The sequence below is a fragment of the Dyadobacter sp. CY261 genome (genome assembly GCF_021440085.1).
Taxonomy (GTDB): Bacteria; Bacteroidota; Bacteroidia; order Cytophagales; family Spirosomataceae; genus Dyadobacter.
This window is the reverse complement of sequence record NZ_JAKCPW010000004.1, coordinates 1-57671: the sequence shown is the minus strand read 5'-3', so window position 1 is coordinate 57671 and position 57671 is coordinate 1. Positions and strand designations below refer to the sequence as shown.

49 protein-coding genes (1 of these 49 running past the window's edge) are annotated in these 57671 nt (G+C 47.1%); 20 read left to right on the top strand and 29 right to left on the bottom strand.

Annotated features, from left to right (window positions below):
• On the bottom strand, window positions 1–677 hold the 5' portion of the coding sequence (locus LZD49_RS12845; RefSeq protein ID WP_234667859.1) for an AI-2E family transporter. Its footprint begins 472 nt before the window's first position; the window shows 677 of its 1149 coding nt (coding positions 1–677); it begins with the start codon at window positions 675–677; its stop codon lies off the left edge, out of view.
• Between the two features lie 94 nt (window positions 678–771).
• Window positions 772–897: a hypothetical protein gene (locus tag LZD49_RS35545; RefSeq protein WP_255721030.1), complete on the bottom strand. Its 126-nt coding sequence runs from the start codon at window positions 895–897 to the stop codon at window positions 772–774.
• Here LZD49_RS35545 and LZD49_RS12840 point away from each other — a divergent pair.
• The gene (locus LZD49_RS12840; RefSeq protein WP_234668403.1) at window positions 865–1074 is read left to right on the top strand and encodes a type II toxin-antitoxin system HigB family toxin; all 210 of its coding nucleotides are present in this window, start codon (window positions 865–867) and stop codon (window positions 1072–1074) included. The genes LZD49_RS35545 and LZD49_RS12840 overlap by 33 nt on opposite strands.
• On the top strand, window positions 1071–1325 hold the full coding sequence (locus tag LZD49_RS12835; protein ID WP_234667857.1) for a hypothetical protein: 255 nt from the start codon (window positions 1071–1073) through the stop codon (window positions 1323–1325). The genes LZD49_RS12840 and LZD49_RS12835 overlap by 4 nt, the downstream gene beginning before the upstream one ends.
• A 1-nt stretch (window position 1326) precedes the next feature.
• Here LZD49_RS12835 and LZD49_RS12830 read toward each other — a convergent pair whose 3' ends face one another.
• Both LZD49_RS12830 and LZD49_RS12825 read right to left on the bottom strand, forming a co-directional pair.
• Window positions 1327–1779, bottom strand: a complete 453-nt coding sequence (locus tag LZD49_RS12830; RefSeq protein ID WP_234667855.1) for a GNAT family N-acetyltransferase — start codon at window positions 1777–1779, stop codon at window positions 1327–1329.
• Window positions 1780–1793: 14 nt separating this feature from the next.
• Complete coding sequence (locus LZD49_RS12825; protein WP_234667853.1) at window positions 1794–3275, bottom strand: cryptochrome/photolyase family protein; 1482 nt, start codon at window positions 3273–3275, stop codon at window positions 1794–1796.
• 26 nt (window positions 3276–3301) lie between these two features.
• Between LZD49_RS12825 and LZD49_RS12820 the strand changes: the two genes are divergently transcribed.
• Complete coding sequence (locus LZD49_RS12820) at window positions 3302–4249, top strand: 3',5'-cyclic-nucleotide phosphodiesterase (protein WP_234667850.1); 948 nt, start codon at window positions 3302–3304, stop codon at window positions 4247–4249.
• Window positions 4250–4289: 40 nt separating this feature from the next.
• On the opposite strand, the gene LZD49_RS12815 is transcribed toward LZD49_RS12820, so the two are convergent.
• The 5 genes from LZD49_RS12815 to LZD49_RS12795 all read right to left on the bottom strand — a co-directional run bounded on the left by LZD49_RS12815 (window position 4290) and on the right by LZD49_RS12795 (window position 12884).
• Window positions 4290–5195 carry a DUF72 domain-containing protein gene (locus LZD49_RS12815; protein ID WP_234667848.1) on the bottom strand — a complete coding sequence of 302 codons (906 nt, stop codon included), beginning with the start codon at window positions 5193–5195 and terminating at the stop codon, window positions 4290–4292.
• 66 nt (window positions 5196–5261) lie between these two features.
• The gene (locus LZD49_RS12810) at window positions 5262–5777 is read right to left on the bottom strand and encodes a phosphoheptose isomerase (protein ID WP_234667846.1); all 516 of its coding nucleotides are present in this window, start codon (window positions 5775–5777) and stop codon (window positions 5262–5264) included.
• A gap of 106 nt (window positions 5778–5883) precedes the next feature.
• Window positions 5884–7464, bottom strand: coding sequence for a SusD/RagB family nutrient-binding outer membrane lipoprotein (locus tag LZD49_RS12805; protein WP_234667844.1), 1581 nt, complete (start codon window positions 7462–7464; stop codon window positions 5884–5886).
• 10 nt (window positions 7465–7474) lie between these two features.
• A complete protein-coding gene (locus LZD49_RS12800) occupies window positions 7475–10654 on the bottom strand; it encodes a SusC/RagA family TonB-linked outer membrane protein (protein ID WP_234667842.1) in 3180 nt (1059 codons plus the stop codon).
• A 400-nt stretch (window positions 10655–11054) separates the two neighbouring features.
• On the bottom strand, window positions 11055–12884 hold the full coding sequence (locus tag LZD49_RS12795) for a sodium:solute symporter family protein (RefSeq protein WP_234667840.1): 1830 nt from the start codon (window positions 12882–12884) through the stop codon (window positions 11055–11057).
• A gap of 134 nt (window positions 12885–13018) precedes the next feature.
• Between LZD49_RS12795 and LZD49_RS12790 the strand changes: the two genes are divergently transcribed.
• On the top strand, window positions 13019–13903 hold the full coding sequence (locus tag LZD49_RS12790; RefSeq protein ID WP_234667838.1) for an AraC family transcriptional regulator: 885 nt from the start codon (window positions 13019–13021) through the stop codon (window positions 13901–13903).
• Between the two features lie 128 nt (window positions 13904–14031).
• Here LZD49_RS12790 and LZD49_RS12785 read toward each other — a convergent pair whose 3' ends face one another.
• Window positions 14032–15102 (bottom strand): branched-chain amino acid aminotransferase, encoded by a 1071-nt coding sequence (locus tag LZD49_RS12785; protein ID WP_234667835.1) that lies wholly within the window; start codon window positions 15100–15102, stop codon window positions 14032–14034.
• A gap of 143 nt (window positions 15103–15245) precedes the next feature.
• The gene (locus LZD49_RS12780) at window positions 15246–15806 is read right to left on the bottom strand and encodes a cob(I)yrinic acid a,c-diamide adenosyltransferase (protein WP_234667833.1); all 561 of its coding nucleotides are present in this window, start codon (window positions 15804–15806) and stop codon (window positions 15246–15248) included.
• A gap of 284 nt (window positions 15807–16090) precedes the next feature.
• On the opposite strand from LZD49_RS12780, the gene LZD49_RS12775 reads away from it, so the two are divergent.
• From LZD49_RS12775 to LZD49_RS12765, 3 genes are all read left to right on the top strand, one after another.
• Window positions 16091–16603, top strand: coding sequence for a hypothetical protein (locus LZD49_RS12775; RefSeq protein WP_234667831.1), 513 nt, complete (start codon window positions 16091–16093; stop codon window positions 16601–16603).
• Between the two features lie 9 nt (window positions 16604–16612).
• Window positions 16613–17884, top strand: coding sequence for an S-adenosylmethionine:tRNA ribosyltransferase-isomerase (locus LZD49_RS12770; RefSeq protein ID WP_234667829.1), 1272 nt, complete (start codon window positions 16613–16615; stop codon window positions 17882–17884).
• Window positions 17885–17964: 80 nt separating this feature from the next.
• Window positions 17965–18522, top strand: a complete 558-nt coding sequence (locus tag LZD49_RS12765; protein WP_234667827.1) for a Uma2 family endonuclease — start codon at window positions 17965–17967, stop codon at window positions 18520–18522.
• Window positions 18523–18528: 6 nt separating this feature from the next.
• On the opposite strand, the gene LZD49_RS12760 is transcribed toward LZD49_RS12765, so the two are convergent.
• Window positions 18529–20310, bottom strand: a complete 1782-nt coding sequence (locus tag LZD49_RS12760) for a family 43 glycosylhydrolase (protein ID WP_234667825.1) — start codon at window positions 20308–20310, stop codon at window positions 18529–18531.
• Between the two features lie 148 nt (window positions 20311–20458).
• Here LZD49_RS12760 and tyrS point away from each other — a divergent pair, with 148 nt between their 5' ends.
• Both tyrS and LZD49_RS12750 read left to right on the top strand, forming a co-directional pair.
• Complete coding sequence (gene tyrS / locus LZD49_RS12755; RefSeq protein WP_234668402.1) at window positions 20459–21754, top strand: tyrosine--tRNA ligase; 1296 nt, start codon at window positions 20459–20461, stop codon at window positions 21752–21754.
• Between the two features lie 429 nt (window positions 21755–22183).
• Window positions 22184–22804 carry a DinB family protein gene (locus LZD49_RS12750; RefSeq protein ID WP_234667823.1) on the top strand — a complete coding sequence of 207 codons (621 nt, stop codon included), beginning with the start codon at window positions 22184–22186 and terminating at the stop codon, window positions 22802–22804.
• Window positions 22805–22819: 15 nt separating this feature from the next.
• Here the strand turns inward: LZD49_RS12750 and LZD49_RS12745 are convergent, their stop codons facing one another.
• On the bottom strand, window positions 22820–23635 hold the full coding sequence (locus LZD49_RS12745; RefSeq protein ID WP_234667821.1) for a metallophosphoesterase: 816 nt from the start codon (window positions 23633–23635) through the stop codon (window positions 22820–22822).
• 121 nt (window positions 23636–23756) lie between these two features.
• On the opposite strand from LZD49_RS12745, the gene LZD49_RS12740 reads away from it, so the two are divergent.
• Complete coding sequence (locus LZD49_RS12740) at window positions 23757–24209, top strand: regulatory protein RecX (protein ID WP_234667819.1); 453 nt, start codon at window positions 23757–23759, stop codon at window positions 24207–24209.
• A 50-nt stretch (window positions 24210–24259) separates the two neighbouring features.
• Here the strand turns inward: LZD49_RS12740 and LZD49_RS12735 are convergent, their stop codons facing one another.
• A complete protein-coding gene (locus LZD49_RS12735) occupies window positions 24260–25255 on the bottom strand; it encodes a ribonucleoside-diphosphate reductase small subunit (RefSeq protein ID WP_234667817.1) in 996 nt (331 codons plus the stop codon).
• Between the two features lie 264 nt (window positions 25256–25519).
• On the opposite strand from LZD49_RS12735, the gene LZD49_RS12730 reads away from it, so the two are divergent.
• From LZD49_RS12730 to LZD49_RS12720, 3 genes are read left to right on the top strand one after another with little or no spacing between them, the layout of a single operon-like run.
• Window positions 25520–25837, top strand: coding sequence for a hypothetical protein (locus LZD49_RS12730; protein ID WP_234667815.1), 318 nt, complete (start codon window positions 25520–25522; stop codon window positions 25835–25837).
• A 3-nt stretch (window positions 25838–25840) separates the two neighbouring features.
• Window positions 25841–26314, top strand: a complete 474-nt coding sequence (locus LZD49_RS12725; protein WP_304488710.1) for an FkbM family methyltransferase — start codon at window positions 25841–25843, stop codon at window positions 26312–26314.
• Entirely contained in the window at window positions 26311–27384 is a 1074-nt protein-coding gene (locus LZD49_RS12720; RefSeq protein ID WP_234667811.1) for a glycosyltransferase family 1 protein, read from the top strand. The genes LZD49_RS12725 and LZD49_RS12720 overlap by 4 nt, the downstream gene beginning before the upstream one ends.
• On the opposite strand, the gene LZD49_RS12715 is transcribed toward LZD49_RS12720, so the two are convergent.
• Together LZD49_RS12715 and corA are read right to left on the bottom strand one after the other, a co-directional pair.
• Window positions 27381–28367 (bottom strand): glycosyltransferase family 2 protein, encoded by a 987-nt coding sequence (locus LZD49_RS12715; protein ID WP_234667808.1) that lies wholly within the window; start codon window positions 28365–28367, stop codon window positions 27381–27383. The two genes, LZD49_RS12720 and LZD49_RS12715, sit on opposite strands and share 4 nt — an antisense overlap.
• 382 nt (window positions 28368–28749) lie before the next feature.
• The gene (gene corA / locus LZD49_RS12710; RefSeq protein ID WP_234667806.1) at window positions 28750–29694 is read right to left on the bottom strand and encodes a magnesium/cobalt transporter CorA; all 945 of its coding nucleotides are present in this window, start codon (window positions 29692–29694) and stop codon (window positions 28750–28752) included.
• A gap of 363 nt (window positions 29695–30057) precedes the next feature.
• Here corA and LZD49_RS12705 point away from each other — a divergent pair, with 363 nt between their 5' ends.
• Window positions 30058–31245 carry an MFS transporter gene (locus LZD49_RS12705; protein WP_234667803.1) on the top strand — a complete coding sequence of 396 codons (1188 nt, stop codon included), beginning with the start codon at window positions 30058–30060 and terminating at the stop codon, window positions 31243–31245.
• Window positions 31235–31843 carry a YigZ family protein gene (locus LZD49_RS12700; RefSeq protein ID WP_234667801.1) on the top strand — a complete coding sequence of 203 codons (609 nt, stop codon included), beginning with the start codon at window positions 31235–31237 and terminating at the stop codon, window positions 31841–31843. Before LZD49_RS12705 ends, LZD49_RS12700 begins: the two co-directional genes overlap by 11 nt.
• On the opposite strand, the gene LZD49_RS12695 is transcribed toward LZD49_RS12700, so the two are convergent.
• The 3 genes from LZD49_RS12695 to LZD49_RS12685 form a co-directional block, all read right to left on the bottom strand.
• On the bottom strand, window positions 31840–32004 hold the full coding sequence (locus LZD49_RS12695; protein ID WP_234667799.1) for a hypothetical protein: 165 nt from the start codon (window positions 32002–32004) through the stop codon (window positions 31840–31842). The two genes, LZD49_RS12700 and LZD49_RS12695, sit on opposite strands and share 4 nt — an antisense overlap.
• Window positions 32005–32113: 109 nt before the next feature.
• Window positions 32114–33877 (bottom strand): RagB/SusD family nutrient uptake outer membrane protein, encoded by a 1764-nt coding sequence (locus LZD49_RS12690; RefSeq protein ID WP_234667797.1) that lies wholly within the window; start codon window positions 33875–33877, stop codon window positions 32114–32116.
• A 34-nt stretch (window positions 33878–33911) separates the two neighbouring features.
• Window positions 33912–37169 (bottom strand): TonB-dependent receptor, encoded by a 3258-nt coding sequence (locus LZD49_RS12685; RefSeq protein WP_234667795.1) that lies wholly within the window; start codon window positions 37167–37169, stop codon window positions 33912–33914.
• A gap of 326 nt (window positions 37170–37495) precedes the next feature.
• Here LZD49_RS12685 and uvrA point away from each other — a divergent pair, with 326 nt between their 5' ends.
• Window positions 37496–40348 carry an excinuclease ABC subunit UvrA gene (gene uvrA / locus LZD49_RS12680; RefSeq protein ID WP_234667793.1) on the top strand — a complete coding sequence of 951 codons (2853 nt, stop codon included), beginning with the start codon at window positions 37496–37498 and terminating at the stop codon, window positions 40346–40348.
• Between the two features lie 62 nt (window positions 40349–40410).
• On the opposite strand, the gene LZD49_RS12675 is transcribed toward uvrA, so the two are convergent.
• The 3 genes from LZD49_RS12675 to LZD49_RS12665 all read right to left on the bottom strand — a co-directional run bounded on the left by LZD49_RS12675 (window position 40411) and on the right by LZD49_RS12665 (window position 43650).
• Window positions 40411–41778 carry an IPT/TIG domain-containing protein gene (locus LZD49_RS12675; protein WP_234667791.1) on the bottom strand — a complete coding sequence of 456 codons (1368 nt, stop codon included), beginning with the start codon at window positions 41776–41778 and terminating at the stop codon, window positions 40411–40413.
• Between the two features lie 67 nt (window positions 41779–41845).
• The gene (locus tag LZD49_RS12670) at window positions 41846–42583 is read right to left on the bottom strand and encodes a LytTR family DNA-binding domain-containing protein (protein ID WP_234667789.1); all 738 of its coding nucleotides are present in this window, start codon (window positions 42581–42583) and stop codon (window positions 41846–41848) included.
• Window positions 42580–43650 carry a sensor histidine kinase gene (locus tag LZD49_RS12665; RefSeq protein ID WP_234667787.1) on the bottom strand — a complete coding sequence of 357 codons (1071 nt, stop codon included), beginning with the start codon at window positions 43648–43650 and terminating at the stop codon, window positions 42580–42582. Before LZD49_RS12665 ends, LZD49_RS12670 begins: the two co-directional genes overlap by 4 nt.
• Before the next feature lie 356 nt (window positions 43651–44006).
• On the opposite strand from LZD49_RS12665, the gene LZD49_RS12660 reads away from it, so the two are divergent.
• Window positions 44007–46946 (top strand): TonB-dependent receptor domain-containing protein, encoded by a 2940-nt coding sequence (locus LZD49_RS12660; RefSeq protein WP_234667785.1) that lies wholly within the window; start codon window positions 44007–44009, stop codon window positions 46944–46946.
• 66 nt (window positions 46947–47012) lie between these two features.
• On the opposite strand, the gene hemC is transcribed toward LZD49_RS12660, so the two are convergent.
• Entirely contained in the window at window positions 47013–47945 is a 933-nt protein-coding gene (hemC, locus tag LZD49_RS12655; protein WP_234667783.1) for a hydroxymethylbilane synthase, read from the bottom strand.
• A gap of 164 nt (window positions 47946–48109) precedes the next feature.
• Between hemC and LZD49_RS12650 the strand changes: the two genes are divergently transcribed.
• Window positions 48110–49189 carry a DUF2652 domain-containing protein gene (locus LZD49_RS12650; RefSeq protein WP_234667781.1) on the top strand — a complete coding sequence of 360 codons (1080 nt, stop codon included), beginning with the start codon at window positions 48110–48112 and terminating at the stop codon, window positions 49187–49189.
• A 97-nt stretch (window positions 49190–49286) separates the two neighbouring features.
• On the opposite strand, the gene rimK is transcribed toward LZD49_RS12650, so the two are convergent.
• The 6 genes from rimK to LZD49_RS12620 form a co-directional block, all read right to left on the bottom strand.
• Window positions 49287–50189 (bottom strand): 30S ribosomal protein S6--L-glutamate ligase, encoded by a 903-nt coding sequence (rimK, locus tag LZD49_RS12645; RefSeq protein WP_234667780.1) that lies wholly within the window; start codon window positions 50187–50189, stop codon window positions 49287–49289.
• A gap of 63 nt (window positions 50190–50252) precedes the next feature.
• Entirely contained in the window at window positions 50253–50711 is a 459-nt protein-coding gene (locus LZD49_RS12640) for a RimK/LysX family protein (protein ID WP_234667778.1), read from the bottom strand.
• Window positions 50708–51826 carry a DNA polymerase III subunit delta gene (locus LZD49_RS12635; protein WP_234667776.1) on the bottom strand — a complete coding sequence of 373 codons (1119 nt, stop codon included), beginning with the start codon at window positions 51824–51826 and terminating at the stop codon, window positions 50708–50710. The genes LZD49_RS12640 and LZD49_RS12635 overlap by 4 nt, the downstream gene beginning before the upstream one ends.
• 32 nt (window positions 51827–51858) lie before the next feature.
• Window positions 51859–53052, bottom strand: a complete 1194-nt coding sequence (locus LZD49_RS12630) for a putative sugar nucleotidyl transferase (protein WP_234667774.1) — start codon at window positions 53050–53052, stop codon at window positions 51859–51861.
• A 153-nt stretch (window positions 53053–53205) separates the two neighbouring features.
• Entirely contained in the window at window positions 53206–53448 is a 243-nt protein-coding gene (locus LZD49_RS12625) for a type B 50S ribosomal protein L31 (RefSeq protein ID WP_234667772.1), read from the bottom strand.
• A 130-nt stretch (window positions 53449–53578) separates the two neighbouring features.
• A complete protein-coding gene (locus LZD49_RS12620; protein ID WP_234667769.1) occupies window positions 53579–54490 on the bottom strand; it encodes a sugar phosphate isomerase/epimerase in 912 nt (303 codons plus the stop codon).
• 428 nt (window positions 54491–54918) lie between these two features.
• Between LZD49_RS12620 and LZD49_RS12615 the strand changes: the two genes are divergently transcribed.
• Window positions 54919–57363 carry a ribonucleoside-diphosphate reductase subunit alpha gene (locus LZD49_RS12615; RefSeq protein WP_234667768.1) on the top strand — a complete coding sequence of 815 codons (2445 nt, stop codon included), beginning with the start codon at window positions 54919–54921 and terminating at the stop codon, window positions 57361–57363.
• A gap of 65 nt (window positions 57364–57428) precedes the next feature.
• A partial coding sequence (locus LZD49_RS12610; protein WP_234667766.1) for a hypothetical protein occupies window positions 57429–57671 on the top strand: 243 nt, incomplete at its 3' end.

Sequence of the window (57671 nt, the reverse complement as noted above, 5' to 3'; positions counted from 1 at the left end):
TACTGCACATTCAGGACAAGCAAGCCTACTGAATTGAGCACGGCCACAGCGGTTGTTTCAAGCAGTAACCCTACCATATAGCTCTGGATAATGGCTTTGATCTCTCCTAAGATTTCGAGCACCCGCTGCTTGTGTTCTTCTGCGAATAGCACCACGGCGAAATGGAGCAGCATTGCCCGGTAATAAAGCAGTAAAAAAGTATAGATCGGGATTAATATCAAAGTTCCAAGTGGCCCCGTCACCGCGCCCAGCGTTTCTGGCCCCTGAAAAGTTTCAAGCGTTTTGCTCTGCGCATTTTTCAGATATTCGGCCTGCTGACGGTAGCTCACGCTATATTCACGCCGGATCCACCGGCGGGCATCGCGGTAAAAGTGATCGATATTCCGTTTCAGCTTCGGCCATTCATCGGAGAAATCCGCGAGTTGCATGGAGATCAACACCGTTACCGCCGACACCACCAACACAGCAAGCAGCAATGCGAGGGTAATCGCCATCAGTTTGGGAACGCCCAGCCGGATCAAACGCTCTTCCAGCGGCCGCAGCAACACCGCCAGCAAACCCGCAAGCGCCAGCGGAACAATAATGTCCTGCCCCAGATAAATCGCCACCATAATGATACCGATCGCCAGAAGGGTAAGGGAGAGTTTTTGATAGAAGGGTGGGGTAGAGCTTTCCAATGGATAATGCGATTTGGCCGACTGCTAATGGATTTTCTGAAATTTTAAATTCTTTTCAGATTTTTCAAAATTTTAATTCCAAACACACACACGCTTATTCGCGATGGTTGTTATAGCCTACAAGAAGGTACGTGATTTCGGGAAAGAGCATCCACATTTTTTCGAGGCGCTTGACAACTGGTATTCGGTGGTTGAGAAGGCCAACTGGCGTAGTTTTCATGATGTTAAGAATGTATTTAATTCTGCTGATGCTGTTGGAAGAAATTTGTACATTTTCAACGTGCGTGGCAATCAATTGAGAATTGTGGTTAGAATTGTGTTCCGGGTTCGGACTGTTTTTATTAAATTTATTGGTACACATGCCGAATATGATAAGCTTGACCTGAGGCGACTATGAAAAAAGAACTGAAATACGAGACGGAAGCTGCATACGAAGTTGCAATGGAAGAAATCGAGCGGCTTATGGATAGGGGCGAGGAAAATTTGTCGGAAGAAGAGCTCAATACTTTGGAGACAATGGCCCGGGCGGCGCAGGCATATGAAAAAGACCACTATTATATAGAGCCACCGCGGACCCTCGAAGGCATCACTGAACTCCGCATGTATGAATTGAAGCTCAAACAGAAAAATTTGGCAAAGACCCGATAAGTCAACCCAACCTTTTCCCCAAGCACACACTCCGCGATTCGTCTGGGAAATCTCCGAAATGTGGGATGTGGGTATATCCCAGTTTCCGGTACATCGCAATGGCTTCCGGTTGGCCGGTACCGGTTTCTAATATAGCAGTTTGGTAGCCCGATTCACGGCCCCATGCTTCCAGTTCTGCGGCGACCGCGGAGGCGATGCCTTTCCCGCGGGATGTCGGTTGGACGAACATTCTTTTCAATTCAATGGTCGTGCCGTCGTGGGGTTTGAAGCAGCCGCAGGCTATGGCGACGCCGTTTTCGTAGGCTAATACAACCGTTGGCAAGCCGGTAATGCGGTTGTATTCTTCGTAATCTTCCTTGTTGGTGTTGTAAATGCGGCAGAGTTCGGTGTCGAGCTGGTCTGTGAGGCGTTGGAAATCGGGGTTGTCGCTGTTGGTTCGGATGATGTCGGGCATTGGCGTCGGTAATGTTAGCGGTCGAGTTTGCGAAGATAGGCATTTGCGTTGCTGATGTGCATTTGCCGTTTTTCTTCCGGCATTTGGTCGAAAGTCCTGATGAGCATGCCCAGGCGCGGGTTGCGGAGGAAAAATTTCCGGTATTTGTCCATAAACCGCCAGAAAAGGCCGTCCCAGGTTTCCTGCCATTCGCCTTTGGGAAAATCACTCATTTTCATCAGGTAATTGCTCCCGCTGATGTACGGTTTGGTAGCCATCAGTCCGCCGTCGGCAAACTGGCTCATCCCGTATACATTAGGCACCATGACCCAATCGTAAGCATCGATAAAGAGCTCCATAAACCAATGGTACACGTCATCCGGGTCGATTTCGCAAAGTAACATGAAGTTGCCCAATACCATCAGCCGCTCGATATGGTGGCAGTAACCCGTTTTCAGCACCTTTCGGATCACGATGTCGACTGGTTCGATGCCCGTGCCCGCATTCCAAAAATTTTCGGGCAGCTTGCGTGTAAATTGCCAATAGTTGCGTGTGCGTTGCTGGCCACCTTTTACCTCATATACACCTCTGATAAATTCCCGCCAGCCGATAATCTGCCGCACAAAACCTTCCAGCGAATTGAGCGGAATGCCGTTTTCTTGTGCGTAGGCAAGCGCTTTTTCGATCACCTGCGCCGGCGTGATCAGGCCGGTATTGAGGGCAGGCGTAAGAATGCTGTGATGCAGGAAATGCTCCGACGACACCATTGCATCCTCGTAAGCACCGAAGTCGGCGAAGCGATTTTCGAAAAATTGGTCGAGCCAGGCACGGCCTTCCGCCGAGGTCATGGGGAAGCGGATGTCGTTCGAAATTTCGCCATAGTTCTCCGCGAAGTGTTTTTCAACATATTCCTTCGCTTCTACCCAGGCCTCGGACCGCTCTGGAAAGCGGATTTCGGGTGGTTGTTGTTTTTTGGGGTATTTCAAACGGTTTTCCGTATCGAAGCTCCATTTTCCACCGGCAGGTTCGCCATTCCGCGACATGAGAATGTCCCGCTTTTTGCGCTCCTCCATGTAAAAATCAGCCAGGAAGTACCGGCGGCGGTTCATGAAATACGCATCCAGATCATCCCGTGAATTCAAAAACATGGGTGTCGGATATTCGACCAACCCGACTGTTACCTCGGCAGCACTTTTACGGAGCCGTTGGGAAAGCCAGTCATCGCTAACATCGGCATAATGGATTTCAGTAATACCCTTTTTTGCCAGGTAAGGCACCAGTTTCCGCACATCCGAATGCATTTCCATTGCCTCCACATATTCCACCGCGATTTGATGTTCTTCCAGAAACGCCTTGTAGTTTTGCATCGTTGCCCGGTGAAAGAGCAGTTTTTGTTTGTGGAAATGAAATTGCTTGAAAAAAAGAGATTCTTCCACCATAATCACCGGCCTGTCCCTGGCCATCGCAGGATGTTTTTGGAACAACTGATGTGGGAATACAAGCGTGACGGCTTTCATAACTCTTCGAAATCTATCCAATGAAAATGCGATATATCATACAAGCCTTCCTTCTGCTATTTTTAACCGCTACGGCCTTCGCGCAAAACGGCTTTAAAGTCGTGCCATTAGGCGTGAAAGGCGGTACGATGGACGGAAATCTTTCCGCGTACATGGTCGCGCCTGCGGGTTCGGACGCATACGTGTGCCTTGATGCCGGCACGGTGAGCAATGGGATAGCGCGGTCAATCCAGGAAAAGGCCTTTAATGTCTCTGTGGAGACGGTTTTGAAGCAGTATATCAAAGGCTACCTCATTTCGCACCCGCATCTCGACCATATTTCCGGGATGATCATCAACTCGGTAGATGACACCGTCAAGCAGGTTTATGCCATGGGGCACAGTATCGAGGTCATGAAGACGCATTACTTCAACTGGCAAAGCTGGCCGAATCTGGCTAACGACGGCCCTGCGCCTGCATTGAACAAATACCGCTACCAACTCCTGGCCGAAAATGCGGAAGTTGGGTTGGCTGGCACTGAAATGGCCGTGCAGGCCTTTCCGCTAAGCCATTCAAAACCGTACTCGAGTACGGCCTTTCTCGTGCGCTTCCGTGATGCTTTTATTTTGTATTTCGGTGACACCGGGCCGGATGAAGTGGAGCAAACGGATCTTATGAAGCGGGTGTGGACGGTTGTTGCGCCGTTGGTGAAAGCGGGAAAACTGAAAGGTATATTTTTGGAGGCATCTTATCCCAATGCGCAACCTGACCGGCATTTGTACGGGCATTTGACGCCAAAATGGTTGATGCAGGAGTTCCAAACATTGGCAAGCCTCGCAGGAAAAGCACATTTGAAAGACCTGAATGTAATCGTCACGCACATCAAGCCCACTGGAAATAATGAGGCAACCATCCGAAAAGAGCTCACCGGCGCAAACGACCTGGGCCTGCATTTGATTTTTCCCGAACAGGGTGTGCCGCTCTATTTGAAATAACGTCCCAAAGTAAAGGCGGGTGTTGAAGCCCGCCTTGTTGCTATTTGAAAAGTTTTACTTGCCCGCTCTCAATTCTCGGGTCGAATGGAACTTGTAAGTCCAGTCCCAGCTCTTGATTGAGTTTTTGGATGAGGTAAGATGAAAGTAATGGCGATGCTTCTTCGTGGTTCTGATGCACGAAGAAATAGATATTTTGAATGCCTTCTTCGATCCAGATTTTCAATCGATCGAGCCAGTTGTCGAGACGGGTGTAGTCCGAATCGACATTCGCGCCGTTGTAACGGATGAAGGCCGTAGGGGTGGTGAGCCGCATGTGTAGCAGGTCGCGCCGCCCGGCCGAGTCGGTAACAATGTGGGAGATATTCTTCTTTTCCAGCACACTGTACAGGTCTTCGGCATTGAAGAGGGTGGGGTCGTACCAGCCGGTATGGCGTAGTTCGAGGGCGAGCGGAAAGCCGGATGGCCATCCTTCGAGGTAGGCTTTCAGCACTTCCCAGTTTTTGGGGCCGAAGTTGTCGGGCATTTGCAGGAAGAGCATGCCGAGTTTCTCCTGCAAATGGGCAATGCCGTCAAGAAAGATATCCGTCGGCTCTTTCGCATCTTTCAACCGCTTCCAATGGCTGATTCCCTGATGCAATTTGGGGAAAAATTTGAAGCCTGCCGGTGTTTTGGTGTACCAGGTTTCAATTGTTTCAACGGGGAAGTTGCTGTAAAAAGTCGCATTCAGCTCGATGCTGTTGAACTGGGTCGCATAATACGCCAATTCGTCCTTGGTTCCTCTTGGATAAAACCCTTTCAAATCGGTCTTATTCCATTTGGCGCATCCGATGTAGATTCCCGGTTTTGCCGCGGTCTTTACCGCATTCAAAATCTCCTTGTTGGCAGGAGCGTCGGCCGGTAGTTTGAAATCTATATCATCGGGATTGTCAACTTTTCCGAATTTCATAACTGGCTAATTTAGATGAATATATAATGCAACCGGCAAGCAATGATAGCTTGTCAGGTCAGGAGGTTATCTTCCGAAATCGTCCTGCACACGTACGATATCGTCTTCGTCGGATGGGTTCGATGGATCGGTATGCTGCCAGATCTCGGCCACAAATCCCCATTCATTCACACCGACAAGTCGGTGGCGTTCGCCTTTTTTGAGATTGATAACGGTGCCGATCGGCAGTTGCTGCAATTCTGTTTCTTGGTCTGTATCGCTGATCACGATCCCTGCATTCCCTCCGATCACTTTCCAGATTTCGGCGCGGCGATGGTGATATTGCCAGGAAAGACGTTTGTTCGGCGCTACCACAAGGATTTTGGGGCTCAGCTTTTCATAACCGGCAAAATCTGCAAGCGACAAATGCGGGAAAAATGTGGATATGAATTGAGGGGCCTGGCTTTCGTCCAATACAAAAAAACCACCCCACGGACGGGAATGGTCCTTGCTTACAACGGTGAAACCCTGTTGCTCTATGAACTGCTGCACGTTTTCAAAAACCTCGTTTTTATCGGCATCAGCCGTAAATGACTGTATCATGTTCGGGATTAATTAGTAAATCAGTGAGTTTCAAAATTAGGATAAAAAACAAAAAGATGCCCCAAAATATTCAGGGCACCTTTTGAATTATATCTACTAATTTATACTATTTGTCCCACCATACTTTCGTGGTGAATTCGTCGGGCAAAGTAGCACCTGTCTGATAATTCGGGTTACCTGCCACTTCGTTGGTCGGATAGCGGAGTCTTACGGGAATGGTTCCATTGGTTACATTGCCTGGGTAGTTGGTGGGCGTCAGCTTGGGAAAGCCGGTTCTGCGCCAGTCGTTCCATGCTTCCCACCAGTTGAAGAACTTGTTCACCCACATTTGCTCTCCGATCATCTCCAGTGCGGGTTTAGCAGTGCCATAAGGGTAGGTAGTGAGGTAGGCAGCTACGGCAGCGTCCGAAACTGTCAACGACGCATCGTACGGCGTGTACATTTGCATGGATGCCTTCACACCCGCATCATAATGCGATTTAGCCGTTCCGGCGATACCACTTCCGATTTTCCGCTCAATTGCTTCTGCCAGAAGGAGCTCCACTTCGCCATAGTTCATGATCATGTAAGGATCGGAGTCCTGCAACATTTTCGTATTGATTCTGGAATACGTTTTCGAAACATCGACGGTCTTTCCTTCCAGCTTGTCTAGCATTGCCTGATCGTATCCATTAGGCATCCCCTTTTGTTTAACCGGGTCGGTAATGACAGTGTCGCTTCCAATTCCGCCACTGATAATCATCAAACGAGGATCGTCGTCGGTAGCCACAGCCTGGTTTGTGCCCTTCAGGTAGTTTACCAGCGTAGCACTCAGATAGGTAGGCTGACCGCCATCACCCGGGTCAAAGGCGCGGGATATACCGTTTTGGTTTACCCATTCGCTTGGGCCGTCCGCCATCGCAACCCATACATTGTCTGCATTACTCGTAAAGACGCCGCCCGCAGCAGCCTTGGTTACATAGGTAGCCGCTTTTGCCGCGTCGGCATTGGAGATGCGCATTGCCAGGCGCAGCATTAATGAATATCCCCATTTTTTCCATTTGGCGATGTCGCCTTTGTAAATGAAATCAGCCGCAGCAAAGCCGTCATCGGGATTAGAAGTACTCAAAGCGGCGGAAGCTTCATCCAGTTCTTTCAGCAGGTCGGCATAAATGGCATCTTGCGAATCATATTTTGGAAAGAAAATTCCTTCAATTCCCTTGTTGGCCTCGAAATACGGCACATTACCGTAAAAATCGGTCAGTCGAGCAAAACTGAATGCGCGGATAATTCTGGCCGCGTTGCGCATATTAGTGTATTTACCTTCCGCAAAACCTCCCGGACCCGACTGTTTTAAAATTTCAGCAATATTTTTGAGCTGATCATTGTAGGTAAATTCAAACGGAGCCGCATTGGTCTCTGCATTAACGGTGTATTTATCGCCCGGGGCGATACCGCCGCCTGAGTTTGCCAACTGCTGAATGGCGTAAGCGCACATCCCAATGTTCGTCCGCCAGTCAATGTAGCGGTTATCGCCAGTGGAGCCGTTAGATGCGATGCCTAGTTCGACCGAAGTAAAGATGAAGTTAAGATTTACCTGGTTCAGCGCCTGCGGGTTGATGTTCAGGTCGTGCAATTCTTTGGTATCACACCCGGTCACCAACAATACAGCGAGTCCGTACTTCATATATTTTTTCAAATTTTTCATTTTTCAGAAATTAGAATGTTGCTCTCAAATTGAAACCATAGCTGCGTGTCGAGGGGAATCCGAAATAATCGAAGCCCTGCGAGTTACCATTCGCATAATTTGATTCAGGATCAATATTTGGCGTATTCTTGAACAAAATAGCCAGGTTACGCCCCACAAACGACAATGTCAGGTTTTGAAGGGGTGTCTTGTTAAGGAGCTTTTTAGGGAATGAATATCCAACAGTAAGCTGTCTCAACTTAATGAACGACGCGTCGTAAAGGTACATGGTGGTTACCGCGTTGTCTCCCTCGCCTCCCACGGCACCCCAGTAGTTGAATGCTTCCTGAGGAGTTAGTGTTTTTGTAAAAGGCTTATAATCGGTTCCTTCCTGCGTCACTCCGGTTACTGTAAGCGGTGCTTCGCCCTCACGGCCTTTCAGGGAGTTTTTGCTCAATCCCCACTGATCCAATCTCATATTTGTTCCGGAAAGAAGATCACCTCCCACTTTGAAGTCTACCAGGAAAGAAAGGTCAAATCCTTTGTAGTTGAATGCATTGGTTACACCTCCGGTCATTTTCGCAATACCATTTCCAATGGGCTGATATCCCGGAGCGCTAACCGGACGACCGTCTTTATCAAATACCGGCTGTCCATCAGGAGACATTTTCTGTACACGTCCGGTGATTACACCGAAAGGCTGACCAACGATATTTTTGATAAAAGCATTTTTGGTTCTCGGCTCATCCATCACCAGTTCGTTTGTTCCTTCGATCAGTGACTTCACCTTGCTATTGTTTTTAGCCAGGTTTACGGTAAGATCCCAGGTCAGGTTGTTGGTTTTAAGCGGGGTGGCGGATAACAGAAGTTCTAAACCGCGGTTTTGTAGTTTACCCAGGTTGACCGAGGTGCTGCCAAAGCCGGAAGCTCTCGAAATGGTAGCATTCAAAATGTCGTCCGTGGTTTGCTGGTCGTAATAAGTGAAGTCGATACCCAGCTTGTTATTGAAGACCCTGAAATCAATACCGACTTCCGTTTCAGTCACCGTCAGCGGTTTCAGAGCGGGGTTGGGTATGTTTCCGCCATTGCCCATTGCCTGGGAGAATGAGGCCATCGGAAGCGTAAGATGCGGGTTTCCGTTCAGGGAGTAGGTAAGATTGTTCTGGTAGGCATCGATGGTAACATTACCTACCTGTGCCCATGATGCTCTCACTTTACCGTAGGATAGCCATGACGGAAGTCCTTTAAATGCATCTGAAAAGACAAAGCTACCTCCGATCGACGGATACAGGATGCTGTTTGTTTCAGGATTAAGTACCGAGAACCAGTCGTTCCTTGCAGTTGCAGTGATGAACAGAAATCCATCGTATGACAATTCCGCTGATCCCAGAAGCGAGTTGATACCGCTTTCTTTGGGCTCGTAATTGAAGGATTTGTCTTTAACGTTGTTCAAAGCAGGAAAGAACTGGACATTAAATCCATTGCCGTACACATTCACATATTCATATTTCCTCCTCATCCTGTTGCCGCCTACAAAAGCCGTGAATCCGATTTTTCCGAATTCTTTGTTTGCACCAATGGTGTACTCGGCATTAAGCTCGGACACGTCCCAGTTTCCCAAACTTCTGGCTCCGCCGCGCTGGTAGCCGGTACCTTCAGGTGTGAGGCTTTCCGCCCGTCTGCTATATTTATCCAAGCCTACGCGCCCCTGGATGAAGAGCCAATCGGTCAACTGGTATTTTAATTGGCCGGAAGTAATGATCCTGTTTTTCTGGTCGGACTTAATAAACTGATAAGCAACCCAATAAGGGTTCTGGCCCCAGTTGTTGTTAGCTTGCTGCATTTCTTCTCCAACCGATTTTGGCTTGGTTACTCCCCATATGCCAAGGCTTGCAGCGTCGGTACCTGACGGAATCGCACCCGGTTTCAAAGGATCTCCGTAATAATCAAGCACATTCATGTCGCCCGGTATTCTCCAAACGGCTTGAATGGCATTACCCGGAGAGTCTGAAACGTTCGGTCTGTTTTTTGCTTTTTCTTCGGAATAAAGGACCTTGGCATCGAGGCTCAGCCTTTTACCAAATTTCGCCTGGGTTGATAATGAGAGGTTAATCCTGTCAAAGCCGGAGTTTGGAATAATGGTCGTGCTTTTCAAATTGGTAACCGACGCACGGAAATTCTGTGTTTCGTTTCCACCTGAGAATGCAAGATTGTTTGTAAATGCGTGACCAGTTTTGAGGTAACGTGAGAAATTGTCCCCTGCGTAAGAATATGGGTGCATTTTTCCATCAAAACCGACGACCTGGCTGTTGTCAAATTTAGGCCCCCAGGAGTCGTCACCCCACTCGTAAGCCTGGTTCTGGTTGGCAGGTTTGGTTGCAACGCCACTTACATAGCCGCCTGCTCCATACGAGTGTTGAAGGTCCGACAGATCATTCAGTTTTTCAAATACATAGTTAGAACCAAATTCTACACCGATACCTTTTCTCTTCGTTCCGCGTTTGGTGGTCACGTTGATAACCCCGTTGGCAGCGCGTGATCCGTAAAGTGCGGCTGCATTCGCTCCTTTCAAAACGGTAATTGACTCAATGTCGTCCGGATTAATGCTCGACAATCCGTCACCTTCGTCAGAACCTCCCCACAGACCGGCCTGGCCGAAATTGTTATTGTCCATCGGGATACCGTCAATCACATATAAAGGCTGATTGTTGCCTTGCAGGGACTTATTGCCACGAATGATCACACGAGAAGAGCCAGCGGGGCCTGATGCGATTTTGCTTACGTTTACACCAGCTACTCTTCCTGCGAGCGCATTTCCCAGGTTGGCTTCACGCGCCTGGGTCAGATTGCTACCATTTACTTCTGTAATGGAGTAAGCTAATGCCCTTTTGTCGCGGCTGATACCCAATGCCGTTACCACCACTTCGTTCAATGCCGTTGCTTCAGCGGCCAGCGAGATGTTCAGGATAGTCGCATTGGCAACTACCACCTCCTTCGTTACATAACCGATATAGCTGAATGTTAACGTTTTTCCTTTTTCAGCGGTGATGCTATATTCACCCTTGTCATTAGTGGTGGTGCCCCTTGTGGTACCTTTTACGACTACGTTTACGCCGGCAATCTCTCCGCCGGCAGCGTCGCTTACTTTCCCGGATACCGTCATTTCCTGCGCATAACCCGTTAGGGAAAGCACAGTGAACAGTATCAGCATGTTAACTAGTAGATTTTTTTTCATACAGTCCGTACTTCTGATAGGTTAAATTTGATCCTTGAATAGAGGTATTGTAAACTACAAGCAGAGTCAAATATACCGCCGATGACTCCATACTTATATAGTGCTTTTTTATCTAAAAATAACACATTTTTAACACTTTATTAATGTGCATTTAAAATTATTTGGCTTTAAAAAAGGATTATTCTTTGTATGCTTTGGCGATTTGAAAAATGTCTACAAGGAAACAAATAAGTTTATAGAAGGCTGTCGAAGCAGTCTGGGAGCATAGTTCGATTGGTTATATACGTAGCTCTACAGACATCAAAGTGGAGCCATTCAAGGCACGTTTGACAAGTGTGGGCTCAAGGTGTTTCTGGATTCAGAATCTGTCGGACGCTCACTGCTGCGGAAGATTTTTATACCACGTTTTCCAGAGAACCACAGAAGAAATCACAAATAGGGCAATCGCGATGTTTATTCCGGCCGGTATCTTGAGAATAAAAAAGACCGGAATGGCTGTGATGGCTGTTTGCGCAATGATTCCGATTGCTACGTTAAAGATGTCCCTGGAAAAGTGCCTGTTCGGGACAAACGACGGGTCGCTTGCTTTAACCTCGTCGCGAACAGGCCCCCAAAATCCCCATGGGTTCACCGTCCTGTAAAATGTCTTCAATACTTCCATGTCTGTTGGCTTCGTCGCCAGTGATCCGGCCAGGGCGCCGATGATCGAAATGCCGAGAATGAGCGGGAAATAGCGCAGTGGAAGGGTATTTTGAAAAATATGGGGACAAATCAGTGCGCACACGATTCCTGCCAGCATTCCCCAGAAGAAACCCGCGCTATTGAAGCGCCACCAATGCCATTTCAGTACATTGGAGGCAATGTAGCCACCATACAATGCGGACACGATCCATTGCAAAATGCTGTTCACATCCTTTGCGAGCAAGCCGAGGAGAATGCTGATGCTAACTATAACGATGCCTGAAAGATAATTGACCCGGCTGATCTCGCGGTTCCCTGCACCTGGATTGAAAGACCTGAGATAGACATCGTTCACGAAATAGGCCTGGGCCGCGTTGAATGTACCGGCAAAAGTGCCCATAAACGCGCCCATTAGCGCTATAAGTACCAATCCAAGCATGCCCGACGGAACGTAAGCATTCAGCACCGCAGGAAGTACTTTTTCGAGGTCGGTGCCGATGTTTGGTGCCATATCTGAATGTTGGAAATATAGCAGCCCTAAAACCGTGATGCCGGTAATGAAGAGATATCGGGTAGGTAACAGCACGATATTCACGATCATGCTCATCAGAGCGGCTTCCCTGGGGGAACGGGTAGATAATATTTTTTGCATATCATAGTTAGGTGCAGGCCCGGCCAGGCTAGCGAGAATGCCTTTGGCAGTCATTAGTGCAAAAAAAGAGTCTAATGGGGCAAAATTGTCGCTTTTGAGCTTCTCGGCGGCGGCCGGCAGTCGCGACGACCAATTGAGGTCCGATTGTTGTCCCAAGAAAAAGTCGGTCCAGCCAGCAGGTACAGGTAAATGTGAGCTGTCGGGAAACACGGTGTATGCCATCGCAGCGGCAGACACGCATACAATCACCATGATCAGATAATGCAGCATATCGGCCCATACAATACTTTTCATTCCGCCAAGCAATGCATAGCAAGTCGTGAAAATAGTAAACAGAATCCCATAGAAGTGAGCAACATAATCATCCGGGATATTGAATGGTAAAAATGGTTTAACGATCTGCCAGGGGATAAATATTTCAATGAATTTTCCCAGTCCGATGAACCCGTAGGCCATAAAGCTCAGGCAGCTTAGTAATGCAAAGACGATGATGACCTTATGGGAAAGCCCGCCTTCACGACAGTCGCCGAACCTGAAAAGCATCCATTCCGCGCCAGTAGCTGCGTTGGATCTCCTGAGCCAAATCGAGAGATATACCATCATGAATATCTGGTTAAATACGGGCCAGAGCCACGGCAGCCAAATGCTTTTTACGCCATAAACAAACATAATGGCAACCATCCAGGCTGTGCCGGATAGGTCGAACATGCCCGAGGCATTGGAAATGCCAAGCATCCAGAACGGCATGGATTTGCCACCAAGCAAATAGTCGTTTTTGCTTCTTGCCGCCTGCCGTTTCAGGTAAACACCGATTGATAGGACCGTTATCAGGTAGATTAATATGATCAGAAGATCGAGGGACTTGATTTTCATCGGTAAGTCGGCGGAATTATCGGAAGGTGGCTTGGTGGTATAATTAACAATAAATCTTTAAATTGTTAATCAAAAATCCATCGCCGTTTTAAGCAGTTACCTGGTTCTAATATAATTAAACACCTATTTAGCCTATGAGTGAAATCTACAGAGAAATTACCCCATTAACCCAGTACGATTGTTTTACCGTTTTTGACCGCAGAAAGACCATTTTCGATTTCCCGCTTCATAACCATGAAGAATTCGAACTCAACCTGATCCTGTCCGGCAAAGGCGTGAAACGGATTGTCGGCGATCATACAGAGGTGATCGACGATGTAGAGCTGGTTTTGGTGGGCAACAATTTACCGCATGGCTGGCTCACCCACAGCTATAAATGGGAAGAAGGAATGCCTGAAATCAATGAAGTGACCGTGCAATTCCATCGCGACCTGTTTGATGACAAATTTCTGAAAAGGAACCAGCTATTTTTTGTCCGTTCACTGCTGGAAAAATCAGCCAAAGGCATTGCGTTCTCGAAAGAAACGATCGAGCGTATTAGGCCCAGGCTTGCCGCGCTGGCCCAGAAAAGCGGGTTCGACTCCATGCTCGAACTCATGTCGATTCTGCACGACCTGTCAGTTTCGCGCAATATGCGTACGCTTTCCAACAGTACATTTACGGACGAAAACGTCAACTATAACAGCCGTCGTATCGAAAAAGTATTCGCCTACATGCGCGACAATTATGACAGGGAAGTGAATCTTACCACAGTGGCCAAGCTAGCGGGAATGTCGGAAGTGTCATTCAGCAGGTTTATTAAGAAGCGTACAGGAAAGACATTTATCGATAGCCTCAACGAGATCCGATTGGGGCACGCTTCCCGATCGTTGATCAATACGACGAATACCATTTCTGAGATCGCCTACAAATGCGGATTCAATAACCTGTCGTATTTCAACCGCATGTTCAAAAGCAGGAACGGATGTACGCCCAAGGAATTTCGGGATAACTATTCCGGCACGCGAACATTTGTGTGAGGAGTAGATTTTGAATGAGTCAATGAGTGAATATTTGAATGATTACTACAACAAAAAGAGTTCAAAGTTCGGGAATCGATTCCCAACTTTGAACTCTTTTCTGACTCATAACCTATTGACTCATTGACTCATTCAACTTTCAGCATCCAGCCAAAGATATCTTCTTCTTTGCCTGTTCGGAGGTCGGTGAGATAATTTTTTACCTTATTTACAAACGAGTCTTCTTTAATTTCTGGCAATGGGTAATCAACGCCTTCATATGCGATTGTCGCGAATGGAGAGATTACCACAGCAGTACCGGCTCCGAATGCGGCTTCGAGCTTACCTGCTTTCAATGCGTCGACGATCTCTTTCACGCTGATGCGGCGCTCTTCCACCGGAATGCCCCAGTGCTCAGCGATCGCTACAATGCTTTTGCGCGTAATACCGTCCAATGTAGTCTCGGAAACGTGCGGTGTAAGCAATTTGTCATCGAGCATAAACATGATGTTCATCGTACCCGACTCTTCGATGTAGTCATGGTCGCGCGCATCGGTCCAGATCAGTTGGTCATAACCTTCCTGCTGGGCCAATTTTGCCGGGTAAAGTGAACCTGCGTAGTTGCCTGCGCATTTGGTAGCGCCTACACCACCTTCCGCAGCGCGGATGAAATGCGTTTCCACCTTCACACGCGGAGGTTTTGCATAGTAAGTACCTACCGGGCTTGTGAAGATGATGAAATAGTATGAATCAGATGGTTTCACACCGATGTAAGGATCGGTGGCAAACATATATGGACGAATATAAAGCGAGCAGCCCGGTTGAGACGGTACCCATCCGGCGTCGAGACGAAGCAGCTCCGTAAGGCCGTTCATGAAGATTTCTTCCGGGATCTGTGGCATGCAAAGGCGCTCAGCCGACTTGTTAAGGCGTTTCCAGTTGTCGATCGCACGGAAAAGCAGCACTTCACCAGCGTCATTTTTGTAAGCTTTCATTCCCTCGAAAATAGCTTGACCGTAATGCAGCGCGGCGGTGGCAGGGCTAAGTGAGAGGTCGCCGTAGGGCACAATGCGAAGGTCTTGCCATTGCCCGCTTTTATATTCGGCGATAAACATATGGTCGGATATGTTCCGTCCAAAAACGAGGTTGTTGAAGTCAACCTCCTGCAAACGAGAATTGGTGGTTTGCTGAACTTCAATTTGTACTGTGTCGGCTGTCATGATGCCAAAAATTTAATTTTTCAAACGCTTTCCGAAGCTTATAATCCGAAAAAAGGCAGGGTTTGGAAATCCCGGCGCACTCTTTCCTAAGTCTCGCAATTTAAAGAATTTAATCTATAAATAATTGATATTTAGTGTAACAATTATTTTCCCCGTCCAACCCTCGGCTGCCAGGTAACCTCTTCGATTGCGAGCTCGTGCGTCATTGCGCGACAAAGCATAAAAAGATAGTCGGAAAGACGGTTGAGGTAACGGATCACGATCGGATCTACCTCTTCGCCCTGCTGCAAATGGATTACCGCACGCTCCGCCCGGCGGCAAACGGTGCGGGCAATATGTCCAAAGGAAACCGACGGATGTCCGCCCGGCAGAATGAATGCACGCAATGCGGGAACGTTGGCATCGATCAGGTCCATTTCCTTTTCGAGAAGCGTAATGTCCTCGTCGTACAGGTCGGGCAGGATTTTCTTTTTCTGGTCCGGTTCCGAAGCCAGGTGCGAGCCGATCGTAAAAAGCCGGTCCTGGATTTCTTTGAGCAGATCTTTGCGGCTTTCATTCACCGGCTGATCGCGGAGCATACCTATATGGCTGTTCAACTCATCGACCGTTCCGTAGGCATCGATGCGCACATGCGCCTTGCTCAGGCGGGTCCCGCCGATGAGGGATGTGGTACCCTTATCGCCGGTTTTGGTGTAGATTTTCATAGGGGAGCTATGCCTTTGCTTTTCTCAAAGACTCGGTTTCAAGAAGTTCTTTCAAGGTGTATTTCAATTGGTCGTCGAAAATATTTTCGACTTCTTCGACCGTATTTTCTCTCTCAGGATGATCTGTAATTATATGCTGTAAATTGTTGAAATCCCACTCAAAATGCATTGCCGGATTTATAATGTGTGTTTATTAAAAGCCAATTAGGTTTTAGAAGCTTCCCGACCTAATTTTGCACCCTGATTTACTATGGCGAAAAACCTCTCTAAAAGGTTACCAATTCATGAAAGTTACAACATTTGCAATAAAGATCTGGCGCTGGGCATCTTTATTATTCGTTATCGGGGCGCTGGGCTGGACGTATTCACTCTTTCCAGAAATGGTCGCGGTCGACTTTGCGGACAGCGGCCTGGCCGAGCGGTATGTGGACAAAGAGCATATTTTTTATATCGTAACAGGTCTTTTCTTGCTGAACAACGTGGTGCTCACGGCCATCGCTCGCCACATTCAGAATGTGGATCCGATGAATCTCCCAATTTTGAAGCGTAAGGAATGGGCACAGCACCGTGCTGAACTAAACGAACACCTTACCAACTGGCTGTATTGTCTTGTGGCGGTGATCAATACTATTATAGGTTTTAGTCTGTTGGCATTGTCGACGATTAACAGCACTAGCTACAAGTTGGATGTATTCGACTTTTCGTGGCTTTATTATGCGAGTCTTGCACTCGTTTTGATCGTTTTCCTGCTTCCGCTACGCCTGCTGTGGCCGCCGCTGGACGATGATAAGCTTTGATAGAGCCTTATGGAAGGAAAAGACATGGATGAGGCGAACCTGAACGCTGCATGGCGGGTGCAGGCGGAGGCGATAGATCTGCAAAGTTACACATACGAGCTGCCGGACCAACGGATCGCAAAGTATCCGATGCCAGTCAGGGACGAGTCGAAGTTGATGGTGTACCGGGATGGCGAAATCACTCATCTACAATTCACGGACGTTGTTTCGCAATTGCCTGAGAATACGCTGCTGGTTTTCAATGACACCAAGGTAATCCCGGCAAGGGCACACTTCAGGAAGGAAACGGGGGCGGTCATCGAGCTCTTGCTGCTGCATCCCGAGTTGCCAACCCGCGTGATCAACGATGCGATGCTGGTGAAGCATTCCTGTGTGTGGGAATGCATGATCGGCAACAAAAAGCGCTGGAAAGCGGGCGACACATTGAGAAACGACATTCTTGTGAATAGGTTGCCCGTCACATTGCAGGTTTCCTATCATGATTATGAACAGAACCTTATCAGGTTATCCTGGGATGCCGACATCACGTTTTTAGATCTTGTCAAGGCTCTGGGTGAAATACCGTTACCGCCGTATCTGAACCGCGATACCGAGGAGCTGGATAGCCAGACTTACCAAACCGTATATGCACATCACGATGGGGCCGTTGCGGCACCTACTGCCGGATTGCACTTTACACCGCGCGTTTTTGATGCGCTGCACAAAAAAGGTATCCGGAATTCATTTCTGACCTTGCACGTAGGTGCAGGAACATTTCAGCCCATTAAGGTAGAGAAGGTCACGGAGCACCGAATGCATTCCGAGCAAGTGGTATTTACAAGGGTCCTAATTGAAGATTTGCTTCGATCGGTCGATTACATTTTGCCGGTAGGCACTACATCACTGCGTTCGTTGGAAAGCTTGTATTGGTTTGGAGTAAAGCTTTTCAAAAAGGAAACCACGGCCTTTAATATTGAAAAACTTTATCCATATCCCTGGAAAGAGGAAGAATTACCATCTGCCCGGCAATCGCTCCAAGCCATTGCCGGGCAGATGGATCAGGCAGGACTTAGCGAGATCGTAGGCGAAACCGAGATATTTATTTTCCCGGGTTACCGGTTCCGGCTTTGCCGCGGGATAATTACTAATTATCATCAACCTGGCTCCACATTGATCCTGCTCGTCGCCGCATTTTTGGGAAACGACTGGAAAAAGGTCTATTCCGAGGCGTTAGCGAACGATTATCGCTTTTTGAGCTACGGCGATTCTTCTCTCCTTTGGCTAAACGGTAGCGCGTCCTAGTTTTATTTGTTGATGTTTCCTCGCAATTTGTTGTTAAAAAACAGTAAATTATGGGATGCGCACAACTAATTGAGCAGAGAATGACTGTCGAAGAATACTTCGAGTTGGAGAAGGAAAGTGAAATCCGCCATGAGTACTACAATGGTGAGATTTACGCAATGGCGGGCACTACTTTGAACCATAACGACATCGTTGACAATGTCCGTTCTTTTTTGAAGGGTTTTTTCCAACCGCGAGGTTGCCGTGTTTTCGCTGAAAGTGTCAAAGTTAAAGCTTCGAACATCTACTATCCCTATCCCGATGTAATAGTTACCTGCGCTCCGGTCGACATTTCAGGAACTTACGTCGTTAAACACCCCACAATCCTTGTTGAAGTAATCTCAAAAAGCTCCGAATCAAGGGATCGAGGTTTTAAACTGAAACATTACAGGGCCATACCTTCCCTGCAATATTATCTGCTGGTCTCTCAACTTGAATATAGTGTTGATATGTATTCCCGGCTCGAAGGGAATGATCTTTGGGGCTACCAGTCTTTCGAAGGTATTAATGATGCGGTCCGCTTTGACGCGTTCAATTTTGAAATGAGCCTTAAAGCGATTTACGAAAACATCGAGTTTGAGCCGGAGATTGTTCAATAATCGCCGTTATTTCACAGAAACTACCTCACTCACAGCCGAAACACCATTTTCATTGAATGCTTCAATAGCAAAGTAGTAGGGTACGCCTACATTCAATGCCCTTAACTCAAAAGTATTCGGTTCATCATTCCAAAATTGGTAGGTCTGATAAAGTTTGTCGGGGGCGATGCCCCATAACACATTGTAACCGACCGCGCCCGGGACTTTTTCCCATCTCAAATCAGCATTACGCGTGTCTTTCTGACGGATGGCGGTAAAGTTTGCAGGAGTTTGGGGTGCTTTTCCGAAACCGTTTCCAAAAACCCTGAATTCACTGATAGCCAGTATCGGCGAGGCTACGTATACGTGCTCGTAACGAATGTAGCGCGCACGTGTGGGTGAGGATAACTCGATATAAGCGCAGGGCCTGTCGCGCCTGGGCTCTTTGGTGAGGTCGCTTGCCAAATCCCACTTCTTCCCGTCCTTCGATGTCCAGATTTTGAACTGCGTATAAACCTTTTCAGGCTTGTTATCGAAAATATCTGATTTATAGTCGGTGTAGTTCACTTGTACAGCTTTTACTTCCTGTTCGATCTGTAAATCGATGGTTAACGTTTCTCCCGGCTTGTTTTGTTTCGCCGCCCAGAATGTTCGGGGATTTTCGTCAGTGATTTTCTGCGCGGCCATCGAGTCGAGCGTAGACGAGGCAATAACGGGTTTTTTATAGGAAAGCAGCATCCAACCAGTGAAGAGTTCATCGCCTTTACCGGTCCAGGTTTTGGTGGGAATTTTATGGGGAAAATCACCGAAGCGGGTGTTGGCGAACATTTGACCGTCTTTGTCAAAACCGGCAGGAAAGCGAACAATGCGTCGCTCCATAGCCCAGTTCAGGCCGATCCAAGATGTGCCAGTGTTCCAGTAGTTGCCGTAGTTATCCTGAAATGTATTACCATGCCCGGCGCCGGTTGCGAAACCACCCGGCTTGTAGGACACAGGGTTGTAAGGCGCGTAAGTGAATGGTCCCAGCGGATTGTCCCCTACGTAGGTACCATTGGCATATACGTTATATTCAGTTCCCGGTGCGCCGTACTGCAAGTAATATTTGCCTTTATGCTTCGTCATCCAGGCACCTTCCGTGAATGGTTTGAACGGGTCAGAATGATTGGGTCCGAAGCGTTCCCAGCCATGTTCATACTGATTGAGCCAGAACATCGACTGATATTGTCCCTTGAATGCAAGCCGTTTGGAATAATCCAACTCGGAACCAAAAATTGGGTATACATTGGAAGAACCCCAGTACATATACCATTTGTCTGTGTCCGGGTCGTGAAATAATGCGGGATCCCATGGGCCGATATCTTTGGGTAGCCTCGGCGTCCAGCGGTTGTAAAATTCCCAAATGCCTTTTTCCGGAGCTACGGAATACAGGATCGGGCGGGACTCGAATGTCGACTGGAAAAGAAACAATGTGTCGCGAACAGATACAGCCGCGGGGGCACACATATCTTCAAAAGGCCAGCGGTTGGCTGTCAGGTATGTCCAGTTCAGCATGTCTTTGGAATGCCAGTAACCGCCCGAAATCGTCACAAACAAAAAGTACTCACCTTTATGGTTGATGATCACCGGATCAGCACCAGACCGATAGCTGATGTTGTCATTCAATTGCTCAAAGTTGTATTTGTAATCGATATCCATCGGATTACAATAGGTCGTCTGCGCGGAAGTCACCTGCGAATGGAGTAGCAGAAACGTACCAAGCAATAGTCCAATTCCGCGTAACGACATGATTTTGTTGATGATAGGATGCATATTATTCTTTTAATTCTACAAAATTACCTGTTTTTGGCTTAATAATCTTTTCCCTCTGCAAAAGCATCGCACCTTTGGGGAGTTTTCAAACCGATAAGCTTTACCTTTGCGGTCAATTTTGAAATAAGCAACAGTTTTTAGAATGGCGATTGATTTTATAGAGGAACTACGCTGGCGGGGCATGCTGCACGACATGATGCCGGGAACACATGAGCAACTTCAGAAGGAGATGACATGCGGCTATATTGGTTTCGACCCTACGGCGCCTTCGCTGCACATTGGTAACCTCGCTACCATTATGCTTCTGGTGCATTTTCAGCGCGCCGGCCATAAGCCCATTGCATTGGTAGGAGGTGCCACCGGGATGATTGGCGACCCTTCTTTCAAAGCGGCGGAGCGCTCTTTCCTCGACGAGGATACCTTGCGGATCAACCAGGAGGGTATTCGCAAGCAACTGGAATCGTTCCTGGATTTCAATTCTGGCGAAAATTCGGCTGAAATGGTCAATAATTACGACTGGTTCAAAGACATCGGTTTTTTACAGTTTTTGCGCGATGCGGGCAAATTTTTGAGCGTCAATTATATGATGTCCAAAGATTCCGTGAGAAAGCGTCTCGAAACCGGTATTTCATTTACCGAGTTCTCTTACCAGCTTTTGCAAGGCTACGATTTCTATCATTTATATAAAAACAAAAATGTCAGGCTGCAAATGGGCGGCTCGGATCAGTGGGGCAACATTACCACGGGTACCGAAATCATCCGACGGAAGGAAGGCGATGAAGAAGGGTATTTCAAGGCTTATGCTTTGACCACACCGCTTGTCACCAAGGCCGACGGTTCGAAATTTGGTAAAAGCGAAGGCGGAAATATCTGGCTCGATCCGGAGCGGACTTCGCCTTATCAGTTCTACCAGTTCTGGCTCAACCAATCCGATGATGATATGCCGCGTTACCTGCGCGTTTTTTCGCTGAAAGGCCGTGAGGAAATCGAAGCGTTGGAAACCAGCCACACAGCCGAGCCGCATTTGCGCATTATGCAAAAGGCACTCGCCTCTGAGCTAACCGTGCGGATACACTCGCAAAAGGCATTGGATTTTGTGCTGAAAGCCTCCGAGGTTTTGTACGGTAAAGCGACATTAGAAACACTTCAAAGCATTGAAGTAGACGAGTTCGATGCCATTTTCGACGGCGTACCGCAAACCGAAATCACCCGTTCGGAATGGAATGAGTGCGCCAACATTACCGACCTGGTTTCCACAGTAACCCGCGGCGAAGTATATGCTTCCAAAGGCGAAGCCCGCCGGGCGATTCAGCAGAATGCGGTAAGTGTGAATAAATCAAAGGTCGCTTCGGCCGAGCAGCCGTTGAGCGATTTTGCATTGCTGCAAGACAGATTTTTACTGATTTCAAAGGGTAAGAAAAACCATTTGATCCGTGTTGAGTAAGGTCATGCAGCTTAACATGCTCTGATAGCATCCCTTTGTACAACGAAGCAATGCATTGATATGGGGGCTCCGATAGGACCTCCTGTTTTTTGCACGGGTATCAGTATCTTTTTTAGATAAAAATTTACCCGCTGAGGAAAAGAAAGGGGAGCTGGTCAGCGCCTGGCGGAGCTTTACATTCAAACAGGGGATTTCTCAGAAGAGAATGGTTTCGATATTGGAGCGTTATGGGTTTGACGCGAAGGTTTTTATGACTTATAATAAATAAATTTTTTTAAACTGAATTTGTAAGATTTTCACACAGTTGGGTGAGACGAGTACTGCTTTGAAATACCGATAAAGAATCGAAAGTGACCAATGGATCATTCGGTGCGAAGACGGGAAAGGGTAAGTTGCTAACTTGAAAGCTTTCAAAAAGGTAACTAAGCCATGAAACAATTACTATTCGCATTCGCCCTTTTATTAAGCGCCACCTCATTTGCACAGACCAAGAGTCCGCTATGGACTAAGCAGGAGCGGGGAATTTTATTAGACGGCCTGCGATCTTCGCAAAATAGCCTCTTGGATGAGGTTAAGAGCATCAGCAATGGGCAATTTCATTTTAAACCTGACAGCGCAACCTGGTCCATTGCCGAGATTACAGAGCACCTTGCAATCTATGATGAATTGCTTTACTGGGATTTGTTGAACAAGCAATATTCCCCTGAAATGCCGGAATGGGTCGGCAAAGTGAAAGGTCTCGACTCGGTGATGACAGCCTACACCGAAGATCCGATGAAGTTGAAGGCACCATTCATTGCCCAGCCACTCGGTCGCTTCCCGAATGGTAAAGACGTAGTTGCATATTTCAACCGCTATCGCAATGAAATGATCAAGCTGATCAGTGAAACGGACACCGACTTCCGGTTGCATTTCGTATTTCGCTCAAAGGACGCCGGCGTGTGGCGGGTTAGGGATTTGCATCAATATACACTGCTCTGGATTGCTCACACGCAGCGGCACACCAACCAAATCAAGCGTGTCAAGGCCCATCAAAATTATCCTAAGTAGCCTGAGGCGTTGATTTTACGCCTTCCCCGAAAACGTATTTAAAACCGGCGCCGCCGTCGGATTGTACTGATATGACTGCCATGTGTGGTCGTTGTAAATCTCCACAATGCGGTAGCCCTTGTAAGTTGTTCCCCAGTTGCCGCCGAAATGCCCGTCGAAGAAATAGGGTTTTTTGCCGTACATCTTGGTACTGTCCTGGTCGTGGTCATGACCGTTGAAGACCGCTTTTACATTGGGTGTATTTTCCAGAAGATCCGTCACTTCCTGGCATTCGATGCCATTAACAGTCCACTTGGATGGCGTGATGTGGAGAAATACGAAAATGCCTTTTTTCTCTTTGTATTTAGCCAGTTCATTGCGGAGCCATGAAGCATCCGGGCAAACATACTCTCCTTTTTCATTCGAAGTATCACCAATCACAAATGCGTATTCGCCCTTGGCAAAGCTGTGGTTGGTAGGATAGCCCCAGGTACTTTGCCACACGTCCAGCCCCACTTTGTCGTGGTTGCCACGGCTCACATAATATGGCACACTAAGGTTTGAAATAGTGCTTTTGAAATCGTATAACAATGTGGGATCATCATGAATAAGGTCTCCGTTCAGAACCAGAAAGTCCACTCCTTTTTGTAGCTTTTCGCGGTTTACCCAGCTTACCAGATCCGAATGGAAAGTTTTGAATTCCGTATCGGGCTGGCCGTAATGTCCGTCGGAAGCAACGATAAAGCGCATTGCGATGTTCGCAGCAGATTGTGCTTTGGCGGGTTCAGACAAGTAGCTAATTCCGGATAATGCTGGCAGAAGTTTTAGAAAAGACCGTCTGTGAAAAGTCATCTTTTAATGGGTTTGGATGAACGGAAATAGGGGTTTCTTGTAATTTCAAAAATAGTTATTCATCCGTGATATTTTCGTTAATCTTGCAGGTTGTTAAGAATATTTAATAAAAACAGAATTCATGGACCGGCTTATTTTGCAAAAAGCGGCTTCCTATTGTGCTTATCAGGAGCGGACGCAAGACGAAGTGAGGCAACGCCTGAAAAAATGGAACGTCTGGGGCGAGGAGGCGGATGAGCTCATCGCTGAGCTGATTTCCCTGAATTATCTGAGCGAGGAACGCTTCGCCAAAACATACGCCGGAGGCAAATTCAGGGTTAAGAGCTGGGGCCGTATGAAGATCCGGCAAGAGCTTAACCGGCGTGGATTAAGCGCTTACAGCATCGAAAGAGGGATGGATGAGATCGGTGACGATGATTATGTAACCGGATTGCGGGAATTACTTTCGAAGAAAAAGAATCTGCTATTAAAAACCGAAACCGACCCTTTTAAGCTGAAACAGAAACTTGCAAGGTTTGCACTGGGAAAAGGGTATGAGGGAGAGCTCGTCTGGAAGGAAATAGGTGATCTATAAAAATAGCCTCGGATGGTTCACATTCGAGGCTATTTTTTTGTATTCAGACTTTAAAAATCAGAGTCAAACGAGATTTTGTGCGCGGAATCCTTGTCTTTCACACCACTCATTACGCCCGCTTTTTGGTATTCGCCTACGCGTTTTTCGAAGAAATTTGTCTTTCCTGGAAGCGAGATCAGCTCCATAAAATCGAATGGGTTGGCGGAGCCGAACTGTTTGGGACAGCCCAGGCGTTCGAGCCAGAAATCGGCGATGTATTCGATGTATTGCTTCATCAATTCGGCATTCATGCCGATCAGCGAAACCGGAAGCGCCTCGCTCACAAATTCTTTTTCGATTGTTACCGCATCCATCATAATCTCGATCACGCGCTCCTGAGGGAGTTGGTTTACAATGTGCTTCGTGTAAAGCAAACATGCGAATTCACAGTGCAGACCTTCGTCGCGGGAAATCAGCTCGTTCGAAAAAGAAAGTCCCGGCATGAGGCCGCGTTTTTTGAGCCAGAAGATCGAACAGAACGAACCCGAGAAGAAAATCCCTTCCACAGCTGCAAATGCAATGATACGTTCCGCAAAAACAGGGCTGTTGATCCATTTCAATGCCCAGTCGGCTTTTTTCTGTACGCAAGGGATGGTTTCGATCGCGCGCAAAAGTCTGTCTTTTTCAACCGGATCTTTGATATAAGTGTCGATCAGCAGCGAATAGGTCTCGGAATGGATATTTTCCATGGCTATCTGGAATCCATAGAAGCATTTTGCCTCGGCATATTGCACTTCGCTCAGGAAATTGACCGCAAGGTTTTCGTTGACGATCCCGTCGGATGCCGCAAAAAATGCCAGTACGTGGGAAATGAAATGCCTTTCACCGTCATTAAGGTTCTCCCAATCCTTCATATCCTGTGACAGATCGATTTCCTCGGCTGTCCAGAAAGAAGCCTCGTGACGTTTGTACATTTCCCATATCTCGGAATGTTTGATGGGAAACAAAACAAACCGCAAGGGATCTTCTGTCAACAGGGGTTCCTGTCTGCTAAGTTCTTGTGACATAGTTAAATTGAGTATTTTACGGGGATCTGAATGATATAACGTTATTACTTGCCGATGGCTTTGAACGCCGGGACGGAAGAAAACAAAGCTACACCCTTTGAGCTAAAATTCAAACAATGTTGAGGAGATGGCACCGATCGTAAACCAGGGATACCCACCGGGTAAATATTAACAGGATGGAAATGAGAAGTTGGGTATAATCGACACTTACCATCCCTTTGGATGTCTGCCCCTTAATAACTGTCATCGTTAACGTTCTTACCTATGCCCACAACTGGCCTGAAACGGTACCGTCATTTGTTTCGCAATATCGAAAACCCTTTTACCTACATCTTTGACAAAGCTGGCGACCGTGGCAGGACGCTACATTTTGTGACGAAACCAAACAGGTTGGTTTTTGAGGTGTCACCGAGCACTTATCAGGTATTCAAGGAAATATTCATGGCCGACGTATACAACATCGAAGCTTTGAAATGCGTACTACCTGATAATCCGATAATCATCGATATTGGCGCAAACGTCGGTTTTTTTGATATATTGCTTTTATCTAAGGTAAAGAATGCACAAATTTATGCGTATTAGCCTCTGAGCAGTAATATCGAGCGCATGCGTGCTGTTGCCTCCTCCAATCCCAAGTTTGATAAGTGCGTCGTCATCAATTCTTTTGCCGTGACCGGAACGTCCTGTGAAATGTTGCGGATATACGCGCAGGATACCGAAGATAATCAGGTAGTCGCTTCCTCGTTGAAGGGGTTTAATATTGACAATACAAAAGAAATATGGGTTCCGGCGATTTCATTATCAGAAATTATTGGAAGAATGCCGGAGGAAAGGATTGATCTGTTGAAAATGGATTGTGAAGGTGGTGAATATGATATTGTTTTTAATTCACCACCGGGTCTTTTTCGCCAAATAGAAAGAATGTTAATTGAAGTGCATGATGTTGATAGCCAAAGTAATGTGGGAACGTTTAGTCAATATCTTGAGCATTTGGGGTATCATGTTAGCTATGTCCCCATAAACGGTTTTTGTTATGCCTTGGAAGCGTACAGAAGATGAATGAGCAATTTATGTTAAAGAATGTCTTGATTGATTGCGAAAGGATGAGACACCCTCATACCGGTCTTTATCACTATTGCCTTCAACTGGGGAATTCTATTTTAAAAAAGGTTGGTGAAGAGAAAGAGAAAATTTCCTTTTACTTACCGACGTCAGCAGAGCATATTTTTGGAGAAAAGGCCAGTTATATTTCTCAGCACTTCATTCATAAATTGTTTTTTCCTGATACAAAGTCGGTTGACGTTTGGCATTGTACTTATCAGGGTTCGAAATATTTTCCGTTTGGGAAGAAGGTTTCTGTTATCCTGACCATTCATGACTTGAATTTTCTTTATGATGGGAAAAGGTCGGAAAAACGGATAAAGAAATATTTAAACAGGTTGCAACTTAAAATCGATAGGGCGGATCACATTGTCGCCATTTCATATTATGTTCTTGAAGATCTGAAAAAGCATCTTGAATTAGGTGATAAGCCAACCTCAGTGATATACAATGGCTGCAATATAGACGACAGCGTCACTGTAATGCTTCCCAGGCAGAGTATCGACCAGCCGTTTCTTTTCACAATAGGTACGATTGTCGGGAAAAAAAATTTCCATGTACTACCGGCATTGTTGAAAGATAATGATTTAAGACTTGTGATTGCGGGAATTGAGAGTAGTCAGGAGTATAAAAAGAAAATCATTAGAGAAGCACAGAATCTAAACGTTCTCGACAGGCTCATTTTTACCGGCCCAATTTCAGAGAATGACAAAAAGTGGTATTTGAGCAATTGTACAGCTTTTGTTTTTCCTTCTATTGCCGAGGGGTTCGGTCTGCCGGTCATTGAGGCCATGTACTATGGGAAACCGGTTATATTGTCGCGCTGCACTTCGTTGCCGGAAATTGGGGGAGATTGCGCTTATTATTTCGATAATTTCGAGCCGGATCATATGCGCAATGTCTTGACTACAAGTCTTGAACATTACAATAAAACAAAACCCAGGGAAAAAATCCGCGAACGTGCGAGATTTTTCTCCTGGGAAAGGGCTGCCTCTGAATACCTTGCGTTATATCAGAGCTTTGCTTAATTTAGCTTGATCACTTGCTGATATTTTAGCATCATATGGAAATTATTGATAACATCGATAATGCCAATTTCCGATTGATGTTTTTTCATTTCCCTGTTAAAAGCCATTTTCTTCGCTTGCAGGTTACCACGATTTTTAATAAAATCCCAGTATGCCTCAACTTTAAAAAATTGGAGCGTTAGCATACCGATCAATACATCGCATAACAAGATTTGTAAATGCCATAATTTTAGGTCGAGGCCCTGCAAGTGCAAGTAATGTACATAGTAACGGTTCCTGAAGTGAATTCTTTTAATGGCTTTTTTATGATTGTGATTTTTAGTGCTGGCTGATACTTCATGACGGCATACCGCATCATGCTCATAATAGCATTTCCAACCCAATCTCCACGCCCGAATCGAAAGCTCTTGATCTTCACCATAATAAGGATTAAACATTTCGTTAAATCCGTTAATCGCTTTCAGTTTTTGTGTATCCATCAATGCAATTGCGCCGGATAAATAGAATGTCGGCGTAAATGCATTGATATTTTGCAGGTGAAAGAAATCAGAAGATTTAATCTTTCTTCCCGAAATCTTCGGCTCCCTTGCTGCTTCTCGGATCAAATCATCATTCATCCCGATCACCCTTCCCATCACACCAAAGGTATCTTTCAGTTCAAAGTACTTATAAAGCTTTTCAATATAACCTGGCTCCAGGGTCACATCGGTATTGAGTAGGAAGATCAGATCATTAGTCGCATTTTGAATACCTATATTACAAGTATCCGAAAATCCCGAATTAGTTTCTTTTCTTATTAGCGTGATTTTATCTTGGTAGTGTTCTTGTAAATACCTAACAGATTCATCAGTGGATGCATCGTCAATGACAATAATCTGAACACTAGTTTCAAGTTTTTGAAGAACCTTATAATTATGTTCGAAATATTTCTCAAACAGGTGTTTCCCGTTATAATTTGGGATTACTACTGATATACTTTTCATAGACAATCGGTTATCAAGTGAGTTGAGAGTTTTTTAATACCCGATTCTTCAATACTTCCTTTTAACAGGATGGCGTTCATGATCTTCTCCTTTGGTGAAATTATATAGCTCATTTCCATACCCTTGCGGATATTTATTGTACAAATATCAAGCCAGCGTTGTTGGAGCCACGCGGCTAGGAGTTATGACTCTATTGTTAGGGAAATGGTTGGAAGAGGGTTTAGAGCACCCGGTTCAAAACCTGGCAGCCGAAATATAACTTCTTTACTAACACTACGATGAAATATTTATTGTATTCGTTCAGAACATAAAAGAGTGCATTAAAGTTATGCCCGTAACGTATAATCAACTAAAAAATGGTGCGGTATAATGAAATTCATGACTAAATCCATTTTTTTCTTCTGAAAAACCAAAGCACAACAAGGGAGGAGAAGACCATGAGAAACAGCGAGAGCCAAAAGCCCCATGGTTCACCGGTGGAGGGTATGTGCTGATAGTTCATGCCGAAGATTCCGGCGATCAGCGTTGGCGGCATGAAAATGATCGTTACCACGGTAAAGATCTTGATTACCTGGCTTTGTTCGAGGTTGATCAAACCCATGAAGGTGTTCTGGAGATATTCGAGCCTTTCGAAATTGAATGTGGTGTATTCGAGTAGGGAGTTAATGTCTTTCAGGATGATTCGCAGGTGCTCTTTCCGGTCTTCGGGGAAGTGCTGGCTCCGCAGAATCCCGGATAGTACGCGTTGTTTGTCAATGCTGGTTTCACGGAGCATCATCGTGATCTCCTGCAAGCCGCTAATGCGGAGCAGAGTTTCCTGGCGTGTCTTCTGTTCGCGGCTCAGGTCCTTGCTGATGATCGAAATATCGCGTGAAATACCTTCCAATGCATCTGCATCGGCTTCAATGCGTGTTTCGAGCAGGAGTAGCATAAAGTCGACCCCACCTTGAATGCCATCCGGGCTGACTTTCATTTTTTTGACCGTGTCGGCGAATGTTTTAGAGTCGCCTCGGCGGTAGGTAAAAAGTACATTATGATGCAGGATAAACGAAACGGGGTAAGTTTCGTACCCTTCGCGTTCTATTTTGAGGAAGTTGGAGTTGGCATTGATCGTCTCGTTTTGTTCAAAGAAACGTGAACTGCTTTCGATTTCAACAATTTCCTGGGGCGTCTGAAAGCTGATGTTGCATTTGTTTTCCACCCATTCCTCTTCTTCCGCACTGGGAGACTGCAAATCTACCCATACCAGGTTGGGGGTCTTTCCCAGCTCGCGGATATCGTTTTCGCGCTTAATGACTCTGCCTTCTTTATAGAATATGCGTACCATGCGTTAAAGTTGGGAAAAAAAGCCATACGCTTAGCCGTTCGTTCATTGTTATAGCATCAGCTTCGAATGGCCGGCGGTTAAAGCTAACTTGTATTCGCTTAATAACACACACTTGTGAAACAGAAATTTCACCCGTTCAGAGCTTCGGAGGATTACTTGCACTTTTGGTTCAAAAGTCCGTCGGAAGAAGGCACAATTGCCAAGGCGGTTGAACTTGTAAGTATTGGGGAGGGTACTACAATCTTGCATTTGGCGATTTAAATGAGGACGGAGAAATCAATGATCTATGTGTAAGTAACAAGTTGCTTGCCGATAACTCGAAGTAAATTCCGGTCTTTTGGCAAAGTGTCGTATTTTTGTGCGATGCAAAATACCGCTTCTCCCGGAATATTGACGACGCAGTTCTGGTTGCTGGGCCTTAGCTCGTTTCTCTTCTCTTCCAGCTTCAATATGCTGATTCCCGAGCTACCGGGGTATCTTTCCAGCATGGGTGGAGCAGATTACAAAGGTGCTATCATCGGGTTGTTTACTTTGACGGCAGGCCTTTCACGACCATTCAGCGGCAGATTGACAGACCGTATCGGACGCGTTCCTGTCATGGCCTTTGGTTCATTGGTGTGTTTTGTCTGTGGGTTTTTGTACCCCGTTTTTACAACGGTAATGCCATTCCTACTCCTTAGGCTGGTACATGGGTTTTCAACTGGTTTCAAACCGACCGGGACGGCCGCGTATGTGGCAGACATTGTCCCTGCAAACCGGCGTGGCGAGGCAATGGGCATCCACGGTATGTGTATGGGTGTGGGGTCGGCGTTTGGTCCGGCGATTGGGAGCATGATCAGCCTGGCATTTTCTTTGAATGCCCTTTTTTACACCTCTTCCCTTCTGGCGTTCCTTTCAATTGCTATCCTGCTTAACATGAAAGAGACATTGCAGGAAAAGCAAAAATTTTCTTTGAAATCCTTTCAAATTACCTGGCGGGATGTTTTTGAACCCGACGTATTCAGTCCGGCGCTCATTACTTTTCTTTGCTATTTCGGGTTTGGTGCCGTTTCGACCGTTACGCCGGATTTCAGCGGCTATCTTGGTTTACCAAATCGCGGCCTGTATTTCATGATGTTTACTATTTCGTCCATTATGGTCCGGCTCTTCGCGGGAAAAATTTCCGACCGGCATGGCAGAATGCCTGTCACAATTGTCGGATGTGTTATCCTGATTCTGGCGATGATCATCACCGGCTACGCGGATTCTGTCGCTCTGTTTCTCACCGGGGCGGCTTTCTTTGGCGTCGCTATGGGAATTCTCTCGCCGGTACTTTCCGCCTGGACGGTGGATTTGAGCGGCGAGCACAACCGTGGGCGGGCAATCGCCACGATGTTTATCTCTTTGGAAGCGGGTATCGGGCTAGGGGCATTCCTTTCGGCTGAATTGTTTGAAAACCAACGGGAAAATCTCCCCTTAGTCTTCTTTTGCATGGCAGCCTTCGCATTCGCAGCGCTGTCTTATACTGTAACCATTTATCAATACAAAAAGCGTCGCACCCGTGTTATTTGACGATACCTATCAAAGCATTGCAGGGCCAGCGGAAGGCTTTTTCAAGGATAAAGGGAGCAAATTTCTGGCTTACGCATTTCCTGTCGAGAACGATTCGCAGGCCAAAGTGCAACTCAATAACTTATACGAGCTTCATCCGAAAGCTGTTCACCATTGTTATGCCTATCGCCTTGGTGCCGACAGGATGAGTTATCGAATAAGTGATGACGGCGAGCCTTCCGGCACAGCAGGTCGGCCTATTTTGAACACATTATATTCCAAAAATATAACGAATGTGCTGGTAGTGGTGGTCCGCTATTTTGGCGGGACATTGTTGGGAGTACCCGGGCTGATCAATGCCTATAAAACGGCCACAGAAATTGCATTGGAGCTTGCGGAAATAGTCACACGACATTATTTCAGCATTTATAGGTTGTCGTTCCAGTATCCGCAGATGAACGACGTCATGCGGATCGTAAAGGAAATGGAGTTGCCTGTGCGCGACCAGTTGTTCGAAATGCAATGCGTCATGGACGTGGAGGTGCGCGCCACACTTGTCGAGCGCTTTATCTCACGCTCGGAAAAGGTGGAAGACCTTGCGGTTGAGCTGGCCGGTTAATCGTTTTTTCGCAGCATCCTCACGAAGTCGTCCTCGTATTCTTTGATTGCCTTCAGGAGTTCCTTTAACTCTTTTTCCTCCGGCGTTCCTTTTTTCGCATCGAATATCTCGTCCGCCCGTTCCGAGGCCTTTTCATATTCGCTTTCGTTTGTGATTTTCATGGGCCAAGTGGTTGTATGATTTATCAAAAGTATTTTTTGTTTTTTAATACACAAAAAAACCGGCACAAAGGCCGGCTCTTTTGGGGTGCGTTAGTGGGTTATTAGGAGATTAATACCCCGGATTTTGTGTCAAGGTCGGTTGGCCGTCTTTCTGACTGTTCAGGATTTCGTCCTGTGGCAACGGGAAATAGAGGTTTTTCTGCGTGAAAGTTTTTCCTGCCATATATCCTCTTTTAGTGAAAGTCCGTCCCGAAGGCTCCTTACCTGCAACGGCTTCTTCCGCGGCATATTTGTTCAGTACTTTTTCCGCAATACCCCAGCGCACAAGGTCGAAGAAGCGGTGGCCTTCCATTGCGAATTCAAGGCGTTGCTCCATCCGAACTGCATTTCTGGCGTAGTCGGCGCCTTTTGCTGCAAAGGCTCCTGCCGGATAAGGTTCCACTTTGTAAGTCACCGTTGGATCCTGCACTGAACCGGTTTTGGCGCGGTTGCGAACCTGGTTTACCAAATCTTGTGCAGCGGCCAGGTTCCCCAGCTCGACTTCACATTCGGCCAACCACAACAACACATGCGACAGTTTGATCAGACGGTAGTTGTTGTTCACGTTCCGTTTGCTGGTTGAGTGAGTGGTACTGTTTTCTTCCGCTAGGTAATACATCCACTTTTTGCCTGTAAAAGGTCCTGCATAAGCCTGATCACGGATCCACGTCGAGCCGGGCATTGGGCCCCAATCGAGGAAGTTGACGCCGCGACGGCCTACTGTCCAATCGAGGCGAGGATCAACAGGAACAGTTTTATCCAAGGTAAATGTAGCCGTAGCGACGACTCCCTGATCGTTTGGCAAATCCACGTTGTTGTAGGTGTCCAATGTGCCATCGGCAGCTGTACCGATCATGGGAAGGCCATTTTCTGTCTTGAATGCATTTACGAGGTTATGCGATGGCTGGTAGAAACCGCAGCATCCGCGTCCTGGTGCGCCAGCTGAATATGGCCAGTTCAGGTTATCACCCGCATTGCCATTGTTACCATTTGTGCCATCGTTGACAGAGAACTGTACCTCCATAATCGACTCGGTATTGTTATTCCCCGTTGTCCGATAGTTGTCGTGGTAGTTGGCCACGAGTTTTTTACCAGAGTTTTTTACAACATCATCCAGCAATGTCTTGGCTTCAGCCCATTTCTTTTGAAAAAGATATGCTTTAGCCAGATATGATTTGGCAGCCCATTGCGTAGCACGTCCCTTTTGAGCCTGGGTTACAGGCAGGTTGTCGGCGGCGAATTTGAAATCATCTTCGATTTTAGCCCAAATATCATCAGTGTTGGGTACTTTGGTCGAGTTGGGGTCGCCTGCATTATAAATTTTCTCGTCAATGAACGGAACTTTGTTCCACATTTTTTTGGCTTCAAAATGATAGTGTCCGCGTAGGAAACGCGCTTCTGCAACCACCTGAAGTTTTTCTGCATCGGTCATGTCCTTCACATCGGGGCTCGCGGCGATCTGGATTACTTCGTTTGCACGGGCAACGCCATCATAGGAATGCCACCATTTGCCAAGGAAATAGGTATTGTCCGAAAGCCAGTTATACTGTTCGATGAACGATTGCTCGGGCTGGTCACCAGCGTCGGTGCCTTTTACGGCGTCATCGCTACTGATACCCCCGAAAACGTAATTCGAAATGGTGGATTGGCGACCGGTATTACCAGCGCCCACACCGTCGAGCAATGAATAGGCCCCGATGAGCAGGGCATTCACACCGTTTTTATTGCTGAGTTGTTCCAGCGATGCGCGCCCCTGGGGTTTCAGATCAAAAAAGTCGTCGGAGCAGGAGAAACTCAGACCAACCAGCAGGCATATTAATAATGATTTTTTCATTGTATGTTCTTTATAATGAAGATCAATGGATGAATTAGAAACCGAAACGCAAACCAACCAGATAAGACTTGGCCACAGGATAAGAGCCCTCATCGACGCCCATGTGCGTATCCTGATTGTTTTCGCCTGATCTTCTTAGGTTGATATCAGGGTCAAGTCCCGTGTATTTGGTGACTGTAAGCATGTTTTGTCCCTGGACATATACTTGTGCCGAGTTCAGTTTTACTTTTTTCAGCCAGGTTGAAGGCAGAGTGAAAGTAAGCTGTACGTTTTTCAGGCGGAAGTATGAACCGTCTTCGAGGAAGTAAGACGAAACCTGCTGGCTGGTGGCATCACCGGAGTTCAGGCGTGGCAATTTGGCGTCGTCACCTGATTTCTTCCAGGAGTTGTAAAGCATATCCTTGGAGCGGTTGCCCTGGAACACGTTGAAATCAGTCCAGTACTTGACATAGTTGAATATCTGGTTGCCTTGCACACCTTGTCCAAACAATGTCAGATCGAACCATTTGTAGCCGATACCCACGTTGATACCATAGTTGAAGTCGGGGTGCGGGTTACCGATAATGGTGCGGTCGGCCGCAGTAATGATACCATCGCCATTTACATCACGGAATTTGAAAGTACCTTCTCTGGTGTAAGAACCGAATTTTGGCGCCGCATCAGCTTCTGCCTGGTCCTTGATCACACCATCCACGAAATAACCATAGTAGCTTGCGATCGGAAGACCTGCTTTGGTAGCCGACATTGCCGGCAGACGGGTCGTGAAACCAAAGATGGTGGCGTTCGGGTCGTTGTTCAGTTTAATGACTTTGTTCTTGTAGCGGCCAAAGTTCACGCCAACCATATAACTGAAATCCCCTTTTTTATCCCGGAAATTCACGCCAAGGTCTACACCGCGGTTACGCACTTCACCAATGTTGGTGTAAGGGATCGTACCTGAACCGGCTGTTCTGGGGATGGCAATTTGCGTCAGCATATCTGAAGTCAGACGGTTGTAAACGTCGAGTACCACTTCGAGTTTGCTGTTGAACAATGTTGCGTCCAAACCGATATTGGCAGAGGTATTGGTTTCCCATTTACCATTGGAATTACCAAACTGAACAAGGTCGAAACCTCCCACGATCGACGTGCCGGTGCCGTTGATGTCGTAGGCATTGTTTTGTGGATCGGCCGCGTACAGTGTGTAAGCATTATAAACGTTAGGGATGAGTTGGTTACCGGTTTTACCCCAGCCGAAACGGACTTTCAAATCGTCCACGAACTTCACAGGTTTCATAAATGCCAGCTCGGTCATACGCAATCCCAGTGAAAATGCAGGGAAAATACCATAGCGGTTCGCTGCCGAGAAACGTGAAGATCCGTCACGACGCAATGTGAAATCGGCGAGCACGAGGTCTTTGAAAATGTAGTTGATTTTTCCAAACTGTGAGAACAACGCACTTTCTGTTGCGCCAGGGCCTGCATTGCTCAAACCTGCCGCCGAACCTGCATCGAGATAACGATAGTCGACGTCATCGAATGCAAATGAGCTACGGCTGGCGCGGAATTCCGCCGCGTATGTTTTCACGGCTTCCATACCTACCAACACGTTGAAGTTGTGTACGCCAAATGATTTGGCATAATTTAATGTGTTGAACCAGGTGAATGAACGGTCCACGTTGTTGATCACGTTCAAGCTGTTCGCATTTCTTGCCTCGGCCGCTTCGATATCGCGGTGGAAGTACTCCGAACGGTTAGACTGGTTATACTCTATACCTAGGCTGGTGCGGCCATAAAGTCCGGGAAGGATATCAATCTGTGCGAACACGTTGCCAAATGCGTGGGTGCCTTTCGTAAGGTTGTCTTTTTCGCGGTACAAACGGGCCAGCGGGTTGGGCGCATTACCGAGATTACTACCTCGGCTTCCCGCGAAGCCGTTGTAATCGGATGTGTTGGTTCCGCCAAGCGCTTTCGGACCACCCGTAATATCGAACACGGGGATGATCGGGTGTACACGGATCGCGAACATGATCGGGTTACCTTCGTCGTTGTTAGTAATCCCCTGCCGTTCGTCATACGAGAATGTAAAGTTCTCACCCACAGTTACTATTCCTTTTTTGAATTCGGTGTTCGCACGGACTGAATACCTTTTGTATTTGGTATATTTCAGAATACCGTCCTGCTTGAAATAATTGGCAGAAAGTGCATATTTTGCTGCTTCTGAACCACCGGAAGCGCCAATCTGGTAATTGGAAATTGAAGCCGGATCGAAAATTTCGTCCTGCCAGTCGGTTCCTTGCTTGTTGGCTTTGGTGATATTGAATGCGGTTTTGCCCAAATTAGGATCGGCGATGTCGTTGGTATAGGTGTAATTCGCTGGAAGTTCACCGTACACATTTGGATAAATGTAGTCGGCGATGGTCTGGTTGCCATTTTCGTCGAATTTGTATTGGGCGGAAGGCGATGTTACCGAAGGGTTCTTGCCTGCTCCCAGGTCAGCTTCATACAAATACTGCCCCAACTCTTTGGTATTCAACAGATCGAGCATTTTGCCCGGGCGCTGGGTACCGGTATAGAAGTCGAAACTGATACTAGGTGCGCCGGTTTTGCCCTTTTTGGTGGTAATGATCACAACCCCGTTCGCAGCGCGCGCACCATAAATGGATGCCGCCGATGCATCTTTCAAAACCTGCATCGATTCGATGTCATTCGGATTAATCTGGTTCAGCGTTCCTTGTGTAGGCACGCCGTCGATTACGTAAAGCGGGCTGTTGTTGTTGATCGAACCAAAACCACGGATACGCACCATGGTACCACCACCCGGTGAATTGTCATTTCCCACAGTCACTCCGGAAGCGCGGCCTTGAAGCATTTGCGTTACACTCGCGGTAGGCACCGAAGTAAGTTCCTTGGGGTTGATTACCGTTACAGCGCCGGTTATATCCTTTTTACGCTGCGCCGCATAACCGGTTACGACCACCTCGCTGAGGTTTTTGATGTCGTCTTCCATCGCCACATTGATAGTCGACTGATTGCCTACCGGAACTTCCTTTTTGATAAGACCAATCGAGGAGAAGACAAGGATCGCATCTGCGCCTTTTGCCTCAAGCGCGTAACTGCCGTCGGCGTCGGTGACTGTACCGACAGCGCTTCCTTTTAGCTGCACGTTCACACCGGGAATACCGGTTCCATCTGCGGAGGAGGTGACTTTACCCTTGACCGGATGATCCTGGGCGTAAGATAAATGAGCTGCTATTGCGAACAGCATAATCATGACACCCCGGAAAAGCGGGACTAGTAAATGTTTGTTCATAAATGAGTTGGGGATAATGTTAAAATAATGTAAGTAAATATCAATATACCATCAAATATAGAAATATGCCTCACATTCGAGTGTGATTTTTAGCAATATTTTTATAATTAATATTAATATGTTACTGGTTACAAAATATTGCTTCTTCGAAAAGTCTTATTATGCAAACGATTGCATGCCGTAGGTTACTCTTGGAATAAAACAATCCTTAAACTGTATACGCAGCAGTTTGGGCGGGAGAAAATTTGCAACTCAAAGTGTATTTTTGTGGTTAACAGATTACACTTTCACAATCACGGACTAACTCACAAACTATTATCAGGGATTTGGAATATTTAAATGGCCTCGAAGTGGCAGAACAGGACCTCATCGAGGTACAAGGCGCCCGGGAACACAATTTGAAAAACATTGATGTCGCCATCCCACGTAATAAGCTAGTGGTGGTGACCGGTATCAGCGGAAGCGGCAAGTCGTCGCTCGCATTCGATACAATTTATGCCGAAGGACAGCGCAGGTATATGGAGAGCTTCTCCTCGTATGCGCGTGGCTTTATAGGAGAAATGGAGCGGCCTGATGTCGACAAGATCAGCGGTTTGTCACCGGTGATCAGTATCGAGCAGAAAACAACATCGAGAAACCCCCGGTCGACGGTGGGGACTGTTACTGAAATTTATGACTTCCTGCGCCTGCTCTACGCGCGCGCGGGCGAGGCCTATTCGTACGTAACAGGCAGGCGGATGATCAAGCAATCGCAGGATCAGATCGTGAACCAGCTCATGACGCAGTTCATTGGACAGAAAATCATGCTGCTTGCACCTGCAGTAAAAGGCCGTAAAGGGCATTACCGAGAGCTTTTTGTCCAGATCGCGCGCCTGGGCTATACCAAAGTGCGCGTCGATGGAGAGGTGCAGGACATTACGCCCAAAATGCAGCTCGACCGCTATAAGGTCCATGATATCGAGATCGTGATTGACCGTGTGATCCCTAAAAAAGAAGAGGAAGATCCGCAGTCTCGATACCGGATGAGCCAATCGGTAGCCACGGCCATCAAGCAAGGTAAAGGCGCGTTGATCGTGCTGGACGCAAAAGGCGAAACGAATTATTTTTCCCAAAACCTGATGGACCCGGAGTCTGGGATTAGCTATGATGATCCGGCACCGAACGCATTTTCGTTCAACTCGCCTTACGGCTGGTGCCCTACTTGCCAGGGATTGGGTATTATCGAAGAGATCACCGAAGATTCCATTATGCCCGACAAATCCCTGAGCATTAGCCGCGGTGGCATTGCACCAATGGGTGAATATCGTGAGGCATGGATATTCAAGCAACTTGAAGTCTTGCTGAAGGAATACAAGATCACGCTCACGACCCCGCTTGAAAAATTCTCCGAGGAAGCGTTGAAACTGGTGCTTTACGGTAGCGAGGAAGCTGTTCCGGTACCTTCGAAGAAATACCCTGGCACAGACTGGGAGACCAAATTTGACGGTATCATCAACTTCTTGAAACGTCAGCAGGAATCGGGTAATGAAAAAATTCAGGATTGGTTGAAGGATTTCATGGTGACTCAAACCTGCCCCGAATGCAAGGGCAAGCGCCTGAGGAAAGAATCATTACATTTTAAAATAGACAAAAAAGACATTGCCGAGCTGGCTGATAGTGACATTCGCGAGCTGGCCGAATGGCTGGTAGGATTGGAAGATCGCCTCGAAGAAAAGCAACGCATGATCGGTCATGAGGTTTTGAAGGAAATCCGGAAACGCGTCGGTTTTATGCTCGATGTTGGTTTGGATTACCTGACGTTAAACCGGGCGTTGAGGACCTTGTCGGGCGGAGAAGCGCAGCGCATTCGCCTCGCAACGCAGATCGGTACGCAGCTTACCGGCGTGCTTTACATTATGGACGAGCCGAGTATTGGTTTGCACCAGCGCGACAATGTGCGGTTGATCAATTCTCTTAAAAGTCTTCGCGACCTCGGCAACACTGTCCTCGTGGTGGAACACGACAAAGATATGATGCTGGCCTCGGACTATATTCTCGACATTGGCCCGGGCGCAGGACGTCACGGCGGTAGCGTGGTAGGAGCGGGAACACCGGAGAAATTTCTGCAAAATGGCTCACTAACGGCCGATTACCTGGCTGGTCGCGCATCCATTGAGGTTCCTAAAAAGCGTCGGAAAGGCAACGGCGACTCCATTGCGCTGAAAGGCTGTACAGGTCATAATTTAAAGAATGTCTCGGTTTCGATCCCGCTAGGAACAATGATCTGCGTAACGGGCGTTAGTGGCAGCGGTAAATCGTCGCTGATCCACGAAACGTTGTTCCCGCTTTTGAATCACCATTTTTACAAATCGAGAAGAGAGCCGCTGCCTTACAAGTCGATCGAAGGGTTGGAGCATATCGACAAAGTAATAGAAGTAGACCAGTCCCCGATAGGCCGCACGCCACGTTCGAACCCAGCCACTTATACCAACCTGTTTACCGATATACGAACACTTTTTGCCGAGTTGCCAGAGGCTAAAATTCGTGGTTACAAACCAGGTCGCTTCTCCTTCAACGTCAAAGGTGGGCGTTGCGAGGATTGCGAAGGAGCGGGGATGAAGAAGATTGAAATGGATTTCCTGCCCGATGTGCATGTCAACTGCGAAACCTGTAAAGGCAAGCGTTTCAACCGGGAAACTTTGGAGGTCCGTTTCAAAGGAAAATCCATTGCGGACATCCTCGATATGACTGTCGAAACGGCATTGGAATTCTTTGAAAATCAGCCAAGATTACTCCGCAAAGTGCAGACATTGAATGATGTTGGTTTGGGCTACATTACACTGGGCCAGCATGCTACGACATTGTCCGGCGGCGAAGCGCAGCGTGTAAAGCTTTCCGAAGAGTTGTCAAAAAGGGATACCGGCAAAACATTATATATTCTCGACGAGCCTACGACCGGTTTGCATTTCCAGGACATCCGGCATTTACTCAATGTTTTGAATAAACTCGTTGAAAAAGGAAATACAGTGCTCATCATCGAACATAACCTCGACGTGATCAAGGTTGCCGATTACATTATCGACGTAGGTCCGGAGGGGGGAGCACAAGGTGGCCGCATTATTGCGGAAGGAACACCTGAGAAAGTGGCGAAGGTAAAGGGCAGCTTTACCGGTCATTTTTTAAAGGAAGAACTGAAATAGGAAAATACTCCGCGATCTTTTTTCAAATACCCTGCTCCCGCCGAGGAGGCAGGGTATTTGCATTAATGCACTTCTATTTTGCTCCAAAATGGAGCTGACACAGTTTGATCAGGATATAGCAGACGGGCTTCATATAAACCGGGGGAAAGCTCGGATGGCACGGCATACTTACCGTAATAAACGTTGAAACTACCGTCTGCAAAGGAAGGATCGGACCTTATATCCGCCTTCAGATTGACGGTTCGTCCGGCATTCTTCAGTTGCAAGTCGGGCAAAATTGTGGTAGGGTCAAATGCGGAATACATTCTGCCAAGTACCGCCGGAAATGGATTTACATATAATGCCCCGCCCCTTTCGGCGACGATCTTTCTTGCATAGTAATAAATAGGGCGGTCGATCGGATAGTCAATTTGGGAGAGCCAGATCTGACCAATGGCTTTCTCTTTATCATTGCTGGAAATCGTCCTTATCAACGCATTGACTAGTGTGTCGTTCTGAAATATGCTGACCGAGTAAGACCCGTTAGGAAGGCTCGACGGCAACGTACACCACAAGGAAGCTGAGTCGGCGAATGTCGCCGGAACTGTGACGGCGTTCAACAGAAAATCACTTTCAACCGTTACTTTGTAGCGGTCTTTTGCCATAAAACCGTTGCCGGAGATAAGGATTTGTTTGTTGAGCGGAGCGGCTGAGAAAAGCGGAAATTCCCCAAAGCGGTACACGAGCGACCGGACTGGCAGAAATTTTCTGTTTTTGGCCAGTTCAAACATTTTATCGCCAAATTTTAGAACAACATTCAATTGGCTGGATTCCTTAAATGGATTTGCGTTCTGGAAATAAACCGCGTTGACCGACGCAAATCCGTCAAGTCGGCTGCCCGTGCCGTCATCCGTCAGAGTAGCCGATAGCGTAGCTTTTGAATCGGGACTTTCAGGAACTGTGCCGACGCCGGATATAAGGTCATATGGGATTTCGCATGCCCCAGATGTGGAAAGCCGAAAATCGTATACAGGATCGACTGACGCCTTCAAAGGGCCGGGATGTTTGACAAAAAACTGATATGTTTTGATTTGTTGTGACGAGGAGCTGATCTGCAAACCCAGCGGTGTTTTGTTTTTGAATGCAAAATTTATCAATGTGGACGAACCCGAATTGGTCCATGTCAGATAAGCGCCGGGATAGAGCTTAAATTGTATGCGAATCTCACTTTCGGTGAAGCCGGCCTGAAGGGTAATCAAATAGGCATCAATGGTAGAGTCGAAAATAATTTTGTCTGCGCCGGGAACGTCAATATATTGGATAAAAGCGGAGTCGGTCAGCGGAGTGACTTTAATTTCTTCGGGGTCAGGCTCTGGCGTTTCTTTTTGTTTTTTGTGGCAGGAAAAGAAAAGGATCAGCGAAGCTGAAAGCAATAGGAGAAATCTATTCATGACTGTAACTGCGTGGATGGCTGATAGATTGAAGATCAGCCATCAAGTTAACAAAAATCACTTTCAGTTACATCCACTTACTCAAGAATTGGTTGAAAGGTTCTTTGTACTGGTCACTCACCGGAATAGAAGTCGAACCGATCTGGATCGTGTTGCGCGTTACAGCACTAATCTTGTCCAGATTTACAATGAACGACCGATGCACGCGCATGAACTTCGATGCCGGCAGCTTTTCTTCCAGTGCTTTCAGGCTGGTAAGCGACAGAATGGGCTTCGGGTCCGATTTGAGATGTACTTTAACATAATCTTTAAGTCCCTCCGTGTACAAAATGTCGTCATAGGCGATCCGCACCAGCTGGTATTCAACTTTCAGGAACAGGTACTCATCTTTGGGATCCGAAGAACCAGCCGATGAGGCCTTGTGAACCAGCTCTACATACGCCTGCGCCTTCGATGCAGCACGGAGGAACTCTTCGTAGTTAAAGGGTTTTAGGAGATAGTCAATGGCATCCACGCGAAAGCCATCTAACGCGTATTGATTAAATGCTGTCGTAAAAATGATCCTCGGTGCCTTATTGCCTGCCTTTTCAAGCACTCGCGCGAGCTCGATGCCCGTCAGATCCGGCATTTGAATATCCAGAAAAATGACGTCTATCGGCTTGATGTTGATCACCTGTAATGCCTCCACGGCGCTGGAGTATCGTCCTGCCATATTCAGAAACGGTGTTTTTTCAATAAATGCGCACACCAATCCGAGCGCAAGCGGCTCGTCGTCCACGGCAATGCATTCCAGGTTTACACTCATGCTGTTTCCAGTTCCAGGTGTACGCCGAACTCCCTGTCTTCCTTGTTCTCTGTCACTTCCAGTTGGTATTTACCTGGATAAAGCAGGTCAAGGCGGCGTTGGGTGTTAGCAAGGCCAATGCCGTTACTCTCATCAAGAACGGCTCTTTTATCGGTAAACAGCGTGTTCTTTACCTCCACAAATATCTTGTGGCCTTCCTGGCGGATCTGAATGTCGATCCGGCTAGGTTGTACGGCGCTCACACCGTGTTTGAATGCATTTTCAATAAAGGGTAGGAATAGCATGGGTGCAATGGAAACATCGTGCAGCGGGTTCGGTGGATCGAGGTGCACGGTTACTTTATCGGTAAGTCGGAGCTGCATGAGCTGGATGTAGTCCTGTGCAAATGCAATCTCCTGGCTGAGCAGCACCGTGCCGTGCTGCGTTTCGTACAGCACGTAGCGCATCATGCGCGACAGTTTATGTAATGCCTCACGCGCGGCTTCCACGTCTATCACAGTGAGTGCATAAATATTATTCAGGGTATTGAAAAAGAAATGCGGGTTGATCTGCGCTTTCAGGAACGACAGCTCAGAGTTAATCTTCTCTTTTTCGAGGTTTTGGCGGTACTGCTTGTCGAGCTGGGCCGTGCGTACCGCGGCAACACTGGTACTAAGCCCGATGATCATCAGGGCGGTCATTAAAGAGAAATAGTCGAGGCGGTCGTGACGTTTCTTGTCACCATTCGTTTCCCGGGCGAGCTTGAATGCACGATCCATTTGTTCGCCGTGGTTCACCGCGACTTTTACCTGCTCGATCACAACGGCCAGCATTACCACCGACACGATATTGAAGAGAATGAACTTCATGTACCGGTTTTTGGCCAGGAACCTAGGGAACCAATAATAGTAATTGAGATAAAATATGGTGACAAGAAGTGTGAACAGAACTGCTTGTTTAATCCAAAAACTAATAGGGAATTCGATCTGCCAGCTAAGGGGCTGCCACATCAGGAAAAGGGCCAGAAAACTCCATCCAAGCAAATGGAGGAATAATGGGGGATATTTCCGGGCGGTAGGCGTATCCATTTAGCAATTAGTTAGTTTCAATGTGATTTGAACGCAACACATCACTGCAATCTTACGCGGAAATTATTAAATCACCTATTTCAATCGATCAAAGTACCCCGAATACCGACGGGCGGCACGTCGCAGTCTATTAATGGATCGGGACGCGGGAGCGGCTTTTGTGATGGTAGAGGTCTTGATACAAACCGGTGCCGATTTCCGAAGCGATCGCTAAATCGTCTGTTGTTTTCAGGGTTGTGTCGTTGGAAACAGGCCTTTGATCGGCACATCCGTCCTATCTATCTATTCCTTTTTTTTCACAGGCATTTAGGTTGTTATTTTGAAATTCGAAAAGTAAATCATTTAAAACCCAAACCATGAAAATTGTTTTACACCTAACATTCCTGGCTGTGTTCTCAGGACTTACATCAGCGGCATTCGCCCAGTTTCCGGGCGGTGGTGGCGGTGGTGGAAGCCGTGGCGGTGGCGGCGGAGATTTCCGTGGAGGAGGCGACAGACAGCGCCAAACGGTCATTCCGGGAACGGCAGAAGACACTCCTAAAGGTAGCGGAAAAATCACGGGTGTGCTCGTGGATTCGACCAGCAAAAAGCCTGTAGAATTTGCAGCATTATCTTTGGTAGATACTAAAACGAACAACCCGATTGACGGTACCACCACCGACGAAAAAGGGGAATTTACGCTCACGAAAGTCGCGGCAGGTAACTTTAAAATCCTGATCTCATTTATAGGATATAAAACAAAAACGATCAACAATGTCAAGATCGACCGTAAGACAGAGCTGAATCTGGGATCTGTTACATTAGTGCCCGATGTGGTCCAGCTCAATGAAGTCGAGGTGGTTGGAATGGCGCAAATGATCGAGGAAAAGGTCGACAGGCTCGTTTATAATGCAGAAAAAGACATTACCAGTAAAGGTGGTGATGCTTCGGATGTGATGAAAAAAGTGCCGATGCTGACAGTCGACCTCGATGGTAACGTGTCACTCCGAGGAAGCTCTAACGTAAGAGTTCTCATCAACAACAAGCCTTCGACAATCATCGCAACCAGCGTGGCCGATGCATTGAAGCAGATTCCTGCGGATATGATCAAGTCGGTAGAGGTGATCACTTCGCCATCGGCGCGTTACGATGCGGAAGGTTCGGCGGGGATCATCAATATTATCACAAAAAAGAGTACGATTCAGGGCGGTACGCTTAACCTTGATACGGGTATCGGTAACCGGGGATCGAACCTGGGGTTGAGGGGTAACTACCGCGTAGGTAAAATGGGTTTCAGCCTCGGGGGGTTTGGTCGTTTCAACTACAATATGCCGGGTAAATCGGAGAACCTTCAAGTCGGTAAACTGAGCCCGTTCTCCGTGCGTCAAACGAGCGATTCCAAGAACAAAATGGCATTCGGTTCCTATAACTTTGGCTGGGACTGGGAGATCGATTCCAAGACTTCCCTATCAGCCGGTGTGCGTTATGGAATGCGTAACAGCAAGGTCGATCAGGAGCTTTATACCTATAATACTTTGAACGATACCACCCGCACCAGCTTCCGTGATGTAAGCAGCAAAGACCTTTCCGGTACTTGGGATGTGAATGTGGATTATATCAAGACATTAGCAAAAGCGGGGCAGGAATTGAGTATTTCAACACAATACAGCCGTAACAACCGGACTAATGACTACGATGCGGATATTTACTCCCTAAACAATACACAACTGAAAGAGCTCCTTGGCACGCAAGGCAACAATAACAGCAGCCACAACCAGGAAAGCACCGTTCAGGTAGATTACCAAACGCCGATTAAAGATAATCAAATGCTGGAAATGGGTGGTAAAGGCATTTTCCGTCAGGTGGTTAGTAATTACGATTATTACTCTTCTCCTGAACTTGGGCAAGCGCAGCCTGCCAGCAACCTGAACTACGATCAGAATGTGGCAGCAGGTTATTTGTCCTACACATTTACTACTAAAAGTAAATTTACCGTAAAGGCTGGTACGCGCTATGAATACACGAGTATCGATGCGCAACAGGGTGAGGCAGGAGACTTGAAATTGCCTGCATATGGCAATCTGGTGCCGAGCATCAACCTTTCGCAGACATTCGGAAAAGGGCAGACCATAAAACTGGCCTACAACCGTCGTTTGCAACGTCCGGGCATTCAGTTCCTGAACCCGAACGTGAATGCTGCCAACCCGCAGAACATCACAGTTGGTAACCCGAACCTGAAACCGGAATTGACGGATCAAGTCGAGTTGGGTACGAGCTTCTTCAAAAACTCGATGTATATCAACGTGTCGACATTTGCCCGGTTCACTAACAGTTCGATTGAAAGTATCCGGACTACCAGCGATGAGGGGGTGATCAAGACGACTTACGGTAACATCGGATCTAAAAAGAACTATGGAGCGAACATCTTCGGAAATGTGACCTTCTTCAAAAGACTGCAAGTGGGCGGTGGCTTCGACTTCTATTATGCCGACCTTTCTAACAACAGTCCTGATCCTGCATTGCAGAACTCCAACAGTGGTTTCGTGTTGAGCGGCCGTTTCCGTACAAGCCTTAACATTAAAAATGGCTGGGGCTTGCAGGCGGGAGGTTTTATGAGAGGCCGAGACGTACAGTTGCAAGGAACACAGGCCGGTTTCCGGATGTATGACTTCGGGATCCGTAAAGATTTCGCCAACAAACGCGGAAGCATCGGTTTCGGAATGGAGAACTTCCTGGCGCCGTCGTTCAAGATGAAAACCAGCCTGGAATCGAATACGTTTACACAAAGCAATACCAACTACCTGTATAATCGCGGTTTCCGGGTGAACTTCTCTTACCGCCTTGGCAAAATGACTTTTGTGGAACAGAAAACCCGCAGAAGAAAATCAGTGAATAACGACGACCAAAAGTCAGACGGTGGTGGTAATATGGACGCCGGCGCCGGCGGTGGTGTACAAGGTGGTGTAACACCGGCAGTAGTACCAGCCGCAGGAGGCCGGGGCAATGGTGCTGCCGGAGCCCCGGGAGCTGGTAGGCCACAAGGTGCACCAGGGCAGGGTGTAACGCCAGCTGCCGATAGTACAGGCCGCCCGGCAAGGCAAGGTAACTTCCAAGGCCGCCCTGGAATGCGTCCGGATTCGACTATGAAACGCGATTCGACATTCAGGCCGGATTCGACGGGGTTAAAACCGGATAGCAGCGCGGTAAGACCAGACAGCACCGCTCGTCCGGCCCTGCCTGCGACGCCGATAAAGCAGGATTCAACCGTATTGCCGGTGAAACCAGTTACCCCGGCAGATTCAACCAAAAAAGAATAATAATATGCTATAAACGATAAAACCCGGATGGCAACCTCCGGGTTTTATCGTTTATATGGGGCATCTCTACAGCGCGTTTTGTTGTTGCCTGATGTTTGCCAAAATACGGTCGGCTCCGGCTTCCAGCAGTTCCTCGGCCAAAGCAGTGCCCAGCTCTTGTGGAAATGCACTGGCACCGCTTTCAGTTTTACGGATCAGCTCCGAACCATCAAGGCTGATGATACCACCTACGATCCGGATTTCTTCATTGTGCAATGTAGCCATTCCAAAAACCGGGATGCTGCAACCGCCTTGCAGGCGTTTCAGGAAAGCTCTTTCAGTCAGAAGGCATGTTTCAGTAGGCTCGTGGTTGAGGAGTTCTCTGAGTTTGCTTTTCTTTTCGGCATCCAGGGAAACGGCGCATTCGATCGCGACGCTGCCCTGGCCTACTGCTGGCGTGAATTCGTCCAGCAGCAAATGCTCTGCGATCTTATCATCATATTCCATGCGGTGTACACCTGCGTAAGCAAGCAGAAGCGCGTCGCATTGGCCTTCTTCGAGCTTGCGTAGACGCGTTTGGAGGTTGCCGCGCATATCAACTGTTTTGATATGCGGATAATAATGTTTCAAAACGGCCACCCGGCGCGTCGAGGAAGTTCCGACCGTGAAGGATTCTCCGTTTTTGAGCGATAGCGTGGTGTTGTGGCTTACGAGCACATCATTAGCATGTTCCCGCTCCGTGAATGCGATGATTTCGAATGCGTCGTCCAGTTGTGATTGCAAATCCTTAGCGCTATGTACGGCAATGTCGATGCCGCCGCTCCGGAGCTGGTCTTCCAGTTCTTCTGTGAAAACGCCCTTGCTTCCGATTTTCGAAAGGGACCGGTCAAGAATCTTGTCCCCTTTGGTTTCGATGATAACGATTTCCGTTTCTATGCCGCCTTGTTGCAAAAGTTCTTCAACATAATACGCCTGCCAAAGCGCCAGCCTGCTTCCGCGGGTTCCTATTTTTATATGCATGATGATATGGTCCTGAACAAATTTTATTTCGGGGGCGAAGTTATGCCATAACCAGGAAACCAGCCAGTGAAATCTTACAGTTCCCGCAATTAGCTGTGCAATACGATTTTAATGGAATGAGTGAAAAAATCCCTGTAAATTCAACCTCTTTCAAAATTAGCATCATGGAAAATAGGGGTTTGATATTTATTCCCGATATAAGCGGTTTTACGCGGTTTATGCATGAAATCGAGATCGAGCACGGCCGGCATATCATTCAGGAGTTGCTGGAAACGCTGGTGAATGCGAATCAGATCGGCCTGGAAATTTCCGAGATCGAGGGTGACGCGATTCTCTTTTTCAAATTTGGGGAGGCGCCGGAGTTGGAAGTATTGTACAAGCAGGTCGAGAGAATGTTTTGTGATTTTCACAAATACATCATTGCCTATGACAACCGCCGTTTTTGCCAGTGCAAGGCATGCATTTCAGCGGTAAATCTTACCTTGAAAGTCGTAGCGCATTACGGTGAGTTTACGACTTATCAGGTCAAAAATTTCAGCAAGCTGATCGGCAAGGACATTATCGTGGCGCACCAGCTCCTGAAAAACGATATCGAACAGCACGAATACTGGCTGGTGACGCAAAACCTGCTGAATGGACAGCAACCAAACGGTTTTACCGATTGGATGACATGGCATTCCGGATCAAAGACGACGGAAAATGAGCAGATCCCATTCGCATACACTCAGATAGGTTTGCTCAAAGACAGCATTCCGCCTTATGAACCTCCGTTGCTGGAGCCGTTGGAAAAGGTTAAAATGACTTCTGTTTCAATGGAATATGATACGGATATTAAAAAGATGTTTTTCACCTCGGGGCACCTCGAGCTGCGCCACCGATGGCAGGACGGCGTGAAATCGATCGAAGAGCTCGATCATTTCCTGCCTGGAATCGGCTCGCGTCACCGTCGTGTAAGCAACGACGGGGAAACGATTCTGTATGCCAGCGGCTTTTCCTACGATCCTGATTCGCGGGTTGTCTTCAGCGAATCGGACGAAAATCGGACCGGCACGCTCTATTTTGTGCTTGAAAAGTTGGGCGACACCCGAACCCGCCTCAGTTTGGAATACTATTTAAAAAAAGACCTGCTGAAACAGCTGACATTCAGATTGTTTAAGAAGGACAAAATGGAAGAAAGCTTCCGGAAATCGCTGGTGAATCTGAAAGCGCTACTGCCGGAAATCGTCGTCCCTGTTGATTTCTGACAGTGATGGTCCGTTATCAGGTCATGAAGTCATTGAGTCGGGAAATCATTTAGTCAACTGATTGGTTTTCAGTGGTCACTGGCCAGCGGCCAGCTTGTCAAACTCCCACCGTATCCCCTTCATCCGTCACGATTTTATCTTCGATATAAGACACGATCAGCGAGGCAACGTCTATGCCGCTTACTTCTTCAATCCCTCTTAGCCCCGGGGAAGAGTTAACTTCCATTACCAGTGGCCCGCGTGAGGATTGCAGCATATCTACGCCGGCGATTTTGACACCTAATGCCTTCGCCGCCGCAATGGCAGTATGCTCTTCCTCAGGCGTCAGTTCGATCATGCGGCCCGAGCCACCGCGATGCAGATTGGAACGGAAATCTCCTTCCGCACCTTGCCGTTTCATAGCTGCAATCACTTTGTTCCCTATTACAAATGCACGAATATCGGCGCCTTTGGACTCGGCAATGTATTCTTGGATCAGGAAGTTGGCTTTAAGTCCGTAAAATGCTTCAATAGTTGATTTGGCGGCTTTAATGGTTTCTGCCAATACTACACCTACGCCCTGTGTGCCTTCAAGCAATTTGATGATTACGGGTGGACCTCCCACCAGGTGAATCAATTCGTTGACCTGCGCAGGATTTTTAGCAAATGCCGTTTTTGGAATATCAATACCCACCTTCGCAAGCACCTGCATACTGCGCAGCTTGTCGCGTGAGCGCAGAATGGCTTGTGATTTAACAGTAGTAAAAATTTTCATGAGCTCGAACTGGCGCACTACGGCACAGCCGAATGCATTTACCGAAGTACCGATCCGTGGAATGGCGGCATCGATGTCAGTTACCGGCTTGCCTTTGTAAATGACCGTCGGCTTGCCGCCTTCGACCATCACAAAGCATTTGACATGATCGATCACAACCGCTTCGTGTCCCTTTTGTTTGATTGCCTCCACCAGGCGCCTGGTCGAATACAGGTCCGGATTGGTGGATAATACGGCGATTTTCATAAAAATGTTTTTAGAAAAATGGAGGTGTTGCCCCGGGCTGTGCGCCCCGGGTTTCGTCTGATGTTATTTTTGGGAACGAGTTGGTGTCAGCGAATGCTTTGCCGCGGACAGGTTTTTCTTCGATACATCGACAATAAACCTGTTTTTGAGCAATTTTCGCCCGAGTAGTATGGGATAACTCATTTTCTGCCGGTTGGCCAGCGAAAATTCGGTATGTATTTTTCTGCCGAAAAGCTTGATTGGTGTCTTGATCACGAACCGTTTTTCTTCTTTTCCAAAGGAATTCCGGATTACGGTTTGTTTGAATTCGGTTATTATAAAGAAATGTTGAGGTGCACCCCGCTTGGCATCGAGGTAAACATGGAGCTCTTTGCTCCCTTCTTTTTCTACCAATTTCACACGAGAACAATGGATGGCAGAAGTCGCCGCACCGGAATCGACCCGGACAGGGACATTGTGCCAGCCTAACTCTGGCAGATCTGCCATGTCTGTTGCGCCGATAATTTCCATAGGACGTTTCATCTGCGCTGAAAAAACTGGGCGACTGTTAATGATAAATCCAGGAAAACCATTTTGGCGCGCACATTCCGCTCGATGTGGTAATAGGCCGTGTTCACTTCCCCGATCATGCTCTCCATGGATTCAAAATTGACGGTTTTTGAAAAATTCTGCACGAAAGTAAGCTCTTCCTGCGGAACGCGCAAAAGTTCGCCCGCACCATGGCTCCACACGAGCATATCCCTGAACAATCGCAATGCATATTCGAGCAGTCCTTTTTGTTTTTCCTTGCTCATCACATCATAGGTCTCTGCCAGTTTTACCAGATGTGCCACATCAAATTTATAGGACGAACGCATCCAGTCGGCAAACCAGGCCGAACGGTCATCCTGCTCTTCCTGAACGAGTTTCAGTGCCTCGGCCAAGTTCCCATCACACAAATAGGCGACCTGATTCGCGACAGTATCGGTTATATCTTGTCGTTTCAGGTACGATTTGATTTCCAAATCGGTGAACGCCGGAATGGTAATGCGCTGCGTCCGGGAAATAATTGTCGTCAGGAGTTTGTCCGACTGATCACTTACCAAAAGGAACAATGTTTTTTCAGGTGGTTCTTCCAGGATCTTCAGAATCGCATTGGATGACGCTGCATTCATAATGTCCGGCTTCCAGATCAGCAGGATCTTGTATTCGCCTTCGTAAGCTTTTACGGACAATTTTCTTAAAATTCCCCGTGCCTCTTCCACGGAAATGTTGCCTTGCTTGTTATCCGCACCGATGTGATCGAGCCAGTCGGGCAGAACGCGATAGGGATTTTCCAGTAAAAACGAACGCCAGAGCGGTAGAAATGCTTCGCTGGTTTTACCGTCGATTTTTTTGGAAGTGGCAATTGGAAATATAAAATGGAAATCAGGATGTACGAGCTTGCTCATTTTCGCGCACGATGCACAGGTGCCGCACGCATCTTCCTCATTTCTGTTTTCACAGTTAATATAGGTAGAGAAAGCCAAAGCCATGGCCAGTCCAGCTCCTCCTGTGGAGTAATCGAATAGCTGCGCGTGGGCCAAATGGCTGTTCCGGACCGAACGCCTCAGCGTCGATTTGATGTTTTCAAGCCCCGGAATATCTCTGAAAAGCACGATTTAAATCAATTAATAGAATGTATGAAAGCCTATTGGCTGCGTTGGGCCTGCGTATTTTTAAAAACTGAACCCATAATGTTTTCTTCGGTCTCTCCGAATATGATGCCGCGGCGGTTCACAGTATCTTTCGCCACTGCCACTGCTTTTTCGAACCGGTACTCACAATATCCCTCAGCTGCCCCGCCCCAGGAGAACGAAGATACATGCTTAGCCTGAAATCCTGCACCAAACACATTCACACTTACGCCAATAACTGTCCCGGTGTTGAACATCGTCGAAATTCCCGCTTTGGAATAATCACCCATCATTAAGCCACAGAAAAGTAAGCCGGTGTCTGCCAATGCATTGCTGGCATAGCTGTGCAGTTTGACGTTCGTATGGTCATTTTTCAAGTTCGAATTATTGGTATTCGCCCCCAGGTTACACCATTCGCCGAGGACCGAATTACCCAGGTAGCCGTCGTGGCCTTTGTTACTATAACCAAAAACTACACAATTGCTCACTTCTCCACCAACTTTCGAGGCCGGCCCCACAGTAGTATTAGGCCGGATCTTCGTTCCTTGCGCTAAAACACTGTTTTCGCCAATTGCAAACGGGCCCTGGATCATCGAGCCTTCCTGAATCAATGCATTCTTCCCGATATAGATAGGCCCATTCTCCGCATTCAATATAGAAGCTTTAATAACCGCGCCTTCTTCCACGAATATATTCTCGGGCTTGTAACAATGTGTGAATGGGTCGCTAACACCTACCGATTTTCGAACAGATACTATGCGTTCATAATCGGTTTTAATTTGCGCCCCATTCTGGCCGAAGATGTCCCAAACATTCCGGATCATCGTAAATGGCTCTTCATAATGTACGACCGTGAGATCATTTGTGCCTTCCGATGCATTCCACGCCGAATGAGTTCTCACTGCGAGCACTTCACTCCGGTTCGAAACCAGCGCGTTTCCATAGGGTAGACCTTTAATGATGCCCGCCAGGTGCTCATCGGGGCACAATGCACCGTTGATAAAAAGGTTGTCGTTGGACGTATGTTGGGGATATTTTGCGGCCAAATAAGCTTCCGTCTGGAAAGATACTGGTGAATGACATCTGTCGGCCCACTTTTCGGCCAGTGTATGAATGCCGCACCGAATGCCGGCGACTGGTCTGGTATATGTAAAAGGTAAAAGTTGTATTCTAAGCGTTGGATCGTCGAACAGAATAATATCGGGCATGTTTTAAAACGTATGTGCCTGCCAAAGTTCGGGCATTTTATTGGTTACGACAAAAAAAGAAGCAGTCTCCTGAGCATATTTGCCGGGGGACTGCCACTGTATTTTTGAATGCCTCTGCTGTGTTCGACCACGCAGAAAAAAGCGAAGCGTTGCTTATTTTCCGTAACGCTTTCTGAATTTGTCAACGCGACCAGCTGTATCAACCAGTACGTTTTTACCTGTGTAGAAAGGGTGTGACTGGGAGGAAACCTCGACTTTGTACACTGGATACGTCTTGCCGTCTTCCATTGTAACGTTTTCAGAAGTCTCTATGGTAGAACGAGTTATGAATTTATAATCGCTTGATAGATCCCAGAAAACTACCTCTCTATAATTGGGATGAATATCTTTTTTCATTGGTATATGGTATTATTTGTTTCTATACGATTTTCAAAAGGATTGCAAAAGTAAAAAATCCTGATTTGTAAATCAAGCGTCGGAAGTGTATCTTTTTTAATATTAATGGAATACGGCGAAAATTAATGCGCTAAACTTCACTGAGTTGTTGTTTGAGCACTTCCACGCCGCGTTTGGCTTCCTTCTCGAAATCGGTGTACACAAAGCATTCGATCGAAAGCCCGCCCTTGTACCCGATTTTTTTCAGTGCGGCCAGGTATGTCCTGAAATCATCGCCAGCTACGCCTGGCGGGGTGCGTTTTGCCTTTTCCGCAATGTGGCAGTGCACAATATGCTTCCCATATTTAATGATTTCGGAAGCAGGCTCGTCCTCTTTTAGCATATGATAGATGTCGCAAAGCAATTTCACCTTCGGGCTTTTCACCGCCTCTATGATTTCAACACCCTCAGCCAGACTGTTGATAAAGTTGGTTTCGCCGCGGTTGAGCGGCTCCACCGCAATAGTGACGCCGTATTTTTCTGCTAGCGGGGCCATTTTTTGAGTCAGTTCAATGTGCTGGGCCTTTGCTTTCGCACGATCGAACCCTTCGGGTATGATTCTTGAAGCACCGCTACCAAATACAACAAACTGGGACCCGCATTCCTTGGCACGTTTCAGAACGGTATCTGTTCTCTGGAGGATTGCTTCATGGTTTGCCTCGGGGCCGAGCGTTTTAAGACTGGCGGGCAGTAGGATCACGTACGATTTGATCGGGAAATGCTCCTGCCGCAACTGTGTCAGATTTTTCTCATAGCCGGTGTCGCCACCCTCCGGGAGTAGGAAGCCGGCTACGGATTCTTCAATATATGCACACCCTGATTTGCGCAGAAAGTCGGCCTTGTCATAGGCTGCATACACGCCTAATGGAATGCTGTAAGCGGCGCTTTGAGTCGCTTCTGCCATGGCGTCGGTAAGTGAGCCGCCAATGGCGAGGCTGGCTACGAGCCCTGACGTTGTTTTGAGGAATGTTCTCCTGTCGGCCTGTTCGATAATTGTGCTCATAACTATATTGTTTTAGCGTCTGTATGTTAAAGTTTTATGTCGAATTCGAAAGTTACTATAATTGTAAAGTTTACAAGTTTAGATTAATTATAAATAATTTATAGTGTATAATTTATTGATTTTCAGTATTAAATATTGAGTTGAGAATATTCGGCTCTGAAAAATTTTAAAAAAAGTTTGCAAATTTTTGAATCTCATGTTGTTGAAATAATTTTCTTAGATTCAATTTTCTGTAAACAACTAGGTATTAGTTTCTTAACAATTTAGTAATTTGGATTATGTCGCTAAACCCGGTTTTTAGGTATAAATACTCGTTGCGTTTGTGATTAATTTGATGTTATTTCAACAGATTTTTAAAGTGCATCTCCGAGTACAATCCCAGCAATATACATCACTAACGTTCTATCTAACACCACATTACTATGTCTATGTATGTCATAAAGCGTGACGGTCGCCGCGAATCCGTGAAATTCGATAAGGTAACTGCCCGCATTGAAAAATTGAGCTATGGCCTGGACGCCACGTATGTTCAGCCCGTAGAAGTAGCCAAAAAGGTTGTTTCCGGTATTTACGACGGCGTAACCACCGCGGAATTGGACAACCTTGCTGCCGAAACCGCAGCCTCTATGACCACCAAGCACCCTGATTATGCAATCCTGGCTGCCCGTGTCGCTATCTCAAATCTCCATAAGAATACATTGAAGTCATTTTCGGCTACAATGAAGCGTCTTTATACATATATAGATTCTAAAACCGGTGAAAATGCATCGCTGATCTCGAAGGAAGTTTATGAAGTGATCCGCCAGAATGCGTCCCTCTTCGACTCTACTATTATATATGACCGCGACTATTCTTATGATTATTTTGGCTATAAAACCCTTGAGAAATCATATTTACTGAAAGTTGAAGGAAAAATTGTGGAGCGGCCGCAGCATATGCTCATGCGTGTAGCCGTCGGTATCCATCAGGATGACGTTCAGTCGGCGATTGAAACCTATCATTTGCTTTCTGAAAAATGGTTTACCCATGCGACGCCTACATTGTTCAATGCAGGTACGCCCAAACCGCAAATGTCGTCTTGCTTCCTGCTTACAATGAAGGAGGACAGTATCAGTGGTATATATGACACCCTTAAAAACTGTGCATTGATCTCGCAGTCGGCCGGTGGTATCGGTTTGAGCATTCATGACGTCCGTGCAACAGGAACTTATATTAAAGGAACCAATGGGCAATCAAACGGTATCGTACCGATGCTCCGGGTGTTCAACGACACGGCCCGTTACGTCGATCAGGGCGGTGGCAAGCGCAAGGGTTCTTTTGCTATATATATAGAACCATGGCATTCGGATATCTTCGATTTCCTTGATCTGAAAAAGAACCATGGAAAAGAAGAACAGCGCGCGCGCGACCTATTCTATGCATTGTGGATTCCGGATTTGTTCATGAAGCGCGTCGAGGCGAACGATACCTGGTCGTTATTCTGCCCGCACGAATGCCCGGGGCTGTCGGATACGCACAGCGAGGAATTCGAGAAGCTGTACGAACAATACGAGCGTGAAGGCAAAGCCCGTAAAACGATTAAGGCGCAAGACCTATGGTTTGCGATCATGGAATCGCAGATCGAGACAGGTACGCCGTATATGTTATACAAGGATCATGCGAACAGCAAATCTAATCAGCAAAACCTGGGCACGATTAAGTCGTCGAACCTTTGTACCGAGATCATCGAATACACGGCGCCTGACGAAGTAGCGGTTTGTAACCTTGCATCTATTGCGTTACCGAAGTTTGTAGAACAGGGCGCAGATGGTTTTCTGCGTTTCGATCACCAGAAATTGTACGAGATCACGAAAGTGGTAACGCGCAACCTGAATAAGATCATCGACCTTAACTTCTATCCGGTTCCCGAAGCCGAGAAGAGTAATAAGCGCCACAGGCCAATTGGTATCGGGGTGCAAGGCCTTGCGGATGCATTCTGTATGATGCGCATGCCATTCGATTCGGAAGAGGCGCGCCAGCTAAACAAGGATATTTTCGAAACGATCTATTTCGGATCGATGGAGGCTTCGATGGAGCTGGCAATGCAGCACGGTCCGTACGAAACTTGGGCAGGCAGTCCGATCTCGCAAGGGGTATTCCAATTTGATATGTGGAATGTAACCCCGGGAAGTAAACGCTGGAACTGGGAGAAGCTTAGAAAAGATGTTGTACAAAACGGTGTGCGCAATTCATTGCTACTCGCACCTATGCCGACGGCATCGACTAGTCAGATCCTCGGCAACAATGAATGCTTCGAGCCGTTTACTTCCAATATATATGTGAGGAGGGTTTTGTCGGGTGAATTCGTGGTTGTAAACAAATATCTGTTGAAAGACCTTGTACGACTTGGTTTGTGGAGTGAGGAGATGAAGAACAACCTCGTTCGTGCCAGCGGGTCGGTGCAGGCCATCCCAAACATCCCGGAAAATATCAAGGAGCTCTATAAAACGGCATGGGAGATCAAGCAGCGCAGCCTGCTCGACATGTCTGCTGACAGAGGTGCATTTATATGCCAGTCGCAATCGCTGAATATCTTTATGGAAGAAGCGAACTTCGGTAAGCTGACGTCCATGCATTTCTATGCGTGGAAAAAGGGCCTAAAAACCGGTATGTATTATCTCCGCACCCGGGCCGCTTCCGATCCGGTGCAGTTTACTGTGAGCAAGCAGGCGGAGCCGCAACTGGAGCCTGCAATGGCTGTAGTGGCCGAGAAGGAGCTTAACTACACACAGTATGCAGAGGAACACGCCAAGCCTGTCGCGTCACGTGATAACCGCTCAGATATGCAATGCTCGCTCGACGATCCTGAGGGATGTGAGGCTTGTGGTTCTTAATTTTGGTTAAAATCGAATATTGAAGAGGTGTCTGATCATGGATCGGGCACCTCTTCTGCTTTACGGTGCCTGGCAATGCGGGTGTTCTTAAAAAATACTTTGTATTAATAAATGGAAAAATTGGACGCCTGAAGAAAGCACACCATTGGGGTAGATATGCTCCGAAAACGGAAGTTAAAATCTTCAAAAAATTTTCGGTGTGTTTCGATTTGTTTATCAAGTGGTTAGAAGGAAAGCTAAAAAAAGTTGATAAAATATTTGTAACTGGTTCTTGGATGTTAAAAATAAAGCCTGCACTTTTGCACTCC

Excerpts from the sequence above, each read along its gene's own strand:
- LZD49_RS35545 (WP_255721030.1), bottom strand. The coding sequence starts at position 897 with ATGAAAACTACGCCAGTTGGCCTTCTCAACCACCGAATACCAGTTGTC.
- LZD49_RS12640 (WP_234667778.1), bottom strand. The coding sequence starts at position 50,711 with ATGAAACGTCCTATGGAAATTATCGGCGCAACAGACATGGCAGATCTG.
- LZD49_RS12690 (WP_234667797.1), bottom strand. The coding sequence starts at position 33,877 with ATGAAAAAATCATTATTAATATGCCTGCTGGTTGGTCTGAGTTTCTCC.
- LZD49_RS12715 (WP_234667808.1), bottom strand. The coding sequence starts at position 28,367 with ATGAAAAGTATATCAGTAGTAATCCCAAATTATAACGGGAAACACCTG.
- LZD49_RS12625 (WP_234667772.1), bottom strand. The coding sequence starts at position 53,448 with ATGAAAAAAGATATTCATCCCAATTATAGAGAGGTAGTTTTCTGGGAT.
- LZD49_RS12780 (WP_234667833.1), bottom strand. The coding sequence starts at position 15,806 with ATGAAAATCTACACCAAAACCGGCGATAAGGGTACCACATCCCTCATC.
- LZD49_RS12675 (WP_234667791.1), bottom strand. The coding sequence starts at position 41,778 with ATGAATAGATTTCTCCTATTGCTTTCAGCTTCGCTGATCCTTTTCTTT.
- LZD49_RS12750 (WP_234667823.1), top strand. The coding sequence starts at position 22,184 with ATGAAACAATTACTATTCGCATTCGCCCTTTTATTAAGCGCCACCTCA.
- LZD49_RS12820 (WP_234667850.1), top strand. The coding sequence starts at position 3,302 with ATGCGATATATCATACAAGCCTTCCTTCTGCTATTTTTAACCGCTACG.
- rimK (WP_234667780.1), bottom strand. The coding sequence starts at position 50,189 with ATGAAAATCGCCGTATTATCCACCAATCCGGACCTGTATTCGACCAGG.
- LZD49_RS12770 (WP_234667829.1), top strand. The coding sequence starts at position 16,613 with ATGGAAGGAAAAGACATGGATGAGGCGAACCTGAACGCTGCATGGCGG.
- LZD49_RS12825 (WP_234667853.1), bottom strand. The coding sequence starts at position 3,275 with ATGAAAGCCGTCACGCTTGTATTCCCACATCAGTTGTTCCAAAAACAT.
- LZD49_RS12830 (WP_234667855.1), bottom strand. The coding sequence starts at position 1,779 with ATGCCCGACATCATCCGAACCAACAGCGACAACCCCGATTTCCAACGC.
- LZD49_RS12805 (WP_234667844.1), bottom strand. The coding sequence starts at position 7,464 with ATGAAAAATTTGAAAAAATATATGAAGTACGGACTCGCTGTATTGTTG.
- LZD49_RS12650 (WP_234667781.1), top strand. The coding sequence starts at position 48,110 with ATGGAAAATAGGGGTTTGATATTTATTCCCGATATAAGCGGTTTTACG.
- LZD49_RS12665 (WP_234667787.1), bottom strand. The coding sequence starts at position 43,650 with ATGGATACGCCTACCGCCCGGAAATATCCCCCATTATTCCTCCATTTG.
- LZD49_RS12775 (WP_234667831.1), top strand. The coding sequence starts at position 16,091 with ATGAAAGTTACAACATTTGCAATAAAGATCTGGCGCTGGGCATCTTTA.
- LZD49_RS12720 (WP_234667811.1), top strand. The coding sequence starts at position 26,311 with ATGAATGAGCAATTTATGTTAAAGAATGTCTTGATTGATTGCGAAAGG.
- LZD49_RS12685 (WP_234667795.1), bottom strand. The coding sequence starts at position 37,169 with ATGAACAAACATTTACTAGTCCCGCTTTTCCGGGGTGTCATGATTATG.
- LZD49_RS12810 (WP_234667846.1), bottom strand. The coding sequence starts at position 5,777 with ATGATACAGTCATTTACGGCTGATGCCGATAAAAACGAGGTTTTTGAA.
- LZD49_RS12765 (WP_234667827.1), top strand. The coding sequence starts at position 17,965 with ATGACTGTCGAAGAATACTTCGAGTTGGAGAAGGAAAGTGAAATCCGC.
- LZD49_RS12795 (WP_234667840.1), bottom strand. The coding sequence starts at position 12,884 with ATGAAAATCAAGTCCCTCGATCTTCTGATCATATTAATCTACCTGATA.
- LZD49_RS12730 (WP_234667815.1), top strand. The coding sequence starts at position 25,520 with ATGCCCACAACTGGCCTGAAACGGTACCGTCATTTGTTTCGCAATATC.
- LZD49_RS12800 (WP_234667842.1), bottom strand. The coding sequence starts at position 10,654 with ATGCTGATACTGTTCACTGTGCTTTCCCTAACGGGTTATGCGCAGGAA.
- LZD49_RS12760 (WP_234667825.1), bottom strand. The coding sequence starts at position 20,310 with ATGCATCCTATCATCAACAAAATCATGTCGTTACGCGGAATTGGACTA.
- hemC (WP_234667783.1), bottom strand. The coding sequence starts at position 47,945 with ATGCATATAAAAATAGGAACCCGCGGAAGCAGGCTGGCGCTTTGGCAG.
- LZD49_RS12695 (WP_234667799.1), bottom strand. The coding sequence starts at position 32,004 with ATGAAAATCACAAACGAAAGCGAATATGAAAAGGCCTCGGAACGGGCG.
- LZD49_RS12620 (WP_234667769.1), bottom strand. The coding sequence starts at position 54,490 with ATGAGCACAATTATCGAACAGGCCGACAGGAGAACATTCCTCAAAACA.
- LZD49_RS12705 (WP_234667803.1), top strand. The coding sequence starts at position 30,058 with ATGCAAAATACCGCTTCTCCCGGAATATTGACGACGCAGTTCTGGTTG.
- LZD49_RS12745 (WP_234667821.1), bottom strand. The coding sequence starts at position 23,635 with ATGACTTTTCACAGACGGTCTTTTCTAAAACTTCTGCCAGCATTATCC.
- LZD49_RS12630 (WP_234667774.1), bottom strand. The coding sequence starts at position 53,052 with ATGCCCGATATTATTCTGTTCGACGATCCAACGCTTAGAATACAACTT.
- LZD49_RS12790 (WP_234667838.1), top strand. The coding sequence starts at position 13,019 with ATGAGTGAAATCTACAGAGAAATTACCCCATTAACCCAGTACGATTGT.
- LZD49_RS12670 (WP_234667789.1), bottom strand. The coding sequence starts at position 42,583 with ATGAGTGTAAACCTGGAATGCATTGCCGTGGACGACGAGCCGCTTGCG.
- LZD49_RS12815 (WP_234667848.1), bottom strand. The coding sequence starts at position 5,195 with ATGAAATTCGGAAAAGTTGACAATCCCGATGATATAGATTTCAAACTA.
- LZD49_RS12615 (WP_234667768.1), top strand. The coding sequence starts at position 54,919 with ATGTATGTCATAAAGCGTGACGGTCGCCGCGAATCCGTGAAATTCGAT.
- corA (WP_234667806.1), bottom strand. The coding sequence starts at position 29,694 with ATGGTACGCATATTCTATAAAGAAGGCAGAGTCATTAAGCGCGAAAAC.
- LZD49_RS12740 (WP_234667819.1), top strand. The coding sequence starts at position 23,757 with ATGGACCGGCTTATTTTGCAAAAAGCGGCTTCCTATTGTGCTTATCAG.
- LZD49_RS12660 (WP_234667785.1), top strand. The coding sequence starts at position 44,007 with ATGAAAATTGTTTTACACCTAACATTCCTGGCTGTGTTCTCAGGACTT.
- LZD49_RS12785 (WP_234667835.1), bottom strand. The coding sequence starts at position 15,102 with ATGACAGCCGACACAGTACAAATTGAAGTTCAGCAAACCACCAATTCT.
- LZD49_RS12735 (WP_234667817.1), bottom strand. The coding sequence starts at position 25,255 with ATGTCACAAGAACTTAGCAGACAGGAACCCCTGTTGACAGAAGATCCC.
- LZD49_RS12835 (WP_234667857.1), top strand. The coding sequence starts at position 1,071 with ATGAAAAAAGAACTGAAATACGAGACGGAAGCTGCATACGAAGTTGCA.